Below are 54223 nucleotides of genomic sequence, written 5' to 3'. Positions count from 1 at the left end.
CCTGGATGAGCCTGTGCACCCATGCGGCCACGCCGCCCGACCGCGTGCGGCGCCTCTCGGCCGAGGTGGACCGCATCCTGAACCTGCCGGATGTGCGTGAACTGTTGGCCAGCCAGGGCGCCATCGTGCGTGGCGGCACGCCCGAGGATTTCGCCGCCTTCGCCCGCGCGGAGAGCGAGAAATGGGGCCGGCTCGTGCGCGAGACCGGCGCCTCCATGGACTGACGCCACCCAACCCGAGACAGGCAGAGGAAGCCGTTCATGATCCCGCTCAACGTCAACGCGCGTGCGGTAACAGTCGAAGCGGCGCCTGACACGCCACTGCTCTGGGTGCTGCGCGAGCATCTGGGCCTGACCGGCACCAAATATGGCTGCGGGGTCGCGGCCTGCGGCGCCTGCACGGTGCACCTGGACGGCGAGGCCGTGCGGGCCTGCTCGGTCCCGGTGGGTGAGGTCGCGGGTCGGCCGGTCACCACCATCGAAGGCCTGCCCGGCGGCGCCGAGAACCCGCTGGTGCGCGCCTGGGTCGCGGTGCAGACGCCGCAATGCGGCTACTGCCAGACCGGGCAGATCATGCAGGCCGCCACACTCCTGGCGCGCAGCCCGCGGCCCAGCCGCGAGGAAATCCTGGAGCACATGCAAGGCAATCTCTGCCGCTGCGCGACCTACAACCAGGTGGTGGACGCCATCCAGCACGCGGCGCGGGAGGCGTGAGATGAGCACCGGCACCACCCTCACCCGCCGCGGCGTGCTGGCCGGCGGCCTGGCCTTCACCTTCACCTTCACGGCCGGCGAGGGCGCGGCGGCGCAGCCCGGCACGGGGCCGCTCAACGCCTATGTGGCCATCGCGCCCGACGGGACCATCACCATCCAGGCCCCGGTGCCCGAGATGGGCCAGGGCACCAACACCGCCCTGCCGCTGATCGTCGCGGAGGAACTCGACGCCGACTGGGAGAAGGTCCGCATCGAGACGGCGCCGGTGCGCGCGGCCTATGACAGCCCCATCTTCCGCAGCCAGTTCGTGGTGGCGAGCCTGTCGGTCCGTGGATACTGGATGCCGCTGCGCATGGCGGGCGCGCAGGCGCGGCGCGTGCTGCTGGACGCGGTGGCGGCGCGCTGGGGCGTGCCGGTGGAGCAGCTCTCGACCGAGCCCAGCACCGTGGTCCATGCCGCCTCCGGCCGCCGCATGAGCTATGGCGAGGTGGCCGGTTTCGCGCGCGCCCCTGCCACCCTGCCCGAGATCACGCCCGCCGCGCTGAAGCCCGTCTCCGCCTTTCGCCTGATCGGGCGCGATGTGGCGCGCTTCGACGTGCCGGCCAAGGCGCGGGGGCAAACCCTCTTCGCCATGGATGTGCGCCTGCCTGGGATGCTGCACGCGACCGTGGCGCGCTCGCCAGGGCTCGGCGCGCGACCCGTCTCGCACAATGGGGCGGCGCTGCTGGGTCGGCCTGGCATCACCCATGTGCTGCCGCTTGACCAGGGTGTCGCCATCGTGGGCGAGCGGGTGGAGGCGGTGCTGGCCGCGCGGCGGGAGCTCTCCGTGCAATGGTCGCCCGGCGAGGGTGCGGCGCATGATTCCGAGGCGGCGCTGACCTCCTACCTCGAGGACGTGCGCGACGCCACGAAGCCCGGCGTTCAGGTCCTTCGCACCAGCGAGCCGGAGCAGGCCCTGGCTGGTGCGGCGCGCGTCCACAGCGCGGAATTCACCTCCGACTATGTCTATCACGGCCAGATGGAGCCGCTGACCTGCGTGGCCTCGGTGACGGAGGGCGGCGTCGAGATCTGGGCCGGCACCCAATGGCCAAGCCTGGTGCGTGACGAGGCGGCGCGCATCCTCGGCATCCCGGCGGAGCGGGTGACGGTCCATATGCTCACCATGGGCGGCGGCTTCGGCCGGCGCGCGGCCATCGACTATGCGGTCGAGGCGGTGCATGTCGCGCGCGCCGTGGGCCGCCCCGTGAAGGTGATGGCGATGCGCGAGGACGACATGGCCAATGCCCATGTCCGGCCCATGACGGCGCACCGCATCGAGGTGGGGCTGGATGCGGCGGGGCGGATCACCGCCTGGCGCCACCGCCTGGCCTCGGACCTCGTGGTGCCCCAGCTCTATGGCCGCGCGCGGCTGGAGGCGCAGCGCGGCGTGGACCACATCGTCACCTACCACGCCAATGTCGCGCATTACGACGTGCCGGCGACGGTGACGCAGCACCTCTACCGGGAACACGGGGTGCGGACGGCGCCCTGGCGCGGCATCGGCGCGGGGCCGAACGCCTTCGCGGTCGAGGCGGTGGTGGACGACTTGGCGCGGCAGGCGGGCACCGACCCGCTGGCCTATCGCCTCGCGCTGCTGCGCGACGCGCGGGCGCGCGCGGTGGTCGAGGCGGCGGGCGCCATGGCGGAATGGAGCCGCCCGCGTGCCGGCACGCATCTGGGCATTGGTTTTTCCAAGCTCGGCCTGCCGCAGCTGGGCGAGGCGCTGGCCGCCACGGTGGCCGAGGTGGCGGTGGATCGCGCGGCCGGCACGCTGCGGGTGCTGCGCCTGTGGTGCGCCGCGGATGTGGGCCTCGCGGTCCAGCCGCGCAACGCCATGCGGCAGATCGAATCCTCGCTGCTCTGGGGCGTGTCCAGCGCCCTGACGGAACGGCTCACCTTCCGCGACGGCGCCGTGCAGCAGAGCAATTTCACCGACTACGAAATGCTGCGCGCGCCCGACACGCCCGAGGTGCAGGTTCGCTTCGTGGGCGGGGGCGAGGTGCCGCTTCCGGTGGCGGAGCTTGGCCTGGGCACCGTGGCGCCGGCCATCTCCAACGCGGTGATGGCCGCGACGGGAAGGCGCCTCGCGGCCATTCCCTTCACACAGGAGCGGGTTCGCGCCGCCCTGGCCGGCTGAACCATCCCCTTCAGAGCATCGTGGAATCGAGCATGACCGCACTTCGCCCCTTCCGCGCCGACCATGTCGGCAGCCTCCTGCGCACCGGCACGCTCAAGGCCGCGCGCGAGGCGACCCTCGCCGGCCGGATGTCGCTGGCCGAGTTGCAGGAGGTCGAGGACCAGGAGATCGCGGCCCTCGTCACGAAGCAGGAGGCCATCGGCCTGCACAGCGTCACCGATGGCGAGTTTCGCCGCGCCTATTGGCATTTCGACTTCCTGGAGCGCCTGCCCGGCGTCTCCTCCGAGGCGGGCGACAGCGGCATGAACTTCAAGGGCGGCGTGGGCGTGCCGAAGACGCTGCGGATCAATGACCGCGTGGGCTATGCGGCGCATCCCATGGTGGGGCATTTCCGCTACCTCGCCAGGCGCGCGCGGCAGACGCCCAAGATGACCATCCCCGGCCCCTCCATGCTGCACTACCGGGGCGGGCGGAAGATGATGGCGCCGGGGCTCTACCCGGACATGGATGAGTTCTACGCCGATGTGGGCCGCGCCTATGCCGGCGCGGTGGCGGACATGTATGCGGCGGGTTGCCGCTACCTCCAGCTCGACGACATCTCCTTCGCCTATCTCTGCGATCCGGCGCAGCGCGAGATGCTGCGCGAGCGCGGCGACGACCCGGAACGCCAGCCAGAAATCTATGCCGGCATGGTGGCCACCGCGCTCGCCGAAAAGCCCGCGGACCTGCTCATCACCATGCATCTCTGCCGGGGCAATTTCCGCTCCACCTTCATCGCCTCGGGCGGCTACGAGCCGGTGGCGGAGGTGCTGTTCAACGCCATGCCGGTGGATGGCTACTTCATGGAATGGGACAGCGACCGCGCCGGCGGCTTCGAGCCGCTGCGATTCCTGCCCAAGGGCAAGACGGTGGTGCTGGGCCTCGTCACCTCCAAGACCGGCACGCTGGAAAGCAAGGACGACATCAAGCGCCGCATCGAGGAGGCCGCGAAATTCGCGCCGCTCGACCAGCTCTGCCTCAGCCCGCAATGCGGCTTCGCCTCGACGCAGGAGGGCAACACCCTGGCGGAGGAGGAGCAGTGGCGGAAGCTCGAGATGATCGTCGAGGTGGCCCGGGAGGTCTGGGGCACCGCGGCCTGAACACACCACAAGCAACAAGGAAGGGAGACGGGAGATGACAAGGATAGGACGGCGGGGCGCACTGGTGCTTGGAACCACGGCGCTGGCCATGATGGCGCCAGGCGCGCGGGCGCAGACCGTGCCGCGCAACGTGCGGATGCTGGTGGGCTTCGCCGCTGGCGGCCCCACCGACCTGGTGGCCCGCCTCTATGCCGAACGGCTGCGCCCCAACTACGCCCCGGCCGCGCTGGTGGAGAACCGGCCCGGCGCCACGGGCCGCCTCGCCCTGGAGGCCGTCCGCACCGCCGAGCCCGATGGGGCCACCATGCTCATGTCGCCGGCCAGCGTGATGACGTTGCAGCCGCACATCTTCCCGCGTGAGGCGCGGCACGATGCGCTGACCAATTTCGTGCCGGTCTGCACTCTCTGCGAATTCGCCTTCGCCATCGCGGTGCCGGCCAGCCATCCGGCGCAGAGCTTCGCCGAACTCACCACCTGGCTGCGCGCCCAGACGGGGCCCGATGTCGCCTTCGGCTCACCCGGCGCGGGTTCGGGCGGGCATTTCGTGGGGGACATGGTGGGCCGCGCGCTGGGCGTCACCATGAGCCACGTGCCCTATCGCGGCGCCGCGCCGGCGGTGACGGACGCCGTTGCGGGCAACATCCCCATCGTGGTCACAGTGCTGTCGGACGTCATGCCGCACCATGGCCGAGGGCTGCGCATCCTGGCCATCTCTGGCCCCGAGCGCGTGTCGCGCCTGCCCGATGTGCCGACCATCGCGGAAAGCGGCTTCCGGGACCTGATCGTCACCGACTGGATGGGCCTGTTCCTGCCCGCCCGCACGCCCAACGCCATCGCGCTGTCGCTCTACAACACCATCGCGGCGGCGGCGGCGACCCCGGAGGTCCGAAGCGCGCTGGACCGGCTGGAATTCCTGCCCATCATCACGCGTCCCGATGACTTCGCGGCGCGCATCGGGCGTGAGCGGGAGAACTGGGTCCGCATCGTGCGCGACAGCGGCTTCAGGCCGGAGACCTGACGCCGCACCGTGACGGCCCGCCTTCCCTCAGGCGAAGGCGGCCAGCACCTCCTCCGGAATGGGCGCGGAGCGGATGCGCCCCCCTTCGGCCTCGCGCACCGTCCAGACGCGTGTCTCGAAGCCTTCGACGCCCAGCGCCCCATCGGCCTTCAGCAGCCGGTGCGTCACGTCGAAGGAGGAACGGCGGAAGGCGGTGATGCGGCTTTCGATCACCACCTCGTCGCCATAGACCGCGGGCACGTGGAACTTCGCCCGCGTGTCCACCATGGGAATGCCCAGGATGCCGAAGCGCGCCGTCCAGGCGATCTTGGGCATGCCCAGCGCGGCCTGGAACAGCGCCGCCGTCGAGGCATCGAACATGGCGAAGTAGCGCGGGTAGAAGACGATGCCGGCGGGGTCGCAATCGCCCCACTCGATGGTCAGCGCGCGCCGATGGACCAGGCGCGGTTCAGCCATGTCCATCGGGGTTCTCCAGCAGCAGCGCGATGCCCTGACCGCCACCGATGCAGGCCGAGGCCACGCCATAGCGCGCGCCGCGCCGCCGCAATTCCCGCGCCACGGTCACGCAGAGGCGCACGCCCGTCGCGGCGAGCGGATGGCCGATGGCGATGGCGCCGCCATTCACGTTCAGCCGCGCCCCATCCAGGTCGAGTTCGCGCGCGCAGGCCATGACCTGGGCGCCGAAGGCCTCGTTGATCTCCACCAGCGCGATGGCGTCGAGCGTAAGGCCCGTGCGCTCCAGCAGCGCGCGGATGGCGGGCACGGGGCCGATGCCCATGATCTCGGGCGGGCAGCCGACCGCGGTCGCCGCCATCAGCCGCGCGAGCGGCGCGCGGTCCTTGACCTCGGCCCCAGAGGCGATGACGGCCGCCGCCGCCCCATCCACCACGGCCGAGGAATTGCCGCCCGTCTGCAACCCGCCGAAAGCCGGGCGGATCTTCGCCAATTGCTCCACCGGCGAGGGGCGCGGATGAGTGTCCGCTGCCACGCTCTCCACCTTGCGCGGCAGATGGATGCCGCGGTCCTTCACTCCCGCGCGGGTGAAGACCTCGTTCACGACGGGCACGATTTCGTCATCGAAGAAACCCGCCGCGCGCGCGGCCAGGGCACGGTCGAAGCTGCGGGCGGCATAGGCATCCACCTCCGCACGGGTGAAGCCATGGCGCCGGGCCAGTTCCTCCGCCGTGCCGCCCATGGTCAGGCCGCAGGCCGGGTCCAGCAGGGCCTCCCACAGGAAATCCTTGAATTCGATCGGCGCGCCCAGGCCGAAGCCGCCGCGATGGGTGAAGGCGGCGATGGGGTTGCGGCTCATGCTCTCGGCGCCGGCGGCGAGGGCGAAGCGCACGCCATGCCGTTCCACCGCCGTGGCCGCCTGGGTGATGGCCTCGATGCCCGTGCCGCAGACCCGCTGCACCAACAGCGCCGGCACCTCGACCGGCACGCCGGCATAGAGGCCGATGTGCCGCGGCAGCATGTAGGCGTCGAAGCTGGCCTGCGCGACCGAGCCCGCGACGACGAAGCCGATCTCCGACCCGTCCAGCCCCGCCCTGGCCAGCGCCGCGCGCGCCGCCTTGATGCCGAGGTCAATGGGCGAGACGAGGCCCAATGGCCCGCCGAGATCGGCGAAGGGGGTGCGGGCGCCGGCGAGCAGCCAGGCGTCCTCCCAGCTCGTGTGCAGGGCGGTCATGCGGGGTCTCCAACGATGAGGACATGGGCGGGTGGTGTCTCGGCATAGAGCTCCGCCACCAGCGCGGCGCGGCGCGCCAGCACGGCGCGCTGGTTGACCGAGGCCTTGTCGGTGATCTCGCCGGCCTCGATCGAAAGGGGCTCCATCAGTAGCGTGGCGCGGGCGATGCGCTGGCTGCTGGCATTCGCCTCCACCGCAAGCGCGCGCAGGCGTTCGGCCAGGATGGCGCGCAGGGCGGGGTGGGTCGCGGGGTGCTGGCCCTCGGGCACGAGGGACAGGATGGCCTCGGGCGCGGGCAGCAGGATGGCCGTCAGCATGTCGCGGTCGGGGGCCGCGATCACCGCATCCTTCACGAAAGGCGCCAGCGCGGCCACCAGGCGCTGGCGCAGCGGGCCGACACTGACCCAGGTGCCGGTGGAGAGCTTGAAATCCTCGCTGATGCGGCCGTCGAAGCGGAAGCCCTTGTGCAGGTCGTCAGCGTCGAGCGGCACCAGCGCATCGCCGAAGCGGTACCAGCCCTCCTCGTCGAAGGCCCCCGCCGTTGCCGTGGGGTTGCGCCAGTAGCCAGGCGTGATGGAGGGGCCGCGCACCCGTGCCTCCATCTTGTCGCCGACGGGAGCAAGCTTGAGTTCCACCCCCGGCACGGGCAGGCCGACCGCGCCGGATTCCGAGAATTCCTCCCGCACGCAGATGGCGAAAGGTGCCGTCTCCGTCGCCCCAAGCCCGGTGATCATGGGGATGCGTTCGCCGCGCGTGGCGAGCGCCAGCGTGTCCAGCTCATCCCAGATGTGCTGCGGCAGGCCGGCCGAGGAGTAGAACATCATCCGCAGGCGGGAGAAGAAGGTCTCGCGCAGCGTCGCATCCTCCTTCAGCGCCTGCACCAGCTCGCTGAAGCCAAGCGGCACGTTGAAGTGGATGTGCGTTGCGATCTCGCGCAGGTTGCGTAGCGATTCGGCGTAGCGCCCGGGCGTCGGCCGCCCGTCATCCATGTAGAGCGCGCCGCCATTGTAGAGGACGAGGCCCAGATTGTGGTTGCCGCCAAAGGTGTGGTGCCAGGGCAGCCAGTCCAGCAGCACGGGCGGTTCCTCGGCGAGGAAGGGGAAGGCCTCCCGCAGCATCTGCTGGTTGGAGCAGATCATGCGCTGGGTGTTGATCACACCCTTGGGCATGCCGGTGGAGCCGGAGGTGAACAGGATTTTCGCGGGCGCATCCGGGTCCATCGCCTCGGCGGCCGCCTCCACCGCGGGGCCGGGCGTGGTCGCGAGCAGCTCGGCGAAGAGCGTGGCGGGCCGACCCTCGGGCGGGTGGCGCGAGACGATGAGGCTCGCTTCGGCCGGGCAGGCGGCGGCGATGGCGTCCGCGAAGCGCCGCCCATCCTCGGCGAAGACGATGGCCGGGCCGATCAGCTCCAGGCAATGGCGCAGCTTGGCGAAATCCTTGGCCAGCAGCGCGTAGGAGGGCGAGATGGGGGCGACCAGCACACCCACATGCAGCGCCGCCAGCGTCAGCACCGCCTGGTCGAGGCAGTTCGCCGAAAGGATGGCGACGGGCCGCTCCACCGAGGCTCCGCGGTCGAGCAGCGCCTGCCCCACCGCCCGCACGGCATGGAGCATCTGCCCATAGCTGATGCGTCGCCAGGCCCCGCCCGCCGCCGGGTCGCGCCGGGCGATCAGCGTGCGATCGGGATCTCTTGCGGCCCAGTGCTCCAGGTTTCCGGTCAGGCGGCGCGGATAGGCGCCGAGGGCGCGACGGGGCGTCACCATGAGGGCGCCATCCGCGCGCCGTTCGATCGCAACCGGCCCTGGCCCCAGCCGTGGCCGCTGCGGCGCGGTGAATGGGTCCCCTGCCCCCTGAACGTCGGACATCGCTTCCCTCCGGCGGCCTGACGGCGCCCGTGTGTTATGTTCTATAATTATATCCCATAACACCATTGCCAAGGGGAGAGTGGCGCTGCATATCGGTGTCATGTCACGAACGCCGAGCCAGGACCCGAGCGCGCCCTCCGCCGCCGTCGAGGAAGATGACGCACCGATCGCGAGGGGTGCCACGAAGGGGCCCCTCGATGACCGGCTGGGCTTCTGGCTGCGCCTCGCGCAGATGACGGCCTTCGACATGTTCAACCAGGCCATGTCGCCGCTGAGCCTGACACCGGGCCGGCTCGGCGCCCTGCTGCTGATCGAGGCGGGTACGGCGCGGCGGCAGACCGACCTGGCGGAAGCGTTGAGGGTGAAGCCGCCCAACATGGCGGTGCTGCTGGGTGGGCTTGAGCAGGAGGGCCTCATCCGTCGCGTGGAGGATGCGCGCAACAGGCGCGCCAACATCCTGCGGCTGACGCCAGCGGGGCGGGCCCTGTTGCGGAAGGCGCGCGAGCGCGAGGCCGCCATGGAGACGGAGCTCGCCTCCGGCCTGGACGCCACGGAACGCGCCGCGCTGATCACGGCGCTGCGCCGGATTGCGGAGAGACGATGACGCAGGAGCTTGTCAGCCTCGAAATGGCGGGGAGCGTGGCGCTGCTCGGGCTGAACCGGCCCGCCAAGCGCAACGCCATCAGCGACGCGCTGCTGGAGGCGCTCGAGGTGCGTCTGGTCGAGGCGCAGCGCGCCGCGCGGGCCATCATCCTGCACGGGCATGGCCCCTGCTTCTGCGCCGGGCTCGACTTGTCGGAACATCGCGCCCGCACGGCGGAAGAAGTGTTCCACCACTCGCGCGGCTGGCACCGCGTCTTTCGCGCGCTGCGCGAAGGCCCCATCCCCGCCATCGCCGCCGTGCACGGGGCCTGCGTGGGGGGCGGGCTGGAACTCGCCGCCGCCTGCCATATCCGTGTGGCCGACGCCACCGCCGTCTTTGCCCTGCCCGAGGGCACGCGCGGCATCTTCGTGGGCGGCGGTGCCACGGTGCATGTCGCGCGCCTCATCGGCACGGCGCGGATGACGGACATGATGCTGACCGGCCGCACGCTGGACGCCGCGGCGGCCGAACGCGCGGGCCTCGTCACCTATCTGGAGCCAGCGGGCGAGGCGCTCACGCGCGCGTGCGAGGTGGCGGCGCGGGTGGCCCAGGCGGCGCCACTGACCGTGGCCGGCGTGCTGCACGCCCTGCCCCGCATCCAGGACATGTCGGAATCCGACGGCCTCTTCGTGGAGAGCCTCATGGCGGCGCTGGCGCAGACCGCGCCCGAGGCCGAACGACGGCTGGCCGCCTTCCTGGAGAAGCGGGCCCCCAAGGCCATCCAAACCCTGCCTTCCGGAGACTGAGCATGGAGATATCGGGCGCATCGGCCATCGTCAGCGGCGGTGGCTCCGGCCTGGGTGCGGCCACCGCCGAGGCCTTGGCGCAAGCCGGCGCCAAGGTGGTGGTGCTGGACATCGACGCATCCAAGGCCGAAGCGGTGGCCACGCGCATCGGCGGCGTCGCCATCGCGGGGGATGTGGCGGATGAGGTGGCCGTGGCCGCCGCCGTGGAGACCGCATCGCTGCTCGCGCCGCTGCGCGTCGTGGTGGCCTGCGCCGGCATCGCGCCGGCCGCGCGCATCGCGGGCCGTGGCGGCCCCCATGACCTGGCGCTGTTCGAGCGGGTGATCCGCGTGAACCTCGTCGGCACCTTCAACCTGATGCGTGTGGCGGCATCGCGCATGACCACCAATGAACCACTGGCCGATGGCGAGCGCGGGCTGATCATCTGCACGGCCTCGGTCGCCGCCTATGAGGGCCAGGTGGGCCAGGCGGCCTATGCGGCGTCAAAGGGCGGCATCGTGGCCCTGACGCTGCCCGCGGCGCGGGAGCTAGCGCGCTTCGGCGTCCGCGTCGTCACCATCGCGCCGGGCCTGATCCACACGCCCCTGATGGACACGCTGACGCCCGAGGCGCGCGAGGCCCTCTCACGCCAGCCGCTGTTTCCGCAGCGCCTGGGCAGGCCCGAGGAATTCGGCGCGCTGGTGCTGACCATCGCGGCGAACCCGCTGCTGAATGGCGAGACCATCCGCCTCGACGGGGCGCTGCGCCTGCCGCCCGCGTGACTTAGTCCGACCCCAGCGCCTTGCGCCGGGCCTTGCGGAAGGCGCTGGGCGACATGCCCGCATGCTTGGTGAAGAAGCGGCTGAAATAGGCCTCGTCGGAAAAGCCCAGCTCATAGGCGATCTGCGCGATGGGCTGGCTGGAGTAGGTGAGTTCGCGCTTGCACTCGATGATGCGGCGGTCATGCAGGATCCGCAGCGGCGACTTGCCCACCGCCCGCATCGTCACCGCATAGAGCTGACCGCGGCTCATGCCGAGCTGGCTCGCGATGTCGTCAATGCTCTCCTGCCGCCGAAAGTTGCGTTCCACATGCTCGCGGAAGCGGCGGAAGCCGGTGGCCCCCTGGTTGCCAAGCGTCTCGGCCAGTTCCGACAAGGTGCGCGTGCGGAGGATGGCGACGAGAAGCAGCACCAGATGCGCCTGCAACGCGGCGGTGACGCCGGTGCGCGGCAGGTCGTGTTCGCGCGCGATGGCGCGCATGGTGCCCGGCATGGAGATCGCGATCTCCTCCTCGCCCCGCGCCGCGGCGAAGACGGGCCGCAGCAGCAGTTGCGCGAGGCGCTCGCCTTCAGGCACGCCCGCGATGCTGCCCGCCACCACATCATCCGAGACGGTCAGCACATGGCCCTCCGTGCCCGTGTCGAAGCGGAAGCCGTGTACGGCGGCGGAGGGCATCCAGACGAACCAGGGTGCGGCGAAGTCCACCTTCTCCCCCTCGACCTCCAGCGTGCCGCCGCCTTCCTGGACCAGCACGCATTGCGCCAGGTTCTCATGGCGATGGACCAGAATTTCCCAGTCATGCGCGGGGGCGCGGGAGGAGATGGTCTCGATGTGCACATAGCCGCCCGAAGCCTGGCCCGCAGCCGCTCCGTAGAGACCGAAAACGGGAATGCGGTAGAGGCGCCCCGTGGGCGAAGGCCTCTCGGTCCTTGGCATGAATCGCTCGCAAATGTCCAAGTCTTGCGTCGTTTCAAGCCTACATCCGCGGCCGGGCTTCCACTAGTGAAAAGCAAGGTGCGGCAAGGGCAAGAGCAACCCTTGGCCGGAGCACGAAGCGAGAGGGAAGGACACGGATGCGGCACCAGGTGGTCATCATTGGCGCCGGCCCTTCCGGCCTTCTGCTTGGCGCGCTGCTGCACCAGGCGGGGATCGACACGCTGATCCTGGAGCGCCAGTCCCGCGAGCATGTGCTAAGCCGCATCCGCGCCGGTGTGCTGGAGGACGGGACGGTGGGCCTGTTGCGGAAGGCCGGCGTGGCCGAACGGCTGGCGCGCGAAGGCCTGGTGCACGAGGGCTTCGCGCTGAACTTCGCGGGCCGCCACCTGCGGATCGACCTCCGCGCACTCACCGGCGGCCGCAGCGTGACCGTCTATGGGCAAACGGAAGTGACGCGGGACCTGATGGACCACCGCGCCGCCAGCGGCGCGCCCGTTATCTTCGACGCGCGCGATGTCACGCCGCACGATTTCGAAGGACCCAACCCTCACGTCACCTGGACCGAGGATGGCCAGGCGCGACGCACCGCCTGCGACTTCATCGCGGGCTGCGATGGCTATCACGGCGCCAGCCGCGCCAGCGTGCCCGCGCGCGCGATCGAGACCTTCGAGCGTGTCTATCCCTTCGGCTGGCTGGGCGTGCTGGCCGATGTGCCGCCCTGCTCGCACGAGCTGATCTATGCCGGACATGAACGCGGCTTCGCGCTCTGCTCCATGCGCTCCGCCACGCGGAGCCGCTACTACGTGCAATGCCGCGCGGATGACCATCCCGCCCGCTGGACCGACGACATGTTCTGGGACGAGCTGCGCCGGCGGCTCGACCCCGTGGCGGCCGCGCATGTGGTGACCGGCCCGCCCATCGAGAAATCCATCGCCCCGCTTCGCAGCTTCGTGGCGGAGCCGATGCGCTTCGGCCGCCTCTTCCTGGCGGGCGATGCCGCGCACATCGTGCCGCCCACCGGCGCCAAGGGGCTGAACCTCGCAGCCGGTGATGTGCATTATCTCTCCGAGGCGCTGGTCGAATACTACCAGGATGGATCGGAGGCCGGCATCAACGCCTATTCCGCCCGGGCGCTGGAGCGCGTGTGGAAGGCCGAACGCTTTTCCTGGTCGCTGACCACGCTGCTGCACCGGTTCGACACCAGCACCCCCTTCGAGCGCCGCATGCAGGATGCCGAGTTCGCGCTGCTCGCCTCCTCCGAGGCGGCGCGGCGCGTGCTGGCGGAGAACTATGTCGGCCTGCCCTACTGAAGCCAGAGGAGGAAACAACGCCATGCCCCCTGACCCGACACCACCATCGCCGCCGCTGGGCGGCTTCATGGCCCGCAACCGCGCGGCCCAGCCCGCCGCTTTCCATCCGGCCTACAAGACCAGCGTGTGGCGTTCGCCGCGCGCGCCGCTGCTCTCCTTCCCCTCCTCCCTGAGCGAGGAGACGGGGCCGGTCTTCGGCCATTCCCTGCTGGGCCCCCTCGACGCCGACCTGCTGAGCAATTTCGCCGCCCCCGGCGAGACCGCCATCGGCCCGCGCATCATCGTGCATGGCCGCGTGGTGGATGAGAGCGGGCGCGGCGTGCCTGGCGCGCTGGTGGAGGTGTGGCAGGCCAATGCCGGCGGACGCTACCGCCATGCCAAGGAAGGATACCTCGCGCCCCTCGACCCGAATTTCGGCGGCTGCGGGCGCTGCCTGACCGATGCGGAGGGCCATTACAGCTTCCGCACCGTCATGCCCGGCCCCTATCCCTGGCCCAATGGCGGCAATGACTGGCGGCCCGCGCATATCCACCTGTCGCTGCTCGGGCCCTCCTTCGCGCAGCGCCTCATCACGCAGATGTATTTCGAGGGCGATCCGCTGATCTCGCTCTGCCCCATCCTGGGCGCCGTGACGGACGCGGCGGCGCTGCAACGCCTCGTCGCCACGCTCGACATGCAGGCCACCCTCCCGATGGACAGCCGCGCCTTCCGCTTCGACATCGTGCTGCGCGGCCGCCGCCAATCCGTCTTCGAGAACCGCAAGGAGGGGCTGTGATGCCGCCTTTCATCGAGACCGCCTCGCAGACGGCGGGGCCCTATGTGCATATCGGCTGCACGCCCAATGTCTGCGGCATCGCGATGTATGGCGGGGATCTCGGCGCCGTCATGCGGACCGGGCCGGTGCGCGGCGAGGAGATCACGCTGACCGGCGCCGTGCATGACGGCATGGGTGCGGTGCTGAAGGATGCGCTGGTAGAGATCTGGCAGGCCGATGCGGCTGGCCTGTTCAACACGCCCTTCGAACGCCGCGGCCAGGCGGACCCGAACTTCACGGGCTTCGGCCGCTCGGCCGGGGACATGGCCACGGGAGAGTTCACCTTCCACACCGTCAAGCCAGGCCGCGTGCCCTGGCCCGACGGCCGGCTCCAGGCGCCGCATGTCAGCGTCTGGGTGGTGGCGCGTGGCATCAATATCGGCCTGCAGACGCGCCTCTATTTCGCCGATGAGGAGGCCGCCAATGCCGAGGACCCCATCCTGTCGCGCATCGAGCACCGCGCGCGGGCGGAGACGCTGATCGCGCGGCGCACGGGGCCCGGGGCCTATCGCTTCGACATCCACCTCCAGGGCCCGAAGGAGACCGTCTTCCTGGACATCTGAAGGCGGTCAGGTCGCGCTCAGCACCGCCAGGAGCAGGGTGGCCACCCAGCGGGCCAGGGTGGCATGCAGTGGCGGACCGGCGTAGCGCGCGGCGCTGCGCCAGACGCCGACCAGCGCCAGCAGGTTGTAGGGCAGCGACATTCCGTACCCGACAAGGTAGGCCGCCAGTATCTGGCCTTCCTTGAACAGCAGGAAGAAGCCGATGGTGGTGGTGATGTTCACCACCAGCCCACTGATGACGGCCCAGTTCCAGAAGGCGACATCGAGCGGTGCTTCGCCGCGCCAGAGGCGAAGGGCGGCGCGCACCCTCAGCCCTTCCCGCGCTTCGCCAGTTCCTCGATGAGTATGGAGACGAGGCCGGTCCAGCCCGTCTGGTGCGAGGCGCCGATGCCAGCGCCATTGTCGCCGTGGAAATACTCATAGAACAGGATGTTGTCGCGCCAGTGCGGATCGGACTGGAAGCGTTCGGTGCCGCCATAGAGGGGACGGCGTCCATCGGTGCCGGGCTCGAAGATGGAGACCAGGCGGCGGCTGATCTCGTCCGCCACCTCGGCCAGCGTCATCATGGTGCCGGAGCCGGTGGGGCATTCCACCTGGAAGCGGTCGCCATAATGCTCGTGGAATCGGCGCAGGCTCTGCACGGCCAGCATGTTCACCGGCATCCAGATCGGGCCGCGCCAGTTGGAGTTGCCGCCGAACATGCCGCTGCTGGATTCCGCGGGTTCGTAGGCGTCCACCAGCGTCTCGCCATCCACCTGCAGGGCGTAGGGGTGGTCACGGTGGCGCTGCGAGATGGAGCGGATGCCGTGCGGGGATAGGAATTCCTCCTCGTCCAGCATGACGGCGAGGATGCGCCGCAGCCGGTCCTCGCTCAGGAAGGAGAGCAGGATGGTCTGGTCCAGCCCGTCATGCGTCTCGCTCGCCTGTTCCAGCAAATCGGGCTGGCGGCGGAGGAACCAGCGCAGCCGGTCGCGGAAGACATCCTCGAAATCATCCTCCAGCGCCGGGATGTCGATGGAGGAGACGGGGAGCAGCGGCGTGAGGCCGACGAGGGAGCGCACCTTCAGCTTCTGGTACTGTCCGTGCCGCAGGGCCACGTCGAAGTAGAACCCCTCCTCCTCGTCCCAGAGGTCCAGCGCGCCATCGGTCTGGCGCGTCAGGTGGTTCATGGCGTCGGCGATGTAGAGGTAGTGCTGGAGGAACTTCACGCCGATCTCGATATAGACCTTGTCGTGCTTGGCCAGCTCGATGGCCATCTCCATGAGGATGAGGGCGGAGAAGCCCATCCAGGAGGTTGCGTCCGCCTGGTAGAGGCGGAAGCCCTGGCGTTCGGCCGCCGTGCGGTCAATGACGCCGATATTGTCCATCCCCAGGAAGCCGCCCTGGAAGAGGTTGTTGTTGTCGGCGTCCTTGCGGTTCACCCACCAGGTGAAGTTCATCAGCGAGCGTTGGAAGATGCGCTCCAGGAAGGGCACGTCGCCCTTGCCGGTCTGGGCCAACTCGCGCTTGTAGATCTCCCAGGCCGCCCAGGGGCCGACGGGCGGGTTCACATCCTCGAAGGCCCATTCATAGGCGGGCACCTGGCCGGTGGGCGACATGTAGAATTCGCGCGTCAGCAGGCGAAGCTGGCCCTTGGCGAAGCCCGGGTCCACCTGCGCCAGGACCACGCAGTGGAAGGCCATGTCCCAGCTCGCGAACCACGGGTATTCCCATTTGTCGGGCATGGAGAGCACGTCTTCGGCGTAGAAGTGCCGCCATTGCGCGTTGCGGCCGGTGGCGCGTTCGGGGGGCGGCGGGTAGCGGTCGCCCTTCAGCCATTCCTCGACCACGTAGTGATAGAACTGCTTGCTCCAGAGCATGCCCGCCTGGGCCTGGCGCATGATGGCGCGGCGCTCGGGCGTGGTGTTGGTGGGCAGCACGGTGTCGTAGAAGGCATCGGCCTCGGCGGCACGGGCGGCGAAGACGGCGTCGAAATCCGCGCCGATCGTGGTCGCCGCGGCGTCATGGGTCAGGCGCAGGCGCAGCACCCAGCTCTCGCCGGGGGCGAGGGTGCGGCGGTGCAGGGAGGCGGCCTTGGTCCCCTCCCCCGCCGGGTTCACGGCGCCGGCATCGCCCTGCACCACGAAGTCGTGGAAGGCGTCCTTGGGGTGGGCCGGCCCGCCCTCGGCGCCAAAGAGGCGGTGGATGTTGGTCTCGTTCTCGCAGAACAGCAGGCGCTCGGCGCCTTCCGCGACGAGGCGCATGGGGCCGAGCGCGGGGTGGCTGGCCTCGACCACGCCCTCGCCCACGGCGCGCAGGCCGGGTTTGTCGCTGCCTTCCGCCCAGCTCCAGGTGTTGCGGAACCACAGCGTGGGCAGCAGCGTGATCTCGTGCGGATCAGGCCCGCGGTTGGTCACGGTGATGCGCGCGAGGATGTCGGCCGTGCCGCGCTTGGCATAGGCGATCTCGACGTCGAAGTAGCGGTCCTCGTCGAAGATGCCGGTGTCGAGCAGCTCGTATTCCGGCGCGCGCGGGTCGGTGGATTTGCGGCGGGCGTTCTCGGCCACCAGGTCGCCATAGGGGAAAGCGCGGTGCGGATATTTGTAGAGCATCCGCATGTGGCTGTGGGTCGGCGTGTTATCCTGGTAGAAGTAGTATTCCTTCACGTCCTCGCCGTGGTTGCCCTCGCTGTTGGTCAGGCCGAAGAGACGCTCTTTCAGGATAGGGTCGGCGCCATTCCACAGGGCGAGCGCGAAGCACAACCGCTGCTTGGAATCCGAGATGCCGCCCAACCCATCCTCGCCCCAACGATAGGTGCGGGAGCGGGCGTGGTCATGCGGGAAGTACTCCCAGGCATTGCCATAGGGGCTGAAATCCTCGCGGACCGTCCCCCATTGGCGCTCGCTGAGATAGGGGCCCCAGAGTGCCCAATCCTCCTGGCCCGAATCGCGGCTCTTGATGCGCTCGGCTTCGCTCATGGCCTGGCCTTCCCTGTCTCGTTTTGGGCTTCCACCAGCGTCCAGGCGCGCAGCGCCTCGGCCACGGACCAGGCCTGGGCGATGCAGCCGCGCGGGGCGTGGGGTGGGTCGCCTTCATAGATCTCGTTCAGCGTACCGAGGCCCTGGCGCAGCGTCTCACGCCCGATGGCCTCCAGCCGCAGCCGCGCCACCTGCGCGCTGCCGCCGGCGGCCAGGTGCGCCTCGATGAAGGGGCCGGCCAGCCAGCCCCAGACGGGCCCCTGGTGATAGCCGCCATCGCGCGAGGCCGAATCCCCGCCATAGGTGCCGCGATAATCCGGGTGCGCGGGGTCGAGGCTGCGCAGCCCACAGGGGCCCAGCAGCGCACCCTCGCAGGCGGCAAGCACCGCCAGCCGCCGGTCCAGCGGCAGCAGCTCGGGCCGCAGGCTGGCGGCGAGGATCTGGTTGGGCCGCAGCGTGGCGTCATGGCCGTCGGGCCCGTCCAGCACGTCGAAGCAATGGCCCGCCTCGGGGTTCCAGAAGCGCGCGAAGCCCTCGCGCGCCGTGTGCGCCAACCCGGCATAGACGCTGGCGTCGCGGCCCAGGCGCGCCAGGCTCTCGGCCATCACGCGCAGCGCGTTGTACCACAGCGCATTCACCTCCACGGGCTTGCCGATGCGCGGCGTGATCTCGCGCCCGTTCACACGGGCGTCCATCCAGGTGAGCTGCACCCCCGCCTCGCCCGCGCGCAGCAGGCCATCGGCCGGGTCCACGGCGATGCCATAGCGCGTGCCGCGGCGATGCCAGGCGATGATCTCCTCCATCACCGGAAGCAGGGCCAGCAGCGTGGCGTCATCGCGCGTGGCGGCGTGGTATTTTCGGATGGCGTCGAAGAACCAGAGCGTCGCGTCCACCGTGTTGTATTCGGGCGTCTCGCCGCCATCGGGGAAGCGGTTGGGCAGCATGCCCTGGTCCACGAAGCCCGCGAAGGTGAGCAGGACGGAGCGCGCGATCTCGGGCCGGCCGGTGGCGAGGGTCAGCCCAGGCAGGCTGATCATGGTGTCGCGGCCCCAATCCGCGAACCAATGGTAGCCCGCGATGACGGAGTGCCCCGCGCGCCCGGCCGCGTCCTGCCGCGCGATGACGAACTGGTCGGCGGCCAGCACCAATTGCCGCACCCAGTCGGGCGCTGCGGGGTGGAGGTTCGTGAAGCGTGCCAGCAGCCCGGCCTCGCGCGCGCGGGCGCGGTCGAGGGCGGTGGCGTCCGGTGCGGCCGCTTCCCCCGCGGAGAACACCACCTGCGCGCGGGCACCGGGCGTGAGCGTGAGCGTGAAGCTCACCGCGTGGTGGTGGTCCTGGCGGTCCTGCAGGCCGCGCTCGCGCTCGCGCGGGAGGTCGAAGCCACGGAACCAGCCGGTGCCGGCATGGGCCTCGGCGCCCTCGGCCGCGATATGGAGAGGCGTTGCGCCGGGAAAGGCCAGAACGCGCGCCGTGTCAGCGCCCAGCGCCACCTCCGGCTGCCAGGAATCAGCGGTGGTGCGGGCGTGGTGGTCGCGGTGGTCCACCAGGGCCTTCAGCGTCAGCCGCACCGGCCCGGCACCCCGCACCAGCCGGTATTCCACGCGGGTGATGTTGTGGCCCGCCTCCATCCAGATGCGCTTTTCCAGCACCTCGCCGCCGCAGGCGAAGCGCCAGCACGGGATGGTGCCTTCCAGCCGGAAACTGTCGAGGAAGCGGTGACCCTGCGGCGAGGTCACGCCACCCGCCCAGTTCAGCGTGGCGAGTTCGAAGCGGCCCGACGCGCCCTCCATCTCCTCCAGCAGCGCGGCGGCCAGCAGGGTGCGGGCTGGGTGCGGTTCCAGTGCCGCCACCAGCAGCCCGTGATAGCCGCGCGTGGGCGCGCCCACGACGCTGCCCGAGGCATAGCCACCGATCCCGTTGGTGACGAGCCATTCGCGCGACAGCGCCGCGCCAGGCTCGCCGCAGATGTCACGCCCGAGGATCATCGCCGTCACCTCCGCCTCCCGCGTCAGGGCACCAGCACGAGCATGAGGTAGATGCCGAAGAGGGCCAGGTGCACCGCCCCCTTCAGCATGTCCGTCTTGGCCGTCCCGAAGGTGAGGCCCGCCGTCACCAGGGTCAGCACCAGCATGATCATGTGCGCCTGGTCGAGGCCCAGCACGATATCATGCCCGATGAAGTGCCCCACCAGCAGCACCGCCGGCACCGTCATGCCGATGGTGGAGAGCGAGGAGCCGAGCAGGATGTTCACCGAGCGCTGCAAATGGTTGGCCCAGGCGGCGCGCAGCGCGGCCATGCCCTCGGGTGCCAGGATCAGCACCGCGATGATGACGCCCGTCATCTGCACCGGCACGCCCAGTGCGCGGTCCACGCGGTCCAGCGCCTCGGCCATGTCATGCGCGAGCAGGGCCACGGGGATGATGGTCAGCACCAGGAAGAAGGCGTGGCGCACCACCTTCGCGCGGCTGGCCCGCGGGGTGGGCGGCGCCTCCGGCGCGGGGCCGCGATGGCCGCCCGTCACCTCGGCAGCCGCCTCGGCGAAGAAGGAACGGTGGCGGCTGGTCTGCAAGGCGAGGAAGACGCCGTAGAGGAACAGTGTGATGACGCCCAGCGTCGCCGCCTGCGCGAAGGAGAGCGTGGCATCCGGCGTGGAGGTGGTGAAATTGGGCAGCACCATCGCGCAGATGGCCAGCGGCGTGAGCACCACGAGGAAGGAACGCGCGCCCTCCAGGTTGTAGATCTGTTGCCGGTGCCGGAACCCGCCCAGCAGCAGCGCGGCGCCGAGCAGCCCGTTCACGATGATCATGACCACGGCGAACATGGTGTCGCGGGCCAACGTGGGCTCGCTGTCGCCCACCAGCATGACGGAGAGGATCAGCGCCACCTCGACCGTGACGGCCGAGAGCGTCAGCACCAGCGTGCCCAGCGGCTCGCCCAGTTCGTGCGCCACCGCCTCGGCGTGGCGCATCACGCCGATGGCGCCCCAGAGGATGGTGGTGAAGAGCACCACCACAATAATGAAGGATTGCCCCAGCCCCGTATGGCTGTGCGCGTCATGGCCCAGCAGCGTCATGGCCAGGAACACCGCCCAGGCGACGCCCAGCGGGCCGAATTGCTGCATGGCGGTGAAATGGGGCGCGCCATGCGCCAGCCCATGGGCCTCAGTGGAAGTGTGGCTCAAAACCCGATGATCCCGCGAAGATATTCCCGCGCCTTGCGCGCATGGTCGAGCGGGTTGGCGCGGGCGGGGTCCTGTTCGGCCTCCACCACCAGCCAGCCGGCGAAATCGGCATCGGCCAGGGTCTGCAGGATGGGGCGGAAGTCGATCGCGCCATCGCCCGGCACGGTGAAGGCGCCTTCCATGATGGATTCCTCGAAGCTTAGGCTGCCCGCGGTGCCGCGCGCGATCACGTCGGGCCGGATGTCCTTCAGGTGCACATGGCGAATTCGCTTCGCATGGGCGCGGGCCATCTCCAGCGGGTCATCGCCCGACCAGGCGAGATGCCCGGTGTCCAGCAGCAGGTGCACCGAGCTGGGGTCGGTCGCCGCCATCAGCCGGTCCACCTCGCCGCGGGTCTGCACGCCCGTGCCCATGTGGTGATGGTAGCAGAGCTGCATGCCCCGCGCCTTCGCCATGGCGCCGAGCTTGTTCAGCCCGGCCACCAGCGCATCCCACTGGGCATCGGTGAAGATGGGTTTGTTGGCGAGCGGCGTGACCGGCTGCTGGTGGACGGCGCCACCCAGCTCGGCCACCACCACGTCGGTGCCGCCCATCTCCTGCATGAAATCCATCTGCGCGATGAAGTTGTCGATGGTGCGCTGTTCCATCGCGCGCGCGGTGAAGAGGGTGCTGACCCAGGGCTCGCTCACGCGCAGGCCGCGCCGGGCAAGTTCCGCCTTCAGCACCGCCCGGTCCTTCGGGAAGTTGTGACCGACGGAGCAGCCTTCATAGCCCGCCAGGGCCATCTCGCTCATGACCTGGCCCCAGCTCGTCTCATTGCCGAGCAGCGGGAAATCGTCATTGGTCCAGCAGGTGGGCGTGATGCCCAGCATCACCTTGTCACGTTGGAACATCGTTTCGTTTCCCCCATGGGCATCCGCCCCCGCATTGCCGTCAGCCTGTGGCGTGGCTTGGAACAGGAAGCAAGTCTCGCCCGCAAGATTTGACGAGAGATTGATGCCGGCCCGCGCCGTCATCATCCCGCTCGCGAAACCAAGGATTCCTGACGCCTCGCCGCCGGCAGGATGCACGCGGCCAAGTTGCGTCGCAAGAAGGTTGCACGCCTTCCACCCTCGCTTTCGCTTGACACCTGTGGGTGAGGGCCACGACCATCCGGCCTCCACGGAACGTGGCCGGCGCGCGCGCCAATCACTTTCCGTTAAAGACCTTTGCTTCAAGAGACATCTTTACTTCAAGACACAGGGGAATCGTCCGTTGAGCATCGTCAAACGCAGCATAGACGCGGCCCTCGCGCAGCGCCTGGTGGACGCCGCCATCGAGGTGGCCCGCGCGGGTGGCAAGCCCATGTGCATCGCCATCATGAACGAGGCGCGGCAGCTCAAGGCCTATCACGCCATGGACGGCGCGCCCTTCGTCTCGGAGGACATCGCCATCAACAAGGCCTGGACCGTCGCCTCCTTCGGCATCCCCACCCATGCCTGGTGGGACTTCATCAAGGAAGACGGCCCCCTGCTGCACGGCGTGGTGCAGACGCCGCGCGTGGTGGTCTATGGCGGCGGCTATCCCATCATGGAGGATGGCCAGATGATCGGCGCCATCGGCGTCTCGGGCGGGCACTACTCGGACGACATGGCGGTGGCGCGCGGCGCGCTCGAAGCCCTCGGCCTGCCGGTCGGCTGACCCCCCCTTCCCTCTCGCGCGGAAAGCACCCCCATGGGCTCCAACATCACCCTGCCCAAGTTCGAGCAGGTCGTCGTCGAGGACGGTCTGAAGGACGGCTACTGGATCGACGCCGTGGACATCAACGGCGACGGCAAGCCCGACCTGATCGTCTCCGGCCTCGCGATCGGCGAGGTGGCCTGGTACGAGAATCCGGGCTGGCAGAAGCGCATCATCGGCCAGTTCCAGAAGCCCGTGGCGCTGGACCACGCGGACCTGACGGGCAATGGCCGGCCGGACTTCATCATCTGCCACGACTACGGCGAGTGCATGTTCCATTGCCGCGACGGCGACGGAAAGATCTCCTGGCTGCAGAATCCGGGCGACCCGAGCGCCGAAGGCCATTGGGCCACCCACCCCATCGCGCCGCTGATGGCGACGCACCGGCTACGCCTGGGCCACTTCACGCGCACCGACCGGCTAGAACTGATGGCGCTGCCCGTGGTGGGGCCGCAGGGCGGGCTGACGGGCGTGCACGCGCCCGTACGCCTCATGCTCTACCCCGTGCCCGACCAACCCGCCCAGCCCGAGGGCTGGCAAGGCGCGCTGGTGGACGAAGTCTCCTTCCGCATCATCCATGACGTGCAGGTGGGCAAGTTCCGCCCCGGCTCGGATCTGGATTCCGTCATCCTCTCCAGCGAGGAGGGCGTCACCTGGTTCTATTACGATGGCGCCGCCTGGCAGAAGCGCCACATCGGCACCGGCGAGACGGAGGAGGTGGGGCTGACCGGCTTCCTCGGCACCGGCAATGCCGCCACGGGCCGCATCGGCGACGATCCGCAGGCCTATGTCGCGACCATGGAGCCGTTCCACGGCAACGTCGTGGCCGTCTATGTGAAGGAGCCGGGCTCCACCCTGGAATCCGGCCCCTGGAAGCGGCATGTGCTGGACGTCTTCGGCGACCCAAACGAGGTGGGCGAAGGTGCGGGCCACCATGTCGTCTGCGCCGATTTCGACGGCGACGGCGATGACGAATTCCTGGTGGCGCTGCGCGGGCCGCGGCCCTGGCAGGGCGTGTTCTACTACAAATGCGTGGACCTGGAGAAAGCGCTGTTCGTGAAGCAGCGCGTGTCGTGGTCGTCCGCCGCGCGTATCACCGTGGCGGATTTCGACGGTGACGGGCGGCCGGATTTTGCCACCACGGGCTACTACACGCCCGGCTACTTCCTGGCGGAGAACCCGCAGGTGCTGGTGTTCCTGAACCGGACGGGAGACGCCTGACGGCGCCTCCTCCGCACCTCGCTCAGCCCGGCGCGATGCGCGGCGGCATGGCCCACATGCCATAGCCTGCCGGCTTCGCACCCGCCGGGTTGGCGCCGATGGCGGGCCAGAGCAGCCCCTCCGTGTAGGAGATGGGCGACACCACATGGTCATGGTCGCGCGGCGACTGTCCATGCGCCTCGCGCCAGGGCTTCGGCAGCTGGTACCAGCTGCCAACATACCACATGCGGATGATGTTGCGGGCGACAGGCCCAAGACGGTCGTCGCTCATCACCAGGCGGCGCAGTTCCGCCTCGTGCTTTTCGGTGTCGCCACCGGAGGAGGCACGCGCCTCCGCCGCCGCCAGCAGCAGGTCGCGCATCACGCCCTCGCCCACGATGCCGGTGGCGGTGGCGAGATAGGCCTCGGCCTGGCCCGTGCCGCGCAGTCGTTGTCCGGTGAAGCCGGTCAGCGCCTCGGAGAGCGCCAGGAAGCCGTCGAGCATGTCAGCCATGGGAGATCTCATAGGTGGGGGCCGCGTGGGTGCCATCGCCGAGCGGCTGGCGCATGATCTGGTAGTAGAGTTCCTTGAGCTGGAACATTCCGCCCACCGCCTCGACGAACATGGCGGGTTCGCCCTGGAAGGCGCGGGTCAGCAGGGCCAGGAAGTCGCCATAGGCACGGTTGAAGTCTTCCGCGCCCTGGCGCAGCGCCGAGCCTTCCGGAAAGTCGGACAGGCGGGCATTGGCCTTGATGGGGAACACCGCGTCCCAATCCACCGCCACCTCGCGCCCGGTGGGCCGGCCGCGCGCATCGCCCTTCTGGTAGTAGCGGCCGAGGAGGAGTTGTTCGAAGCGGTAGTAGTGCGCGATCTCACCCTCGTAGTCGAAGATGTTGTCGGTCACACCCTCGCCCTGCTCCGAGATCAGCCGGATGGCGGCCTTGGCGGAAGCCAGGTCCGTCACCGCCATCAGCCCGCCGCCGGCGGAATAGTAGTATTCGGGCCCGATCTGCCGCGCCGGATCGCCGCTGAACAGCGCATCGCCCATCTCGGCGTGCAGGCGTTCGAGGCCTTCCTCGATGGCCTGGTAGAATTCGCCGATGCTGTAGAAATGCTCTTCCTCATGGCCCGGGACGTGGCGGGCGCGCACCGCCGTGCCATGGCGCTTGTGGCCATTGTGGTGCGCGCGCTTGCGGCCCTTGTGGATGGTGTCCACGCCGGGCGTCGCCCCTTCGGCCGGGCGCTCGATCTTGAGGAAGGTCTCGATGGCCGCGCGGCTGAAGGCCTGGCAATCCACCTGGAAGTCCGTCTCGCCATCGGGCAGGTAGGCCGGGTAGAGCGGCACGAAGCCCGGCACCGTCAGGTCGGGCGTGCCGCCCACCGCATTCAGGATATTGGCCGCCAGCGTGAGGTGCAGCATCTCCTCCACCGCCACCGCGCGGAGGATGTGGAAGGCCTCCGTGTTGGCGCCGGGCCGGATGGAATAGAGCGCGTTCAGGTAGGGCGGGATCGTCGCGTGCTCGAGCTGGATCGCGGCTTCGAGGTGCCGGTGCAGCCCGGCCTTGTCAGTGATCTTGGTGAGGCTCACGCGCGGGCTCCCGTGGTGGTGGAGGCGGGCGCGTGGGTGCCGAGCCCGGCCAGGATGGCATCGGCCGTGCGGAAGCACAGCGCCGCCAGCGTCAGGGTGGTGTTGGCGGTGCCGATGCTGGCCATGGAGCCGGCGCCGGCCAGATAGAGGTTGGGGTGGTCCCAGCTGCGCTGCGTCGAATCCACCACGCTGTCCCGCGCGCTGGTCCCCATGATGTGCGTGCCGGCCCAATGGTTGCCACCGCGCAGCACATAGCCCTCGCCGTCATGGCTGACATAGCCGGGCGCCAGCGGGTCGTAATGCGTGTGGTCCTCGGCGCCCAGGCGCTGGAAGATGCGGCGCGACAAGCGGCGCGAAAAGGCGGCCGTCTCCAGCGTGTAGGGCGTGGCGCCAAAGGAGATGACGGGGCGCGGATTGCCCATCTGGTCCACCCAGCGCGGGTCCACCGAGACGCGGTTGCTCTCGTCCGGCAGCACCTCGATCATGCAGTCCATCAGGAATTGCCGTGAGACGCGGTCAATCAGCCCCTGGCGCAGCGGCGCGCCGAAGCGGTTCTCGTGCTCGACCAGATGCTCCAAATCCGAATAGGGCGAGCCGGTGGCCCAGCCCCAGCCGTCATTGTGGATGGAATAGCGCACCGCGGCGTGGTGGCGGCGATAGGCGCCGGTGCGGATGTCCTCGATGCCCGCGGTGCAGATAGGCCCACGCAGCGCGCCCGCGGGCCGGGGCATCAGCGCCCAGGTCAGCAGGTACATGTGGTCCATGAGGTTGCGGCCCACGAGGTTGCTGCTGCCCGGCAGGTCCGAGGCCAGCATCAGCCGGGCGTTCTCGACCGCGTTCGCCGCCAGGACGAAGACCTTGGCGCGCACATGGCCCACACGGTGGCCAGGCGCGTCAGGGTCGTCATAGGTCTTGAATTCCAGCTGCGACACCTGGCCGGTCACGCCGTCCACCTCCAGCCGCGAGGCGACGCTCCAGGCCAGGAGCTGGACATTGCCCGTCTCCAGCGCGGCGTAGAGGGTGCGGCGGGCGTCATACTTGGCCTGGACGGGGCAGATGGGCACACAGTTGGTGTTGCCCTGGCAACGCTCGCCCTTGTCCTCCTGGTGGGTGCTGACGGCGCCCACGGGCTTGTAGCCGCGGCCTTCGTCATAGGCGGGGTTGGGCACGCCGTTGCGCGCCTGGGGCGTGGAGCGGACCTTCAGCGGGAAGGTCTCGCCCGAGAGCGTCACCTCCATGCCGTCCAGGTCGCGCGCGATCATGCGGTCGAGGTAGGAGAGCGGCATCTTTCGCATGGGCAGCACATAGCCCGGCCCGAAATCGAGCCCGCCATACTGCTGGTCCTCGACATCGCCGGCGACACCCAGCTCGCGCTCGGCCGCGCGGTAATGGGCGTCGAGGTCGCCATAGGCCAGCGGCCAGTCGCGCCCCTGGCCGAACAGGCTGCGCATGCGGAAGTCATCGGGCAGCATCCGCAGGGCCTTGCCCTCCCAATGGCGGGTCGTGCCGCCCAGGACGCGCGTGTAGGTGCTGTCGATCTCAAGCGGCCCCATCTGCACCAGGTAGCCATCGGCATTGGGCTGGCCGGGCTGGAGCTTGCGCGTCTCATAGTCGCGCGGCATGGGCGCGTTACGGGACTTGGCGTACGCCGAATTGTTGTCCTTGCCCTGCGCGCCGTAGAAGCGCTGCACGCTCTCCTCGTAGTCGGCGACGGTAATGTCGTTGCCCGAGCCCGCCTCCAGCACCAGCACGCGGCAGCCCCGCGCGCCCAATTGCTTCGCGATCACCGCGCCGCTGACGCCGGAGCCCACGATGACCACGTCGAATTCCTGCCCCGCCACCGCTTCGAAGCTGGTCAGCACGGGGTCCTTGCCTGATGTCGTCATCGTGATCCTTCAGGGGCTGGGCCCGCCGCGAGGGCAGGCCTGGCGGTGGGCGATAGACAGGCGTTCAGCGTGGCTTTCACAGGCGCCAAGCTGGGGCCAGAGAGATTAATGTCCAGTGTCAGCCGGCACGCCACGATTTTTGCGGGAAGATTGTTTCGCGTTTCCTCAAGCGTGCCAGGGACACGGCAAAATGCTCGCCACAGGCCCCGCGCACTGTCAACCGGAACTTGAGCCTCAGGTCGGGACTTCGCCGGGCGGCTTGAGCGTGGCCAGCACGAAGGCGGAGCGCGTCTCCTTCACCCCCGGCATCCGCAGCAGGGCGCGCGTGGCGAAGTCGCCGAAGGTCTCCATGTCGGGGGCCAGCACATGCAGCAGGTAGTCCATCTCGCCGGACATGGTGTAGGCGGCCAGCACCTCGGGCCGGGCGGCCAGCGCGGTGTGGAAGCGCTCCACCACCTCCTCGGCATGGCTTTGCAGCGCGACTTGCACGAAGGCCTGCAAGGGCAGACCCACCCGCGCCGCATCCACGCGGGCGGCATAGCCCTGGATGACGCCCGCCTCCTCCAGCCGCCGCACCCGACGTTGGCAGGGTGTGGGCGAGAGCCCGACCCGTTCGGCAAGCTCCACGATGGTGGCCCGCCCGTCGCGCTGGAGGGCCGCCAGGATGCGCCGATCGGTGGCATCCAGCGCGATGGTGGGGTTTTTCGCCATGTGGAGGCCCTTTCCTGGCGGATTCTCACCGCCGAGAGGGCAATATGGCATGGAGAAAGGCGGAAAACCCTCCCCCCGCTTCGCTAGACAGGGAGGGAAACCCCAAGGAAACGTCCATGGACATCCCCCCCGACCGCACCGCCCTCGCCGGCGTCGTCAGCGCCGAGAACCCGATGGGCACGGATGGCTTCGAATTCGTGGAATTCACCGGGCCGGACACCGAGCATCTGCGCCAGGTCTTCACCCGCATGGGTTTCACCGCCGTGGCCCGGCACCGCAGCAAGGACGTGACGCTGTGGCGGCAGGGCGACGTGAACTTCCTGCTCAACGCCGAGCCCGCCAGCTTCGCGCAATCCTTCGGCCGGGTGCACGGGCCCTCGGCCTGCGCCATGGCCTTCCGAGTGGCCGATGCGGCGGCCGCCTGGGACCGCGCGTTGACGCTGGGCGCCCGCCCCTTCCACGGCCGCGTGGGGCCGATGGAACTGAACATCCCCGCCATCGAGGGCATCGGCGGGTCCCTGATCTACTTCGTGGACCGCTACGGGCCGAAGGGCTCCATCTATGACGTGGATTTCCGGCCCATCGAGGGCATGGACCCCAACCCCGCGGGCCAGGGGCTGACGGTGATCGACCACCTCACCCACAACGTCCACCGCGGCCGCATGGACGCCTGGGCCGGCTTCTACGAGCGCCTCTTCAACTTCCGCGAGATCCGATACTTCGACATCGAGGGCAAGCTGACCGGCCTCAAGTCCAAGGCCATGACCAGCCCCTGCGGCCAGATCCGCATCCCCATCAACGAGAGCAGCGACGACAAGTCGCAGATCAAGGAATACCTGCGCGCCTATGGGGGCGAGGGCATCCAGCACATCGCCATGGGCACCACCGACATCCACGCCAGCGTGGAGGGGCTGCGCGCGCAGGGCGTGGGCTTCCTCGACACGCCCGAAACCTACTACGAGTTGCTGCCCCAGCGCCTGCCCGGCACGGGCGAGGACATCGCGCGCCTGGCCGCCAACCGCATCCTGATGGATGGCTCCCCCTCCGGCGGGCGGCTCTTGCAGATCTTCACCCACACCGTCATCGGGCCGATCTTCTTCGAGCTCATCCAGCGCAAGGGCGATCAGGGCTTCGGCGAGGGCAATTTCCGCGCCCTTTTCGAATCCATCGAGCTGGACCAGGTGCGGCGCGGCGTTCTGGCGGGGTAGGTCGAACCGCCTGCCATCGGCGCGGTCCCGCGTGACCGCGCCGAGATTAATTGTCTTTTCATACGGAACGGCAAGGGTGCCCGCGCCGGCCCGGCCGCGCGGCCGAACCACCAAAGGTTCCACTGCGCGGCTCGGCCCTCCACCTGGGGACCTGCCCGATGAACATGCTCCGTCGTCTCAACGACCTCTCCATCAGCCGCAAACTCACCGCGGCCTTCCTGGTGGTCATCCTCGCCGCCGCCAGCGCGGGGATCGTCACCTGGTTCCGCCTGGCCGACATCGAGACGGCGACGAACTGGAACCGCCACACCTATCGTGTGCTCGCCCAGGCCGATCGCCTGGTGGCCGCCATGGTGGACCAGGAGACGGGGGTGCGTGGGCACCTGCTGAACGGCGACCGTGCCTTCCTCGAACCCTTCGACGCGGGGCGGCGCGGCTATGCCGAGGCGCTGGCCAACATCCGTCGCCTCACCGCCGACAACCCCGCGCAGCAGGTGCGCCTGGACGAACTCGACCGCGCCGCGCGCAGCTGGACCGAGGGCCATGCCGGCCGGCAGATCGACCTGATGGCGCGGGGCGACGAGGCCTCGCGCCGCGAGGCGCGCCGCATGGAGGAAGACGGCGCAGGCAAGGCCGCGATGGACGCGGTGCGCGCCAAGGCGAATGAGATCGCCTCGCTGGAACGCGGACTGCTCGACGTCCGAAGCGCCGCCGCCAATGCCGCCTATGCCGAGGCGCGCCTCGCCCTGATGCTGGGCACGGGCCTCGCGGCGCTCTTCGCGCTGCTGGCCGGGCTTTCGCTGGCGCGCGGCATCGCCCGGCCGGTGTCGCAGCTGTCGGGCCAGGTCGCGCGCATTGCCGAAGGGGACCTCGCGGTGGAGGTGACCGGCACGGCGACGCGCGACGAGATCGGCACGCTGGCCCGCGCCGTGGCGGTGCTGAAGGAGAATTCGTCCCGCGCACGTGCGCTGGAGGCCGAGGCCGAAACCACGCGCCTCCGCACCGAGGAGGAACGCCGCGCCGCGCAGCGCGCCATGGCCGTGGAGCTGGAGCGCACCGTGGGCGGGGTGAGCACGACGCTGTCCGGCGCCGCGACCGAGTTGCAGGCCACGGTGGACAGCCTGGCGGGCCTCGCGGACCGCACCGCCGAACAGGCGGGCGCGTCGGCCGAGGGCGCCGCCCAGGCCAGCACCAATGTCCAGGCCGTGGCGGCGGCGGCCGAGCAGATGGCCTCCTCCGTCGCGGAGATCACGCGGCAGGTGGCCGAGGCGGCCTCGGTGGCGCGGCAGGCCTCGGACGAGGCGCAGGCCACGGATGGCACCATGCGCACCCTGGCGGAGGCGGCGAGCCGCATCGGCGAGGTGGTGCGGCTGATCGGCGACATCGCGGGCCAGACCAACCTGCTGGCGCTGAATGCCACCATCGAGGCCGCCCGCGCCGGCGAGGCGGGCAAGGGCTTCGCCGTGGTGGCGAGCGAGGTGAAGAGCCTGGCCGGCCAGACCGCCAAGGCCACCGAGGAGATCGCGCGCCAGATCGCGGAGATGCAGGGCGCGACGGGTCAGGCCGTGGACGCCATCAAGACCATCGGCGTCACCATCGAACGCTCCAGCGAGATCGCGGCCGCCATCGCCGCGGCGGTGGAGGAACAGGGCGCGGCCACGCGCGAGATCGCGCGCAATGTGGGCGAGGCCGCGGCCGGCACGGGCGCGGTGTCCCAGCAGGTCGAGCGCGTGAACGAGGGCATCAGCGAGACCACGGGCGCCCTGCAGGAACTTCGCACGGGTGCCGAGGGCGTGGCCCGCCAGGGCGAGATGCTCCAGGCCGAGGTCGGTCGGTTGGTGGCGCGCCTGCAGGCGGCGTAGCGGGGTCAGCCGGGCAGGCGTACCGCCTCGCCCAGCGCGGGCACCAGGGCCAGCCAGCCGCGCACCGGCTGGCCCGCCAACCGACCGCGCAAGGCGGCCACCGGCCCGCCATGGGTGATGGCGAGCGTGCCCTCATGCGGCGGCAGCCCGGCGAACCAGGCTTCGATCCGTGCGGCGAGTTCCAGGGTGGTCTCGCCGCCACCCGGGCGGAAGCTGCCGGGCGCCTCGATCATCCCCATCATGGCGTCGCCATGGGCGGCATGGATGGCGTCCCAGGACTGGCCTTCCCAGTCGCCGAAGTCGCGTTCGGCCAAGGCGGGCACGATCTCCAGCGGCAGGCCGAAGCGCCTGGCCAGCAGCCCGCCCAGGAACCGCGCGCGCCGCAGCGGCGAAGCCTGCACCCGCGTGATGCCCGGCCCCTCCAGCGTCGCGGCCAGATGACGCGCGGCGGCCCGGCCTTGCGCGGACAGCCCCACATCACGCGCGCCATAGCAGCGCCCGCGCCAATGCGCGGCCACCTCGGTGTGGCGCAGCATGATCACCACGCGGCGAAACCCAGCGGCACCATCACCAGACCGGCGCAGGCGGCGGCGCCCATGGCATCGCCATTGGCCCCGCCCAGGCGGCGCAGCAGCAGTGCGCGATACCAGATGAAGAAGGCGGCGGCGCCCAGCAGCGCGAGCGCCATGCCGCCGGGCGAGAGCCAGCCCCCCACCCCCAGCACCGGCAGCGCCAGCAGAACCGCCAGGGCGAAGCGCCGCCCGTCCATCGCCCCCGCCACGCTGCCGCCCAGCCCCGGCAGGGCCGGCACGCGCCAGATCACGGCCAGCATCAGCAGCCGTGCCACGGCGCCGGCCACCACCAGCGCCAGCGCCGCGCGCCAGGGGTCGTCCTGCGCCACCAGCGCGGCCGCCCGCAACACCAGGGCGAAGCCCAGCGCCAGCGCGCCAAAGGCGCCGATGGCGCTGTCCTTCATGATGCGGAGAACGTCCTCCGGCGTGCGGCCGCCGCCCAGCCCGTCACAGAGATCGGCCAGCGCGTCCTCGTGCAGCCCGCGCCCCAGCCAAGCGTCGAAGCCCAGCGCCAGCAGGACCGCGAGATACAGCGGAAACACCTGCGCCGCGCCCAGCAGCACCAGCGCCGTCGGCCCCGCCAGCAGCGCGCCCGCCAGCGGGAAGAACATCAGCCCGCGCGGCAGGTCGCGTTGGAAGCGCGCCATGTCCTCGCCAGGAAATGAGAGGCGGCTGAGGAAGCGCAGCGCCAGCGCCAGGGGCTGCACCCAGTCGCGCATCAGCCGCCCGTGACTTCCGCCAGCGTGGCGACTTCGGTCAGCAGAGCGGCGGCGCCATCCAGCAGGGGCAGCAGCAGCGCGGCCCCGCTGCCCTCGCCCAGGCGCAATTCCCAGTCGAGGAAGGGTTCGAGGCCCAGCGTCGCCAGCATCCGCGCATGGCCGGGCTCGGCGCCGACATGCGCGGCGATGGCGCCATCCAACGCGCCGGGGTGGAGGCGCTGGGCCACCAGGGCCGCGGCGCCCACGATCAGCCCGTCCAGCACCACGGTCAGGCGGTGCCGGCTGCCCTCCGCGATGCAGCCGGCCAGCGCCGCGATCTCGTAGCCGCACAGGCCCGCGATGGCGGCACGGTGGTCGGGTTCGGCCCGCGCACGCGCCACGGCGGCGGCCACCACGGCGCGCTTGCGGGCAAGGCTTTCCGGGCTGGCGCCCGCGCCGGGGCCGACCATGGCCTCGGGCGCCTCGCCCGTCAGCAGCGCGCCCAGGGCGGCGGCGGCGGTGGTGTTGCCGATGCCCATCTCGCCCAGCGCCAGCACGGCGATGCCCTGGCCGGCGGCCTCGGCGGCCACGCGCGCGCCCAATGCCCAGGCGGCGTCGAACTCGGCGACCGACATGGCGGGGCCATGGGCGAGGCTCGCCGTGCCGCGACCCACCCGCGCATCGAGGAAGCCCGGCCCCGGCGCCAGGCCCTCGGTGAGCGAGCCCGCATCCACCAGCAGGAACTCCGCCCCCGCCGCGCGGCCCAGCGCGCTGGCCGAGGAACGCCCCTCGCGCATCAGCCGCATCATGGCACCCGTGACGGCGGAGGGCCAAAGCCCCACCCCATCCGCCACCACGCCATGATCGCCGGCGAAGATGACCAGGCGGCGGGGGCGCGTGCGCGGGTCGAGCCGCCCCTGGGTGGCGGCGAGGCGCAGCGCCAGGCGTTCCAGCTTGCCCAGGCTGCCGGGGGGCTTGGCGAGCGCGTCGAGGCGGGTCTTGGCATCGGTGGTCATGGGGCGGGGCCCTCCTCGGCGATCATGTGGAAGAAGCTGCCCGAGACATGGCCACGCCGTCCGCCGGCCGGGCCGAGGTCGCGCCCCTCGCCATCCTGCAGCGCGGCGAAGGGCGCATCGGTGCCGGGGTTCGCCTCGGTGGCATAGTGGAACTCATGGCCGCGCAGATGCCGGCCGGCCGCGCCCAGCACCCCATCCGCCAGCAGCCGCGCGCGGCGGTAGCCCAGGTGCAGCCGCCGCGTGGCGAAGCTGGTGGAATGGCCGAGCAGCCCCGCCATGGCATGGGTCTGCCCGGCCGCATCGGTCAGCGCCTGGCCCAGCACCATGTAGCCGCCGCACTCGCCATGCACCGGGCGGGTGGCGGCGAAGGCGGTGAGCCCCGCGCGGAAGCGCGTGGCCGCGGAAAGGCGCGCGGCGTGCAGTTCCGGGTAGCCGCCGGGCAGCCAGCAGGCATCGCAACCGGGCGGCGGCGCCTCGTCAGCCAGCGGCGAGAACGGAACAACCTCCGCCCCGGCCGCCCGCCAGCCCGCCAGAACATGCCCATAGACGAAGGAGAAGGCGGCATCCCGCGCCAGCGCGATGCGCTGCCCCGGTGGGCGCAAAGCCACCGCGCGGCCAGGGTGCAGGCGCAGCGGTGCCGCGGCGGCCAGGATGCCCTCCAGGTCCAGATGCGCCTCGGCCATGGCGGCGAGCCGCGACAGCGCCTCGGCCAGGGCCGGGTGTTCCTCGGCCTGGACGAGGCCCAGATGGCGTTCGGGCAAGGCGGGCGGCGCGTCCTTGGGAATGCCCCCCAGCACGGGAATGCCGAGCGGCGCCATCGCCTCCTCCACCAGGCGCCGGTGGCGGGGGCTGCCCAGGCGGTTCAGCACCACGCCCGCGATCCGCACGGCCGGGTCATGGGTGGCGAAGCCGCGCAGCATGGCGGCGGCCGTCTGCGCCTGCCCACCCACATCCAGCAGCAGCAGCACCGGCAGCCCGTGCCGCGCGCAGAGATCGGCCGCGGAACCGCGCTGCCCCTCCGGCCCCGGGATGCCGTCGAAGAGGCCCATGGCGCCCTCGGCCAACAGCAGGTCGGCGCCGTGCGCGGCCTCGGCCAGCAGGGCATCGCGCAGCGCCTCCGGCATGGCCCAGCTGTCGAGGTTCATGCCCGGCCGGCCCGTGGCGGCGGCGTGGAAACCCGTGTCGATGTAGTCCGGCCCGATCTTGGCCGCCCGCACGGCCACGCCCCGCGCGGCGAGGGCCGCCAGCAGTCCCAGCGTCACCGTGGTCTTGCCCGCGCCGGAGCGCGGGGCGGCGATAACCAGGCCGCGCATTCAGGCCAGCAGCCTTCCGGCATGGGCCAGCAGGCGTTCGCGCACCGCCACGATGGCGCCGATGCCGATGATGGCGGGCGAGGGAATGTCCATCTCCGCCAGCGCGTCCAGCCGCGTCACGATCACCGCTTGGTCGGGCGTCGTCGCCCCCACCACCACGGCGGCGGGCGTGGCCGGCGGCAGCCCACCCTCCAGAAGCGCGGCCACGATGGCCGGCAGCGTTCGGGTCGCCATGTAGAGCAGGATGGGCTGGCCGGTGCGCGCCAGCGCCGCCCAGTCCGGCGCCTGGGAGGTGTCGGCGGCATGGCCGGTGGCGAGGATGATGGCCTGGTTGGTCTCGCGCATCGTGGCCGGGATGCTGGCCGCCGTCATGGCGGCGAGGCCCGAGGTCAGCCCCGGCAGCACGCGGAAGGGGATGTTGGCCTCGGCCAGCGCCACCGCCTCCTCCCCGCCCCGGCCGAACACGAAGGGGTCGCCACCCTTGAGGCGCAGCACGCGGCGGCCGGCGCGCGCCTCGGCCACCAGCAGGGCCGTGATTTCCGCCTGGCGGGCCGAGGGTCGGCCGCCGCGCTTCCCCACGAAGACGAGCTCGGCGCCGGGGCGGGCCAGCGCCAGCACCTCGGCCTCGATCAGCGCGTCATGGATGATGATGTCGGCCTGGCCCAGCGCGCCCAGCACCTCCAGTGTCAGCAGGCCGGGGTCGCCGGGGCCCGCACCGGCGAGCCAGACCTCGCCCGGCGCCATGCGGCGGGTGCGGGCGAGCAGCGCGGCAAGGGCGTCCGCGTTCACGCCGGGCCTATCGCGGGGCAGGGCGCCGCGCTACCGAAGCCGCCATGGATGAGGGCAAGACGCTGCGCCGCGGCTGGACCACCGGCGCCTGTGCCACGGCCGCGGCCAAGGCCGCCTATGCCGCCCTGGTGCATGGGGACTTCCCCGACCCCGTGACCATCCGCCTGCCTGGCGGGGAGACCCCCGCCTTCGCCCTGGCCCGCGCTGAGCTTATGGAGGGCGGCGCGCTGGCCGCCATCGTGAAGGATGCGGGGGATGACCCCGACGTGACCCATGGCGCGCTGATCCTGGTCACGGTGCGGCCGCTGGCGCGCGGCGCGGGGCTGCGTTTCCGCGCGGGGCCGGGTGTCGGCACCATCACCCGTCCCGGCCTGCCTTTGCCGCCCGGCGAGCCCGCCATCAACCCAGGGCCCCGCGCCATGATCCGGGCGGCGCTGGAGGAGGTCTCGCCCGCGCCGGATGCCGAGGTGGAAATCTCCATCGCCGATGGCGAGAGGCTGGCCGAGCGCACGCTGAACGGCAGGCTCGGCATCCTGGGCGGGCTGTCGGTGCTGGGCACCACGGGCATCGTCATCCCCTATTCCTGCGCGGCCTGGATCGATTCCATCCATCGCGGCGTGGATGTGGCGCGCGCCATGGGCATCGCGCATGTGGCGGGCAGCACCGGCAGCGCCTCGGAGGCCGCGGTGCGAAAGCTGCACGGCCTGCCGGATGTGGCGCTGATCGAGATGGGTGATTTCGTGGGCGGCATGCTGAAATACCTCCGCCGCCATCCCGTCGCGCGTGTGACCGTGGCGGGCGGCGTCGCCAAGATGACCAAGCTGGCGCAGAGGCGGCTCGACCTGCATTCCAAGCGGGGCGAGGCGGACCTTGGCGCGCTCGGCGCCCTGCTGCCCGACGTAGCGCTGGCCGCACGCATCGCCGCCGCGAACACGGTGGCCGAGGCCTTCCAGATCGCGGAGGCGGCCGGCCAACCGCTGGGCGATGCCATCGCCGCCCGCGCCTGGGCCGTGGCGGCAGAGGCGCTGGTTCCCGCGCCCACCGAGCTGGAGATCGTGGTCTTCGACCGCACGGGCCGGCTGGTAGGCCGGGCGGATTTCGCGGCGGTGGGTCACAGCCCCTCCCTGCCCTTGAAGCGGCGCTGATAATCGGGCGCGTAGAGGGCGCTCTCGCGAAAATCCTCCGGTGCCAGCGCCGGCCCCACCAGGATCAGCGCCGTGCGCTCCACCCCCGCCGCCGCGACCTGTGGCGCGATGTCGGCTAGCCTGCCGCGAAACACCTGTTCATCGGGCCAGGAGGCGCGGACCACCACGGCCACGGGGCAATCGGCGCCGTAGAAGGGGAGTAATTCCTCCACGATGCGCGCGAGCTGCGGCACGGCGAGATGGATCGCCAGCGTGGCCCCGGTCGCCGCGAAGCTGGCAAGCTTCTCGCCCTCCGGCATCGGCGAGGCCCGGCCCGGCATCCGCGTCAGCACCACCGATTGGGCCAGCGCCGGTACGGTCAGTTCCCGCCCCAGCAGGGCCGCCGCGGCGGCGAAGGCCGGCACGCCGGGCGTGAGGCTGACAGGAATGCCGCGCGCCTCCAGCCGCCGCTTCTGCTCGGCGATGGCGGAATAGATCGAGAGGTCCCCGGAATGCAGCCGCGCCACATCCTGCCCCGCTGCGTGTGCGGTCACGCATTCGGCCTCGATCTCGTCGAGGGTCATCGGCGCCGTGTCCACCAGCCGCGCATCGGGCGGGCAATGCGTCAGCATCTCGCGCGGGATGATGGAGCCGGCGTAGAGGCAGACGGGGCAGCGTGCCAGGATGTCCCGCCCGCGCAGCGTCAGCAGGTCGGCCGCACCCGGCCCGGCGCCGATGAAATGGACGGTCATGGCAGGCACTCCGCCAGGGCGCAGGTGGCGGCCCGCCCGGCGGCGACGCGGGGGCCGAGCAGCCGGGCCCCCTCCCCCGCCCCGGCCAGGGCCGCGGCCTCGGCCAGGGAGGGCAGGCCGGTGGCCTCCAGCGCGCGGGCCGATCGGGTCAGACAATGCGGGGCGGCGGCGTGCAGCGCGGCCTCCGGCAGAGAAAGCAACTCCAACCCCAGCACCGCAGCGGCGTGGCGCAGGCCGGGCTCGCCCGCCTTGGCCGCGCTGGTGGCCAGCCGGGCGAGGCCCGTCGCCTCGCGCCCCGCCACCGAGAGGGCGTAGGTGATGGCCGCCAGCACATCCTCGGCCGGCGCGCCGCGCCGGCAGCCCAAACCCGCCACCATCATGGCTTGCGCCAGATCCATTGGGTCACGGGCATGGCCGCGCGCCAGCCGGTCATGGACCCCACCGCCTCGGCGCGGGCGAGGTTGATCCGCAGCATCTCGCCGCCCAGCGCGGCGTGGCGGGCCAGCAGCAGGGCCTCGGTCTCCAGCGTCACGGCATGGGCCACGAAGACGCCGCCCGGCTTGAGCGCTTCCAGCGCCGCGTCGAACACGCCGGGGTCATTGGCGCCACCGCCCAGGAAGATGGCATCGGGCGCGGGCAGGCCGGCCAGCGCGGCTGGCGCCTCGCCCACCACCAGGCGCAGGCCGGGCACGCCCAGCGCCGCGGCATTGGCGGCGGCGCGCGTGGCACGGTCCGCCCGTGCCTCGATGCCGATGGCGCGGCAGGCGGGATGCGCCAGCATCCATTCGATGCCGATGGAGCCAGCACCTGCCCCCACATCCCACAACAGCCCGCCCGGGAAGGGGCGCAGGGCGGACAAGGCCAGTGCCCGCGCCTCTCGCTTCGTGAGCTGCCCGTCATGCTCGAACAGGGCATCCGGCAGGCCGGGGGCGCGCGGCAGCCAGGTGGCATCCGGCGCCGCCACCACCTCCACCGCCAAGGTGTTCAGCGGGTGCGGCGCGGCCAGGGCGAAGCCCGCGGCACGCGCGGTGCGGAGGCGCTCCTCCGGCCCGCCCAGCGCCTCCAGCAGCGCCAGCCGGCTGTCGCCGAAGCCCAGGCCCGCCAGCAGGGCGGCGATGGCGGCCGGCGCCTCGGCGCCGCTGGTGAGCAGGATCAGCCGCGCGCCGGGGTGCAGATGCGGGCGCAGCAGGGCCATGTCCCGGCCGTGCAGGGAGAGCGTGGTCACCTCCGCCAGCGGCCAGCCCAGCCGCGCGGCGGCAAGGCTTGCGGCGGAGGCATGGGGGAAGACCCGCGCCTCCTCGGCCGGGATCTCGCGCAGCAGGCTGGCGCCGGCGCCGTGCCACATGGGGTCGCCCGAGGTCAGCACCGCCACGCGCCGCCCGCGCAGGGCCAGCACAGGCGCCACGCTGAAGGGCGAGGGCCAGGTTTGCGCCTCCCCCGTGATCCCCCCGGCCGCGAGGCGCAGATGCCGCGCGCCCCCGAACACGGTCTCGGCGCCGGCCAGGTAAGCGAGGGCGGCCGTGCCCAACCCCGCCAACCCATCCTCGCCGATGCCGATGATGGACAACCAGGGCGCGGCGCGCGAAGCCTCATCCATGCGACCCCACCTCCTGCTGCTGGGCGGCACCACCGAGGCGCGGCTCCTGGCCGAAGCCTTGGCCGCGCGCGGTGATCTCGACGTGACCCTCTCGCTGGCCGGCCGCACGCAACGCCCGGTGGCCATGCCCGTGCCGGTGCGGGTGGGCGGCTTCGGCGGCGCGGAGGGGCTGGAAGCCTGGCTGCGCGAACACCGCGTGGCGGCGCTGCTGGACGCGACGCACCCCTATGCCGCGCGCATCTCGGCCCATGCGGCCCTGGCCGCGCGGCGCGCGGGCGTGCCCCTGCTGTGCCTGGCGCGCCCCGCCTGGGTGCCGGAAGCCGGCGATGACTGGCGCCCCGTGGCCGACGTGGCCGCCGCCTGCGCCGCGCTGGGGGCCGCACCCCGCCGCGTCTTCCTGGCGCTGGGCCGGCAGGAGGTGGCAGGCTTCGCCATGGCACCCCAACACCGCTACCTGATCCGCAGCGTGGACCCCATCACACCGCCCCCGCCCATGCCGGAGGTGACCTGCCTGACCGCGCGCGGCCCCTTCACGCTGGAGGATGAGGCGCGGCTGCTGGACGCGCACGGCATCGAGGTCATCGTCTGCAAGAACAGCGGCGGCACGGCCAGCCACGCCAAGCTGGTCGCCGCCCGCGCGCGCGGCCTGCCTGTGCTGGTGCTGCAACGCCCCGCGCCGCCCGATGCGCCGCGGGTGACAAATGTGCAGGCCGCGCTGGACTGGCTCTCTCATGCGCTGAACCTGCGCGGCGTATAGGCCAGCGGCGCGAGGCCCGCGCGCGGCACCACCCGCGTCTGCCGCGTGCCGATGATGATGCAGCTCGCCATGCTGGCGGGCTGGGTGGCGGCCTCGGCCAGAGGGGCGATCACCACCTGCTCCGCCGCGCGGGCCACGGCATGGCCGAAGATGACCGGCACCTCGGGCGGCAGATGGCGCGAGAGGCAGGCGAAGGCCGCGCCCAGCTGCCAGGGCCGCGCCCGGCTGATGGGATTGTAGAGCGCGATGGCGAAGCCCGCCCCGGCGGCGGCGGCCAGGCGTTGTTCCACCACCTCCCAGGGCTTGAGGTTGTCGGACAACGAGATGGCGCAGAAATCATGCCCGAGCGGCGCGCCGGCCCGTGCCGCCAGCGCCAGCATGGCGGTGATGCCGGGATGGACCTGCACTTCCAGCGCGCGCCAGTCCGGCTTGCCGTGCTCGATGGCCTCGCACACCGCGGCGGCCATGGCGAAGACGCCGGGGTCGCCGCCCGTCACCATGGCCACGCGCGCGCCGGCGGCGGCGGCGTCCAGCGCGGCGGCGGCGCGGTCCATCTCCTCGCGGTTGTCGCTGGCGTGGCGGGACTGTCCGGGGTGCGCGGGCACGCGGTCGAGATAGGGGCCATAGCCGTAGAGAAGCTGCGCCTGGGCCAGCGCCGCGCTGGCGGCGGGCGTCACCAGCGCCGCCTCGCCAGGCCCGATGCCCACCACGTCCAGCCGCCCGCTCATCGCGCCCAGCCGGGCACGAGGATCAGGGAGAAGTAAGGCGCGGGCGCTTCGTCACGGTCCACCAGGCGCAGCACGCGCTGGGCGGGCGTGCCCACGCGCTCGGCATAGAAGGCCGCATCCAGGCGCCCCGCACGCGCCAGCGCGGCGCGCACGCGCGGCAGGTTGCGGCCGAGCTTCATGATGATGGCGGCCTCGGTGCCGCGCAGGCGCGCGGTCAGCGCGTCCTCGTCCAGCGTGCCCTGCAGCACCGTCAGCACGTCATCGCCCTGGGCGATGGGCAACCCGGCCAGCGCCCAGGCGCCGGACATGGCGGTGATGCCGGGCACCACCTCGGTCGGGAAGCGGTGCGCCAGCCGCACATGGAGGTGCATGTAGGAGCCGTAGAACAGCGCATCCCCCTCGCTCGCCACCGCAACGTCGCGCCCGGCTTCGAGATGCGCCGCGATGTCGGCGGCGGCCGCGTCGTGGAAGGCGTCCAGGGCATCACGATAGCGAGGGTCCGCGCGCGGAATCTCGGTGGTGACGGGGTAGTGCAACGGCAGTTCGATCACGCCCGGCCGCAGCCGATCCGCGATGATGGCGCGTGCGTTGCTCGGGCTGCCCTGCTTCGCGAAATAGGCCACGACCGGCACGGCATCGAGCAGCCGCGCGGCCTTCAGCGTGAGCAGTTCCGGATCGCCAGGGCCGAGGCCCAGCCCATAGAGCCGCCCTGTCACAGCCCGGGCCTCGCCAGCGCGTTCAGCGCGGCCGCCGCCATGGCGCTGCCCCCCATGCGCCCGCGCACCACCGCCCAGGGGATGCCGTAGGGCGCGGCCATCAGCGCCTCCTTGGATTCGGCGGCGCCCACGAAGCCCACCGGCATGCCGATGATGGCGGCGGGGCGCGGTGCACCGGCCTCGATCATGTCCAGCAGATGGAACAGCGCGGTGGGCGCATTGCCGATGACGACGACGCTGCCCGCCAGATGCGCCTCCCACAGCGCCATGGCGGCGACCGAGCGCGTGTTGCCGATGCGCGCCGCCATCTCCGGCACGCGCGGGTCGCGCAGGGTGCAGATCACGGCGTTGTCAGCGGGCAGGCGGGCGCGGGTGACGCCGCGCGCCACCATCTCGGCGTCGCAGAGGATGGCGGCACCTTCCTGCAAGGCACCGCGCCCGGCGGCGACGAAGCCGGGCGCGAAGGCGAAATGGGCCGCGGCCTCGACCAGCCCGCAGGCATGGATCATGCGGACCGCGACATCCTCCTCGTCGGCCGCGAAGCGCGAGAGGTCGGCCTCGGCGCGGATGATGGCGAAGGAGCGTTGGTAGATCGCCGCACCGTCGCGGATGTAGTCATGCATGGGCGGCAAACTCCCGCGCCAGCGCGGCGCGTGCATCCTGGGGGTCGAGCATGTCCGCCACTGTGTCGCCCGCCCTTCCGCGCCGGATCAAGCCCAGCCCCCGCGCCATGCCGACGAGGGTGCGGGTGGCCGCGCGGGGATGCGCGCAGCCCTTGGCGCAGCCCGAGACGTGCAGCAGCGCGCCGACCGGCACCAGGGGTGCCAGGGTCGTGGCGAACGCCCGGGTCTCCGTCAGCGCCGACGCGCAGCCGGGCGCGCCCGGGCAGGCGACGACGCGGCGGCGCGGGTCGGCCGGGTCGGTGATGAAGCCGAGCGTGGCGGCGTGGCGGCGCAGCGCGTCGGCGTCGGGCACGCCGATGGCCAGCAGGGCGCGGCCGGGCGCGCCACGCAGGGCGCGGGCGCCGCTGGCTTCGGCCAGGGCGATGAGAGTGTCCGCGTCCACCCGCCCAAAGGGCAGGCCCAGGCCCAGCGCCACGCCGTCGCGCAGCCGGTGCAGGCCGATGGGCTCGGGGGCGGCCACCGCCGCCATGCCCCCGGCCGGCACGCGGGTGCCATCGCGCGCCATGGCGCGCAGCAGGTCCAGCGCGATGACGAAAGCGTCGTCCTCCCCGGCCACGCCCAGCCATTCCGCGCCATGGCCGATCCGCCAGCCCTCGGACCATGCCACAAGGCGCAGGTCGGCGGCCTCGGCCGCCAAATGCAGGGCGCCGCCGCCATCCACCAGCACCGTGGCCTTGGGCGGCAGGCCTGGCGGTGCGGCGGCGGCCAGGCGCGCGGCGAGCGGGCGGGGGTCGCGCACCTCGTCCAGCGCCTCGCCGGCCAGGGGCGAAGTCATCACCAGCGCGCCGCGCGGCCAGTCCGCCGGCACGAGTTCCGTCGCGAGGTCCAGCGTCTCGGCGCGCAGCCCACGCAACTGCACGCTGCCCCGCGCGGTGATGTCGAGCAGCCCGTTGCCCGCGCGCCGGGCGGCCTCGGCCAGCGCCACCCAGGAAGCGGGCGACATGGTGGCGGGGGGCAGGCGGGCGAGCAGCCCATCGCCCGTCTCCATGGGGGTGTCCAGGCTCGGGCAGGCCCCGCGGCGCATCAGGTGGGCTCCGTCAGCAGGGCCAGTTCGGCCGAAGTCGAGTTGCGGCGCGGATGCCAGAGGCCGCGCCGCAGCGCATCGGAGAGGCGCAGCGCGATGGCGCGCGCGGCGGCCGGATTCTCGCGGCGCAGGAAGTCGCGCACCGTAGCGTCCCGCACATAGGCGGCGTGGATGCGGTCCAGCAGGACGCTGTCCACCGCTTGCGTCGTCTCCGCGAAGGCCACCAGCCGGTCCACCGTCTCGGCCAGTTCGGAAGCCCCGCGCGGGCCGTGGCGCATCTGGCCGGCGATGAAGCGCGGGTCCACGGCGCGGCCCAGCACGAGGCGGCGCAACGCATCTTCCAATCCGCGGGCGCGCGGGCGGGCGGGGTTGGTGGTGTCCAGCGTGATCAGCGCGGGCGTGGCGCCCAGCGACGCCGCCGCCGCCACGAAGCCACCCAGATGCGCGACATCCGCGCCGCCCTGCAACAGGTCGCGCGCCGGGTCGTCGCCCGTGTGCAGCAGCGCGTCGGCCAGGGCCACGCGGGTGGCGAAGCCCGCATCCGGCACCGCGTCGCCGCCCGGCCCGCCATAGCGGTGCGAGGCGGCGGCGAGATAGGCGCGGCCCAATTCCTCCCGCGCCGTCCAGTCGCCGGAGGAGAGCGCGTCCTCCACCCCCGCGCCATAGGCGCCGGGGGCCGTGCCGAAGATGCGCGCGAGCGGTTCGCCCGCCACGCGCGCGGCGGCGAGCGGGTTTTCCTCGGCACTCTCGTCGCGTGCGGCAACCGCCCGCACGGCCGCGTCCAGCAGCGCGATCTGCGCCGGGAACAGGTCACGGAACAGGCCGGAGATCCGCCAGGTCACGTCCACGCGCGCGCGGCCCAGCACGGCAGGCGGCTGCACCTCGATGCCGGTGACACGGCCGGTCGCGGCCTCCCAGACCGGGGTGCAGCCCAGCAGAGCAAGGCCCTGCGCGACCTCCTCGCCACCGGTGCGCAGCGTGGCGCTTCCCCAGAGGTCCAGCACCAGGCGGCGCGGCATCTCGCCATGCTCCTGCGCATAGAGGCGCAGCGCCTCGGCCGCCGCCAGCCGGCCGAGCTCCATGGCGGTCGGCGTGGGCAGGCCGCGCGGGTCGGTGGTGGCGAGGTTGCGGCCAGTGGGCATCACGTCCCGCCGGCCGCGCGCGGGGGCGCCGGCTGGGCCGGGCGGGATGTGGCTTGCGTCGAGCGCCGCGAGAAGCCCGGCGCGCTCGGCCTCCGCGCAGGCTTCCTGCTCGGCCCCGGCGCCGGGGGCGGCGCGGCCATAGATGTGCAGCCCGTCCTGGAGCGCGAGTTCCTTCACGTCGCACATCCAGGCGTCCAGGGCGCGCAGGCGTTCGTCGGCATCGTCCGGCAAGGCCGGCAGCGTCGGCACCGCCGCGGCCTTCTCCTGGATGAGCTGCGCGAGGCGTTCGCGGCGGCGGCGGTCCATACCATCGGCGGCCGCGAATTCGTCGAGCAGCCGGTCGAGGTCGTGCAGCTCAGGCGCGAGGGCGGGCGTGGTGAGGGGCGGTGGCAGATGGCCGAGTGTCACGGCGGCGATGCGGCGCTTGGCCTGGGCGGCCTCGCCAGGATTGCTGACGAGGAAGGGATAGACCACGGGCAGCGCGCCCAGCACGCGCTCGGGGTAGCACTCGGACGTCAGCGCCACGGCCTTGCCCGGTAGCCATTCCAGCGTGCCGTGCGCGCCCATGTGGATGACGGCGTGGACGTCGCGCGCGCGGCGCAGCCAGAGGCCGAAGGCGCGCAGCGCGTGGCGCGGCGGCAAGGCGGGGTCGTGATAGGTGGCGCGGCGGTCGGCAGCGCGGCCACGGTCAGGCGCCACGGCCAGCAGGATGTTGCCGCATTCCAGGGCGCGGAAGCGGAAGGCGCCATCGGTTGCGTCCGGGTCGTGTTCGGGTGCGCCCCAGGCCTCGTCGGGCGGCGCGGCGTAGTCCGCCAGGGGCCAGGTGGCGGAAGGCTCGGCCAGGGCGTCGAGCAGGGCGCGCGGCGAGGCGGGCGGCGTGCCCGTGTCGTAGCCCGCGGCCCGCAAATCCGCCAGCAGCGCCAGCACGCTGGCCGGCACATCGAGCCCCACCGCATAGCCCGTGCGCCCGCCCGCCCCCGGATAGTCGGGCAGCAGCACCGCGAGGCGCCGCTGGGCCGGCGGCGTGGCGCGCAACCGCAGCAGGGCCATGACGCGCGCGGCCAACTGCGCCACGCGGTCGGGCTCGGCGCGGTTGATCTGGCGGGTGAAGCCCAGTTCCGGCGCGCTGGGCGCGGCGTCCTTGAAGCCGATGGCCCCGCCCAGCACGCGCCCGTCCAGCTCCGGCAGCACGACATGCATGGCGAGGTCGGCGGCGCCCAGCCCGCGCGCGCCGCCCGTCCAGGCCGCGCGCGCGGTGGTGGCGATGACGGCCTGGATCACGGGCGCGCCGCAGGCGGCGAGGACCGGCTGCGCCTGCCCCTCCGCGAAGGCGGTGCAGGAGACGATCAGGGCGGGGCCGAGGCGCGGCAATGCGTCCCGCAGGAAGGTGACCGAATGCGGCTCCTTCAGGCTGGCCACGAAGATGGGCACGGGGGCCGCGCCTTGTGCCACCAGCGCCTCGGCCAGGGCGGTGACGGGCGCCATGTCCTCCGCCAGCCGCATGGAGCGGTAGAAGATGATGGGCACCACGGGCCGCGTGCCGTCCGGCACGGGCCATTCCGCGCAGAGACCGGCGGGCGGCAGGGCTTGGGCGGGCGGGGCGTCCAGCGCCACCCCGCAATGCCCGGCCATGCGCCGAAGCACGCCGCGCAGCGCCGCCACCCCGCCGGCGCGGAACCCTTCCAGCAGCGCGGCGCATTCCTTCGCCGGCAGGGTGGAGAGGGCGGGCAGGCGATCATCGGCGCGGTCCTCGCCGGGCAGCACGGCCAGCGCGATGCCGCGCGCGCGGCAGAAGGCGGCCAATTGCTCAGCGCCATAGCGCCACCAGTCGAGGCCGCCCAGCAGCCGCAGCACGATGATGCGGGCCCCCGCCGCCGTGCGGTCCAGCCACAGGTCCACCGACATCGGGTGGCGCAATTCCCGCAGCGGCACCAGGCGCAGCGCGGGCAGGATGTCGCGCTCCGCCTCCCAGGCGGCGGCGAGGCCCGCAAGGTCGCTGTCGGTGAAGCTGAGCACCGCCATGGGCGCGGGCGGCTGGCGGAGATCCACGGGCTCCGTCTGCTCGTCCAGCGTCGCGGTGGAGGTGTTCAGCAGGTGCATGGCATCAGGGCGCGGCCAGCGCCTCCGCCACCGCCGCCGCGTCGAAGCCATGCAGCCCGAGCACGACCAGCTGCCCCGAACGCGCCTCGCCCGGCGCCCAGGGGCGGTCGAAATGATGGCCGACGCGCTGGCCCACCGCCTGCACCAGCAGACGCATGGGCTTGCCCTGCACGGCCGCGAAGCCCTTGGCGCGCAGCACGCCCGGCACCGCGCAGGCGGCGGCGACGCGCTGTGCCAGGGTGTTGGCCTCCGTCACCTCCGGCAGCGGCAGGACCACGGAGGCGAAATCCTCGTGGTCGTGGTCCTCCTCATTGTCGTGATGGGTGCGGCGGGCCTCGATCTCGGCCTCGGTGGCGAGGCCCAGGCCCAGCAGCAGCGCGGGCGAGATGCGGCCAGACTGTGCCTCCAGCACGCCGATGGGGCGCGGCAGGGCGGCGCCCAGGGCGGCACGGGCGCGGACCAGCCCGGCCTCGTCCAGCAGGTCGGCCTTGGTCAGCACGATCAGGTCGGCGCAGGCCACCTGGTCCTCGAACACCTCCTCCACCGGGTCGTCATGGTCGAGCGAGGGGTCGGCCGCGCGCTGGGCGGCGAGTGCGGCCTCGTCATGCGCGACGCGGCCTTCGGCAAGTGCGGCGCCATCCACCACGGCCACCACGCCGTCCACCGTCACGCGCCCCTTGATGGCGGGCCAGTGGAAGGCCTGCACCAGCGGCTTGGGGAGTGCCAAGCCCGAGGTCTCGATCAGGATGTGGTCCGGGCGGGGGGTTCGCGCCAGCAGCTTGTCCAGTGTGGGCACGAAGTCATCGGCCACGGTGCAGCAGATGCAGCCATTGGCAAGCTCCACGATGTCGGCCTCGGCGCAGGCCTCCACGCCGCAGCCGCGCAGGATTTCGGCATCCATGCCGATATCGCCAAACTCGTTCACGATGACGGCGATGCGCCGCCCGCCCGGGTTCTCCAGCAGATGCCGGATCAGCGTGGTCTTCCCCGCACCCAGGAAGCCCGTGACGATGGTGCAGGGGATCTTGTCGAGGCTCTGGCCGCTCATGGCGCGCTCTCCGCGGGGGTGAAGTCGAAGGGGGGGATGCGCGCGATCATCTGGCGCTTCAGGATGTCGGGACGGGAGTTCCAGGGCATGGTGCCGTCCTCGGAGGCGCCGAGCAGGGCCGCGCCCTCGTGCAGCGCCTCGGGCGAGCCTTCCACTTCCAGCTTGCCGAAGACGTAGCTCCAGCCACCAGGCCGGACGAGCGCCGCCGAAGGTCCGCGCGAACAATTGGACAGGCACTTCACGAACTGCACGCGGTGCGGGCCGGCCACTGCCACGGCCTCGCCCAGGGCGGCGCCGGCGCGGGGAGCGTCGGGCGCATCGCCCTCGCGCTTGCAGCTCGTGCAGACGAAGATCACGACGTCGGAGGACACGCGCGGATGCTCCGGCCCCACAACAGGGCGAAAGGGTGCATCCAAGGCGCGCGCGTCACCGCACGCCCCTGCCAACATGGCCCTGCCCCGAGGCACCCCGCCCGGCGCATTCTGTGTTCGCGGGCAGGTCTCCTGGCTCACGGATCACCGCGGGGCATCGTCTTCCCGGGCCCCATCTCGCGATGGCTTCGCCCAGTGACATGTGATGCCCGCTCACCGTTCACAGTTGCGGGGGCAGCTCCGGCCTCGGGCCCATGGCCCGCTCCGGATTCCCTTTTCATCCCCATCCCTGGGGAACCTTCGAACCGGCCTATCAAGGGGGGTGACGCGGGGCGTGTCAATCACGCTGTCCTGGGGCATGATCGCGGCGTGAACAGCCTGACATTGATCCTGGGGGGCGCGCGGTCGGGCAAGAGCCGCCGCGCGGAGGCCATCCTCACCGTCCTGCCCCCGCCCTGGACCTATATCGCCACCGCCGAGGCTTTCGACGCGGAGATGGAAGCGCGAATCGCGGCCCATCGCGCCCGGCGCCAGGCGGGGTGGGAGACGCTGGACGCCCCGCGCGACTTGCCGGAAGTCCTGTCCCGCGCCCGCCCGCCCGTGCTGGTGGATTGCCTGACGCTGTGGCTGTCCAACCTGATGCTGGCCGAGGCGGATATTGGCGCCGCGACGGACGCCCTTGAGGCCGCGCTGCGCGCCCGCACGGGGACGGTGGTGCTGGTCTCGAACGAGGTGGGCCAGGGCATCGTGCCCGCCACCCCGCTCGGCCGCCGCTTCCGCGATGCGCAAGGCGTGCTGAACCAACGCATGGCCGCGCTGGCGGACCATGTGGAGCTGGTGGTGGCCGGCGTTCCGCTGCGGGTGAAGCCATGAATGACGAGGAAGCGCGCCACCGCGCCAAGATGGCCGCGCGCAAGGCCGTGCAGGACGCCGAGGTGGCGTCGAAGACCATCACGGAGAAGGGCCTGCTGATCGTCCACACCGGGCCGGGCAAGGGCAAGTCCACCGCCGGTTTCGGGCTCGCGCTGCGGATGCTGGGCGCGGGCGGGCGCGTGGGCGTGGTGCAGTTCATCAAGGGCGCCTGGGAGACGGGCGAGCGCGCGGCGCTGACCCAGTTCGGCGAGCGCGTGCGCTGGCATTCCATGGGCGAGGGCTTCACCTGGGAAACCCAGGACCGCGCGCGCGACGTGGCGGCCGCCGCCCGCGCCTGGGAGATGGCGCGCGCCATGTTGGTAGACCCGGCGCTGGACCTGGTGCTGCTGGACGAGTTGAACATCGCCCTGCGCTATGACTACCTGCCGCTGGAGGGCGTGCTGGCCGACCTCGCCGCACGGCGCCCGCTGCTGCACGTGGTCGTCACCGGCCGCAACGCGAAGCCCGCGCTGATCGAGGCGGCCGACCTCGTCACCGAGATGGGTGCCGTGAAGCACCACTTCGCCGCGGGCGTGAAGGCGCAGAAGGGCATCGAGTTCTGATGTCGCTCGCCTTGATGTTCCAGGGCACCGGCTCCGACGTCGGCAAGTCGCTGATCGTGGCCGGGCTGGCGCGGGCCTTCACAAGGCGGGGCCTCCGGGTGCGCCCCTTCAAGCCGCAGAACATGAGCAACAACGCCGCCGTCACCGCCGATGGCGGCGAGATCGGCCGCGCGCAGGCGCTTCAGGCGCGGGCGGCCAGGGTGGCGCCCTCGGTCCACATGAACCCCGTGCTGCTGAAGCCGCAAAGCCAGGTGGGCGCGCAGATCATCGTGCAGGGGCGCGTCATGGGCCAGGCGCGGGCGGCGGAATATCAGCGCCTCAAACCCGGCTTCATGGCCGCCGTGCTGGACAGTTTTTCCCGCCTGCGCGCCGAGGCCGACATCGTCCTGGTCGAGGGTGCCGGCAGTGCCGCCGAGGTCAATCTCCGCGCCAATGACATCGCCAATATGGGCTTCGCGCGCGCGGCGGACGTGCCCGTGGTGCTGATCGGCGACATTGACCGTGGCGGCGTCATCGCGGCGCTCGTCGGCACCCATGCGGTGCTGGAACCCACCGACGCGGCGATGATCGGCGGCTTCCTCGTCAACCGCTTCCGGGGTGATCCTTCGCTGTTCGCGGACGGCATGGCGCTGATCGCGGCGCGCACGGGCTGGGCGGCGCTGGGCCTCGTGCCCCACCTGCCCGATGCCGCGAAGCTGCCGGCCGAGGATGCGCTGGCGCTGGACCACCCCCTCGCGCGCAAGCCAGGGGCCAAGCTGCGCGTGGCCGTGACCATCCTGCCCGCGATCGCCAATTTCGACGACCTGGACCCGCTGGTCGCCGAGCCCGAAGTGGAAGTCATCCGCGTGCGCCCCGGCCAAGCCCTGCCGGGCGACGCGCAGCTCGTCATCATCCCCGGCTCCAAGTCCACCCTGTCCGACCTGCACGCGCTGCGCGTGGCGGGTTTCGACGTGGACATCGCGGCACACCTGCGGCGCGGCGGGCATGTGCTGGGGCTGTGCGGCGGCTACCAGATGCTGGGCCGCACGGTGGCCGACCCGGACGGCGTGGAAGGCCCGCCCGGCACCGCGCCGGGCCTCGGATTGCTCGCGGTGGACACGGTGCTGTCGGGCGAGAAGCGCCTGGTGCCCGTGCGCGGCCACAGCCATGACGGCGCATCCCTCACCGGCTACGAGATGCACATGGGCCGCACCGATGGCCCCGCGCGCACGCGTCCCTTCGCCACGCTGGAGGAAGGCGGCGCGGAGGGCGCCGTAACGGCCGACGGGCGCGTCACCGGCACCTACATTCACGGCCTGTTCGGCAGCACGGCGCAGCGCGCGGCCTGGCTCGCCCGCTTCGACGCCGGCGCCCCGCGCCTCGACCACGAGGCGGAGGTGGAGGCGGCGCTGGATGCGCTGGCCGCGCACCTGGAAGCGCATCTCGACCTCGACGCGCTGCTTAGGCTTGCAGCGCGAGGAAGGCCAGCGCCAGCAGGGCGATGAGCAGGGCATCCGCCAGGCGATAGAGGCGAAGTGCGGCGCGAATGTCGGCGGCACTGGCCTCGCGCCGCCCATCGCCCATGAAGGCATCCTCCACCAGCACCCCGCCATAGCGGCGCGGGCCGGCGAGCGCGAGGCCGAGCGCGCCCGCCATGGCGGCCTCGGGCCAGCCGGCATTGGGCGAGCGGTGGCGCTTCGCATCGCGCCACATGGCGCGCCAGGCGCCGCGCGCATCCATCCCCGGCAGCAGCGCGGCCGCGGCGATGATGGCGAGGCCCGTCAGGCGCGAGGCCGGCAGGTTCAGCACATCGTCGCAGCGGGCCGAGGCCCAGCCGAAGGCCTCGTGCCGGGCGGTGCGATGGCCGATCATGCTGTCGGCGGTGTTGACCGCCTTGTAGATGGCCGCGCCCGGCAGCCCGCCGAACGCCAGCCAGAAGCCCGGCGCCGTGACGCCGTCGGAGAAGTTTTCCGCGAGGCTCTCGATCGCCGCACGCGCCACGCCGGCCTCGTCCAGCGAGAGCGGGTCGCGGCCCACAATGTGCGAGACGGCCTCGCGACCCGCCTCCAGCCCGCCCTGTTCCAGCGCGGCAGCCACGCGCGCCACATGTTCGTGCAGGCTGCGCTGCGCCAGCAGGCTGCTGGCGATCAGCGCCAACACCAGCAGGCCCAGGGGCAGCGCCAGCAGTGCCCATTGCAGCGCGAGGCCCACGCCGCCAGCCACCAGCACCAGCACGAGCAGCGCCACGACCCCCGCCGCGCGCCGCGCGGCGAAGCTGCGCGCCGCCTGGTTCCAGCCGCGATCCATGGCCGCGATCAGCCGGCCGATCCAGATGACGGGGTGGCCGATGCGGTCCACCACGCGCTGCGGATAGCCGATGGCGGCCTCGATCAGCAGCGCGAGAAGGGCAAGCCCGCTCACGCCAGCGCAGCGGCCAGCCGCGCGAAGCCGGCCTCGTCGGGCGGCAGGCCCAGGCGCAGCCGATCTGGCCAATGGGGGAATTCGCGCACCAGGATGCCGGCGCGGCCCAGGCGGGCGCCCGTGCCGGGGGGTGCCGCCACGAAGCGGAACAGCGGCGTGCCGCCCAGCACCGCGAGGCCCGCGGCCGTCAGCACCGCATCGAGCCGTGCCGACGCAGCGTGGAGCCGTTGGCGCTGCGCCGCCGCCCAGCCCTCATCGGCCAGCGCCGCGAGCCCCGCATGCAGGGCCGGCCCCGCCACGGCCCAAGGACCGAGCAGCGCCTCCAGCCGGGCCGCGATGGCCTCGGGCGCCACGGCGAAGCCCAGCCGCAGCCCGGCCAGTCCATGGAACTTGCCGAAGGAGCGCAGCACCACCACCCCGCCCCCAGGCACCAGCGGCAGGGCGGTCGGCAGGTCCGGCGCGGCATCCAGGAAGGCTTCGTCCACCACCAGCAGCCCGTCCGTGGCGCGCTGGGTGGCGGCCAGGGCGTCCAGCGTGGCAAAGGGCAGCACGCGGCCGGTCGGGTTGTCGGGGTTCACCACCACCACGACCCTGGCCGGCGTCAGCACCTCCAGCACCGGCACCTCGCGCACCGCATGTCCGGCCAGGGCGGCGGCGCGGGCGTGCTCGGCATAGGTGGGGCCCAGGATGCGCGCCTCGCCCGGCGGGCGCAGCGCCGCGATCATGGGCAGCAGGATCTGCGTGCCGGGGGCGGCCACCACCCGTGCCCCCGCCGGCACGCCCCAGCGCCGCGCCGCCAACGCGCAGAGGGCCGCATGGTCGGAGGGTTCGGGCAGGCGTGTCAGGGCTTCCGGCGGCAAAGGCGGCAGCGGATAGGCGCGCGGAGCGATGCCGGTGGAAAGGTCGAGAAACGGCTCCGGCGCCCCCGGAAAGCATCGCCGCGCGGCGGCGAGGTTGCCGCCATGCGGCGGGGCCGGATCACCAACGTTATTGAATACCATCACATTCACGCCGCGCGATCAGGCCTCCATCGCCGCCCGGGCGCAGTCCGGGCAGGTGCCCACCAGTTCCACCACGCTGCGCTCCACCGCATAGCCGCTGCCATCGGCCGCGACACCCAGCACGGCCGCCAGCGCCGCGTCCTCCAGGTCATTCACCGCGCCGCATCCACGGCAGACGGCGAAGGCGCTGGGATGGGCGTGGTCGTCATAGGGGGCGGGGGTGCAGCCGCAGCTCGGCCGCGCGCTGACGGCGGAAGTGTAGGCGTTCAGGCTCTCGATGCGATGGATCAGCCCGGCCTCGCGCAGCGCGTCCAGCGCGCGATACACCGTCTGCGGCCCGCGGATTCCCTCGGGGCGCAGGCGTTCCAGCACCTCATAGGCGGTGAGCGCCCGGCCCGTCTCGGCGCGCAGCACGCCCATCACCAGCGCCTGGTTGCGCGACAGCGGCGGCGCGGCGGCGCTGGCGAAAAATTCGCCCCGCGCCGAGGCGGAGAGCGAACGCGGAAAGGGGATGCTCTTGCACATGATGTGATCTTATCACAGGATCGGCCGGATGACACCGCAGTCTAACCCCGATCAGCACCCGGAGGGCAGCCTCTACCCGAATGCGGGCCGAGGTTCCGTCTGGCCCGACCACGCCGCGCGCTTCTACGCGCGGGCGCTGGACCGCTCCGACTATGGCGCGGCCATCGCCGGCGCCCTGCGCGGCGAAGCGCCGGAGAGCCTGCTGGACATCGGCGCCGGTGCCGGCCACCCGGTCTTGCCCTGGCTGCCAGCCACCGCGGCCTGGACCGCGCTGGAGCCCAACCGCTACCTGCGCGCCAGGCTGGGTCGGCTGCGACGGACGGGCCGTCCCGCCCTGCGCCCACTGAACGCCTGCTGGGAAGCCCTGCCCGAGCTGGGCCTCGCCCCGCACCATTGGGCCTTCGCCGCCAATATCGGCGGCACGCTCCAGGCGCCGCGCGCGCTGCTCGGCCACATGCGGGCGCTCGCGCGGGGGCGGGTGGCCTGGGTGGTGCCGGCCCAGCACGGCCCGCGCCGCTGGTGCCTGGCCGGCGCCCTGCCCGCCACCCTGCATGGCGAGGACGAGACGCCCGCGCTGCGCGGCGTCATGGCCGCCCTGGGGCCGGACCAGCCGCACGACATCCGCCTCGCCCCCTGGACCTTCCGCGCGCGCTTCGAGGGGCTCGACGCCGCCACGCGCTATTGCGCCGCCCAGCTCTCCCGCCCGTACGCCGCCTGCCGCGCGGCGGTGGAGGCGGCCGCGCGCCCCCTGCCCTGCGGCGGCGTCGAACTCGCCGCCCCCAAGGTCTCCGCCCTTCTCCTCTGGAATCTCTGAACCGATGCGACAGCTTCTCCTCGCCGGCTCGGCGCTGGCCGTGCTGGGCCTGCCCGCCACCTCCCTCCGCGCGCAGGGCACGGGGCCCGAGGTGCGACTGCCCGCCACGGCCAGCCTGGACGAGGTGGTGGTGACCGCCACGCGCCGGCCGGAGCCGCGCTCCGCGCTGGCCGGCACCGTGCAGGTGATTGACGAAGCCACCATCCGCGCCAGCACCGCCCAAAACCTGACGGACCTGCTGGCCGAGAACGCGGTCGGCTTCTTCAGCGAATGGACGCCGGCGCAGACCAGCATCAACATCCGCGGCGGCGCCACCGACGGCCAGGGGCGTGACTTCCGCAGCCAGGTGCTGGTGCTGGTGAATGGGCGGCGCGCGGGCACGGCGAACCTGTCGAAGCTCAGCCCTTCCGAAGTGGCTCGCATCGAGGTGATCCGCGGCCCGGCCAGCGTGGTCTATGGCAGCCAGGCGCTCGGCGGCGTCATCAACCTGATCTTGCGGGACGGGGTGAACTCGCCGGGCGGGCGGGCGGAAATCCGCGGCGGCTCCTGGGGTCTGGTCGAAGGCCGGGCGGGCTATGGCGGCGCGCTGGAGGGCGCCGGCGTGGACTACTACCTGGGCTTCGCCGGCGGCCGGCGCGATTCCTACCGCGCGGGCGGCGGGGGCGAGCAGGCGGGCACGCAATGGAACCGGCTGGGGGCGCTGGGCGCCTTGGGCGTGCAGACCGGCCTCGGGCGCGTGGGCGTCACGCTGCGGACCGACGGCACCTATGATGCGGGCTTCCGCGGCTCCTCCTGGAACACCACCAACCGCGACGACCGCACCAACGCCTCGGCCGATGTCACGCTGGATGGCGGCACGGAGGATGGGCGGTATCGCTGGTTCGGCCAGTTCTACG

Annotated in this window: 53 protein-coding genes and 1 riboswitch (2 of these 54 cut by a window edge); of the genes, 22 read left to right on the top strand and 31 right to left on the bottom strand. The window is 71.9% G+C overall.

Features of this window, described 5'->3' with window-relative positions; translation table 11 throughout:
• From GGQ83_RS16150 to GGQ83_RS16130, 5 genes are all read left to right on the top strand, one after another.
• Nucleotides 1-224: the final stretch of a Bug family tripartite tricarboxylate transporter substrate binding protein gene (locus GGQ83_RS16150; RefSeq protein ID WP_184385868.1), read on the top strand. The gene continues 763 nt to the left of window position 1, outside the view; only the last 224 of its 987 coding nucleotides appear in the window; the start codon falls outside the window, past its left edge; the stop codon is at nt 222-224.
• A gap of 36 nt (nt 225-260) precedes the next feature.
• A complete protein-coding gene (locus GGQ83_RS16145) occupies nt 261-713 on the top strand; it encodes a (2Fe-2S)-binding protein (protein ID WP_184385866.1) in 453 nt (150 codons plus the stop codon).
• A 1-nt stretch (nt 714) separates the two neighbouring features.
• Entirely contained in the window at nt 715-2889 is a 2175-nt protein-coding gene (locus GGQ83_RS16140) for a xanthine dehydrogenase family protein molybdopterin-binding subunit (protein WP_184385864.1), read from the top strand.
• 32 nt (nt 2890-2921) lie between these two features.
• Nucleotides 2922-4028 (top strand): 5-methyltetrahydropteroyltriglutamate--homocysteine S-methyltransferase, encoded by a 1107-nt coding sequence (locus GGQ83_RS16135; RefSeq protein WP_184385862.1) that lies wholly within the window; start codon nt 2922-2924, stop codon nt 4026-4028.
• A 64-nt stretch (nt 4029-4092) separates the two neighbouring features.
• The gene (locus tag GGQ83_RS16130) at nt 4093-5046 is read left to right on the top strand and encodes a Bug family tripartite tricarboxylate transporter substrate binding protein (RefSeq protein WP_184385860.1); all 954 of its coding nucleotides are present in this window, start codon (nt 4093-4095) and stop codon (nt 5044-5046) included.
• Nucleotides 5047-5073: 27 nt separating this feature from the next.
• Here GGQ83_RS16130 and GGQ83_RS16125 read toward each other — a convergent pair whose 3' ends face one another.
• The 3 genes from GGQ83_RS16125 to GGQ83_RS16115 are packed head-to-tail and all read right to left on the bottom strand — an operon-like array spanning nt 5074 to nt 8496.
• Complete coding sequence (locus GGQ83_RS16125) at nt 5074-5502, bottom strand: acyl-CoA thioesterase (protein WP_184385858.1); 429 nt, start codon at nt 5500-5502, stop codon at nt 5074-5076.
• Nucleotides 5495-6733 (bottom strand): thiolase family protein, encoded by a 1239-nt coding sequence (locus tag GGQ83_RS16120; RefSeq protein WP_184385856.1) that lies wholly within the window; start codon nt 6731-6733, stop codon nt 5495-5497. The genes GGQ83_RS16125 and GGQ83_RS16120 overlap by 8 nt, the downstream gene beginning before the upstream one ends.
• On the bottom strand, nt 6730-8496 hold the full coding sequence (locus tag GGQ83_RS16115; protein WP_184385854.1) for a feruloyl-CoA synthase: 1767 nt from the start codon (nt 8494-8496) through the stop codon (nt 6730-6732). Before GGQ83_RS16115 ends, GGQ83_RS16120 begins: the two co-directional genes overlap by 4 nt.
• A 202-nt stretch (nt 8497-8698) precedes the next feature.
• Between GGQ83_RS16115 and GGQ83_RS16110 the strand changes: the two genes are divergently transcribed.
• From GGQ83_RS16110 to GGQ83_RS16100, 3 genes are read left to right on the top strand one after another with little or no spacing between them, the layout of a single operon-like run.
• Nucleotides 8699-9202: a MarR family winged helix-turn-helix transcriptional regulator gene (locus tag GGQ83_RS16110; protein WP_184385852.1), complete on the top strand. Its 504-nt coding sequence runs from the start codon at nt 8699-8701 to the stop codon at nt 9200-9202.
• Nucleotides 9199-9987: a crotonase/enoyl-CoA hydratase family protein gene (locus GGQ83_RS16105; RefSeq protein WP_184385850.1), complete on the top strand. Its 789-nt coding sequence runs from the start codon at nt 9199-9201 to the stop codon at nt 9985-9987. The genes GGQ83_RS16110 and GGQ83_RS16105 overlap by 4 nt, the downstream gene beginning before the upstream one ends.
• Nucleotides 9988-9989: 2 nt before the next feature.
• Nucleotides 9990-10748 carry an SDR family NAD(P)-dependent oxidoreductase gene (locus tag GGQ83_RS16100; protein WP_184385848.1) on the top strand — a complete coding sequence of 253 codons (759 nt, stop codon included), beginning with the start codon at nt 9990-9992 and terminating at the stop codon, nt 10746-10748.
• A gap of 1 nt (nt 10749) precedes the next feature.
• On the opposite strand, the gene GGQ83_RS16095 is transcribed toward GGQ83_RS16100, so the two are convergent.
• On the bottom strand, nt 10750-11682 hold the full coding sequence (locus tag GGQ83_RS16095; RefSeq protein WP_184385846.1) for a helix-turn-helix domain-containing protein: 933 nt from the start codon (nt 11680-11682) through the stop codon (nt 10750-10752).
• A 137-nt stretch (nt 11683-11819) separates the two neighbouring features.
• Between GGQ83_RS16095 and pobA the strand changes: the two genes are divergently transcribed.
• Genes pobA through pcaG form a run of 3 tightly spaced genes read left to right on the top strand, consistent with a single transcriptional unit; the run spans nt 11820 to nt 14369 of the window.
• Nucleotides 11820-12992 (top strand): 4-hydroxybenzoate 3-monooxygenase, encoded by a 1173-nt coding sequence (gene pobA / locus GGQ83_RS16090; protein WP_184385844.1) that lies wholly within the window; start codon nt 11820-11822, stop codon nt 12990-12992.
• A 22-nt stretch (nt 12993-13014) separates the two neighbouring features.
• Nucleotides 13015-13767, top strand: coding sequence for a protocatechuate 3,4-dioxygenase subunit beta (gene pcaH, locus GGQ83_RS16085; protein WP_184385842.1), 753 nt, complete (start codon nt 13015-13017; stop codon nt 13765-13767).
• Nucleotides 13767-14369 carry a protocatechuate 3,4-dioxygenase subunit alpha gene (gene pcaG, locus GGQ83_RS16080; protein WP_184385840.1) on the top strand — a complete coding sequence of 201 codons (603 nt, stop codon included), beginning with the start codon at nt 13767-13769 and terminating at the stop codon, nt 14367-14369. Before pcaH ends, pcaG begins: the two co-directional genes overlap by 1 nt.
• A gap of 6 nt (nt 14370-14375) precedes the next feature.
• On the opposite strand, the gene GGQ83_RS16075 is transcribed toward pcaG, so the two are convergent.
• From GGQ83_RS16075 to iolE, 5 genes are read right to left on the bottom strand one after another with little or no spacing between them, the layout of a single operon-like run.
• The gene (locus tag GGQ83_RS16075; protein ID WP_184385838.1) at nt 14376-14675 is read right to left on the bottom strand and encodes a hypothetical protein; all 300 of its coding nucleotides are present in this window, start codon (nt 14673-14675) and stop codon (nt 14376-14378) included.
• A gap of 2 nt (nt 14676-14677) precedes the next feature.
• Nucleotides 14678-17326, bottom strand: coding sequence for an MGH1-like glycoside hydrolase domain-containing protein (locus tag GGQ83_RS16070; protein WP_184385836.1), 2649 nt, complete (start codon nt 17324-17326; stop codon nt 14678-14680).
• A complete protein-coding gene (locus GGQ83_RS16065) occupies nt 17323-19311 on the bottom strand; it encodes an amylo-alpha-1,6-glucosidase (protein ID WP_184386060.1) in 1989 nt (662 codons plus the stop codon). Before GGQ83_RS16065 ends, GGQ83_RS16070 begins: the two co-directional genes overlap by 4 nt.
• Nucleotides 19312-19334: 23 nt before the next feature.
• Nucleotides 19335-20507 carry a calcium:proton antiporter gene (locus tag GGQ83_RS16060; protein WP_184385834.1) on the bottom strand — a complete coding sequence of 391 codons (1173 nt, stop codon included), beginning with the start codon at nt 20505-20507 and terminating at the stop codon, nt 19335-19337.
• Nucleotides 20504-21400 carry a myo-inosose-2 dehydratase gene (iolE, locus tag GGQ83_RS16055; protein WP_184385832.1) on the bottom strand — a complete coding sequence of 299 codons (897 nt, stop codon included), beginning with the start codon at nt 21398-21400 and terminating at the stop codon, nt 20504-20506. Before iolE ends, GGQ83_RS16060 begins: the two co-directional genes overlap by 4 nt.
• A 361-nt stretch (nt 21401-21761) precedes the next feature.
• Here iolE and GGQ83_RS19955 point away from each other — a divergent pair, with 361 nt between their 5' ends.
• Entirely contained in the window at nt 21762-22187 is a 426-nt protein-coding gene (locus GGQ83_RS19955) for a GlcG/HbpS family heme-binding protein (protein ID WP_207018271.1), read from the top strand.
• 33 nt (nt 22188-22220) lie between these two features.
• On the top strand, nt 22221-23447 hold the full coding sequence (locus GGQ83_RS16045; RefSeq protein WP_184385828.1) for an FG-GAP repeat domain-containing protein: 1227 nt from the start codon (nt 22221-22223) through the stop codon (nt 23445-23447).
• A 22-nt stretch (nt 23448-23469) separates the two neighbouring features.
• On the opposite strand, the gene GGQ83_RS16040 is transcribed toward GGQ83_RS16045, so the two are convergent.
• The 4 genes from GGQ83_RS16040 to GGQ83_RS16025 form a co-directional block, all read right to left on the bottom strand.
• Nucleotides 23470-23940, bottom strand: a complete 471-nt coding sequence (locus tag GGQ83_RS16040; protein WP_184385826.1) for a hypothetical protein — start codon at nt 23938-23940, stop codon at nt 23470-23472.
• Entirely contained in the window at nt 23933-25015 is a 1083-nt protein-coding gene (locus tag GGQ83_RS16035; protein ID WP_184385824.1) for a ferritin-like domain-containing protein, read from the bottom strand. Before GGQ83_RS16035 ends, GGQ83_RS16040 begins: the two co-directional genes overlap by 8 nt.
• Nucleotides 25012-26901, bottom strand: a complete 1890-nt coding sequence (locus GGQ83_RS16030) for a GMC family oxidoreductase (protein WP_184385822.1) — start codon at nt 26899-26901, stop codon at nt 25012-25014. The genes GGQ83_RS16035 and GGQ83_RS16030 overlap by 4 nt, the downstream gene beginning before the upstream one ends.
• A gap of 234 nt (nt 26902-27135) precedes the next feature.
• Nucleotides 27136-27612 carry an Lrp/AsnC family transcriptional regulator gene (locus GGQ83_RS16025; RefSeq protein ID WP_207018273.1) on the bottom strand — a complete coding sequence of 159 codons (477 nt, stop codon included), beginning with the start codon at nt 27610-27612 and terminating at the stop codon, nt 27136-27138.
• A gap of 116 nt (nt 27613-27728) precedes the next feature.
• Between GGQ83_RS16025 and hppD the strand changes: the two genes are divergently transcribed.
• Nucleotides 27729-28820, top strand: coding sequence for a 4-hydroxyphenylpyruvate dioxygenase (gene hppD, locus GGQ83_RS16020; protein ID WP_184385820.1), 1092 nt, complete (start codon nt 27729-27731; stop codon nt 28818-28820).
• Between the two features lie 164 nt (nt 28821-28984).
• A complete protein-coding gene (locus GGQ83_RS16015) occupies nt 28985-30682 on the top strand; it encodes a methyl-accepting chemotaxis protein (protein WP_184385818.1) in 1698 nt (565 codons plus the stop codon).
• Nucleotides 30683-30687: 5 nt separating this feature from the next.
• Here GGQ83_RS16015 and GGQ83_RS16010 read toward each other — a convergent pair whose 3' ends face one another.
• Genes GGQ83_RS16010 through cobA form a run of 5 tightly spaced genes read right to left on the bottom strand, consistent with a single transcriptional unit; the run spans nt 30688 to nt 35070 of the window.
• Nucleotides 30688-31218 (bottom strand): histidine phosphatase family protein, encoded by a 531-nt coding sequence (locus tag GGQ83_RS16010; RefSeq protein ID WP_184385817.1) that lies wholly within the window; start codon nt 31216-31218, stop codon nt 30688-30690.
• A 2-nt stretch (nt 31219-31220) separates the two neighbouring features.
• Complete coding sequence (locus GGQ83_RS16005; RefSeq protein ID WP_184385815.1) at nt 31221-31973, bottom strand: adenosylcobinamide-GDP ribazoletransferase; 753 nt, start codon at nt 31971-31973, stop codon at nt 31221-31223.
• On the bottom strand, nt 31973-32968 hold the full coding sequence (gene cobT, locus GGQ83_RS16000; protein ID WP_184385813.1) for a nicotinate-nucleotide--dimethylbenzimidazole phosphoribosyltransferase: 996 nt from the start codon (nt 32966-32968) through the stop codon (nt 31973-31975). The genes GGQ83_RS16005 and cobT overlap by 1 nt, the downstream gene beginning before the upstream one ends.
• Entirely contained in the window at nt 32965-34281 is a 1317-nt protein-coding gene (locus tag GGQ83_RS15995; protein WP_184385811.1) for a cobyrinate a,c-diamide synthase, read from the bottom strand. Before GGQ83_RS15995 ends, cobT begins: the two co-directional genes overlap by 4 nt.
• Nucleotides 34282-35070, bottom strand: a complete 789-nt coding sequence (gene cobA / locus GGQ83_RS15990; protein WP_311728427.1) for a uroporphyrinogen-III C-methyltransferase — start codon at nt 35068-35070, stop codon at nt 34282-34284.
• A 44-nt stretch (nt 35071-35114) separates the two neighbouring features.
• Here cobA and GGQ83_RS15985 point away from each other — a divergent pair, with 44 nt between their 5' ends.
• Nucleotides 35115-36215 (top strand): cobalt-precorrin-5B (C(1))-methyltransferase, encoded by a 1101-nt coding sequence (locus GGQ83_RS15985; protein WP_184385809.1) that lies wholly within the window; start codon nt 35115-35117, stop codon nt 36213-36215.
• Here GGQ83_RS15985 and cobM read toward each other — a convergent pair.
• From cobM to cbiE, 3 genes are read right to left on the bottom strand one after another with little or no spacing between them, the layout of a single operon-like run.
• Nucleotides 36182-36946: a precorrin-4 C(11)-methyltransferase gene (cobM, locus tag GGQ83_RS15980; RefSeq protein WP_184385807.1), complete on the bottom strand. Its 765-nt coding sequence runs from the start codon at nt 36944-36946 to the stop codon at nt 36182-36184. The two genes, GGQ83_RS15985 and cobM, sit on opposite strands and share 34 nt — an antisense overlap.
• Nucleotides 36943-37344 carry a cobalamin biosynthesis protein gene (locus tag GGQ83_RS15975; protein ID WP_242535167.1) on the bottom strand — a complete coding sequence of 134 codons (402 nt, stop codon included), beginning with the start codon at nt 37342-37344 and terminating at the stop codon, nt 36943-36945. Before GGQ83_RS15975 ends, cobM begins: the two co-directional genes overlap by 4 nt.
• Complete coding sequence (gene cbiE / locus GGQ83_RS15970; protein ID WP_184385805.1) at nt 37323-38543, bottom strand: precorrin-6y C5,15-methyltransferase (decarboxylating) subunit CbiE; 1221 nt, start codon at nt 38541-38543, stop codon at nt 37323-37325. The genes GGQ83_RS15975 and cbiE overlap by 22 nt, the downstream gene beginning before the upstream one ends.
• On the opposite strand from cbiE, the gene GGQ83_RS15965 reads away from it, so the two are divergent.
• A complete protein-coding gene (locus GGQ83_RS15965) occupies nt 38542-39300 on the top strand; it encodes a cobalt-precorrin-6A reductase (RefSeq protein ID WP_184385803.1) in 759 nt (252 codons plus the stop codon). The genes cbiE and GGQ83_RS15965 overlap by 2 nt on opposite strands.
• Here the strand turns inward: GGQ83_RS15965 and GGQ83_RS15960 are convergent.
• The 7 genes from GGQ83_RS15960 to GGQ83_RS15930 are packed head-to-tail and all read right to left on the bottom strand — an operon-like array spanning nt 39273 to nt 47112.
• Entirely contained in the window at nt 39273-40028 is a 756-nt protein-coding gene (locus GGQ83_RS15960; RefSeq protein ID WP_184385801.1) for a precorrin-3B C(17)-methyltransferase, read from the bottom strand. The genes GGQ83_RS15965 and GGQ83_RS15960 overlap by 28 nt on opposite strands.
• Nucleotides 40025-40744, bottom strand: coding sequence for a precorrin-2 C(20)-methyltransferase (locus tag GGQ83_RS15955; protein WP_184385799.1), 720 nt, complete (start codon nt 40742-40744; stop codon nt 40025-40027). The genes GGQ83_RS15960 and GGQ83_RS15955 overlap by 4 nt, the downstream gene beginning before the upstream one ends.
• Entirely contained in the window at nt 40741-41367 is a 627-nt protein-coding gene (locus GGQ83_RS15950) for a precorrin-8X methylmutase (protein WP_207018275.1), read from the bottom strand. Before GGQ83_RS15950 ends, GGQ83_RS15955 begins: the two co-directional genes overlap by 4 nt.
• A complete protein-coding gene (locus GGQ83_RS15945) occupies nt 41360-42451 on the bottom strand; it encodes a precorrin-3B synthase (RefSeq protein ID WP_184385795.1) in 1092 nt (363 codons plus the stop codon). The genes GGQ83_RS15950 and GGQ83_RS15945 overlap by 8 nt, the downstream gene beginning before the upstream one ends.
• Entirely contained in the window at nt 42451-45693 is a 3243-nt protein-coding gene (gene cobN / locus GGQ83_RS15940; protein WP_184385793.1) for a cobaltochelatase subunit CobN, read from the bottom strand. Before cobN ends, GGQ83_RS15945 begins: the two co-directional genes overlap by 1 nt.
• Before the next feature lie 4 nt (nt 45694-45697).
• The gene (gene cobW, locus GGQ83_RS15935) at nt 45698-46741 is read right to left on the bottom strand and encodes a cobalamin biosynthesis protein CobW (protein WP_184385791.1); all 1044 of its coding nucleotides are present in this window, start codon (nt 46739-46741) and stop codon (nt 45698-45700) included.
• Nucleotides 46738-47112 carry a DUF1636 family protein gene (locus GGQ83_RS15930; RefSeq protein WP_207018276.1) on the bottom strand — a complete coding sequence of 125 codons (375 nt, stop codon included), beginning with the start codon at nt 47110-47112 and terminating at the stop codon, nt 46738-46740. Before GGQ83_RS15930 ends, cobW begins: the two co-directional genes overlap by 4 nt.
• Nucleotides 47113-47217: 105 nt before the next feature.
• Nucleotides 47218-47429: riboswitch (cobalamin riboswitch) on the bottom strand.
• 52 nt (nt 47430-47481) lie between these two features.
• On the opposite strand from GGQ83_RS15930, the gene cobU reads away from it, so the two are divergent.
• The 3 genes from cobU to GGQ83_RS15915 are packed head-to-tail and all read left to right on the top strand — an operon-like array spanning nt 47482 to nt 50071.
• Nucleotides 47482-47985: a bifunctional adenosylcobinamide kinase/adenosylcobinamide-phosphate guanylyltransferase gene (gene cobU / locus GGQ83_RS15925; RefSeq protein WP_311728418.1), complete on the top strand. Its 504-nt coding sequence runs from the start codon at nt 47482-47484 to the stop codon at nt 47983-47985.
• Nucleotides 47982-48587 (top strand): cob(I)yrinic acid a,c-diamide adenosyltransferase, encoded by a 606-nt coding sequence (gene cobO / locus GGQ83_RS15920; RefSeq protein WP_184385787.1) that lies wholly within the window; start codon nt 47982-47984, stop codon nt 48585-48587. Before cobU ends, cobO begins: the two co-directional genes overlap by 4 nt.
• The gene (locus GGQ83_RS15915) at nt 48587-50071 is read left to right on the top strand and encodes a cobyric acid synthase (RefSeq protein WP_184385785.1); all 1485 of its coding nucleotides are present in this window, start codon (nt 48587-48589) and stop codon (nt 50069-50071) included. Before cobO ends, GGQ83_RS15915 begins: the two co-directional genes overlap by 1 nt.
• Here the strand turns inward: GGQ83_RS15915 and cbiB are convergent.
• The 3 genes from cbiB to GGQ83_RS15900 are packed head-to-tail and all read right to left on the bottom strand — an operon-like array spanning nt 50028 to nt 52513.
• Nucleotides 50028-50987 (bottom strand): adenosylcobinamide-phosphate synthase CbiB, encoded by a 960-nt coding sequence (cbiB, locus tag GGQ83_RS15910; protein ID WP_184385783.1) that lies wholly within the window; start codon nt 50985-50987, stop codon nt 50028-50030. The two genes, GGQ83_RS15915 and cbiB, sit on opposite strands and share 44 nt — an antisense overlap.
• Nucleotides 50984-51988, bottom strand: a complete 1005-nt coding sequence (gene cobD, locus GGQ83_RS15905; RefSeq protein WP_184385781.1) for a threonine-phosphate decarboxylase CobD — start codon at nt 51986-51988, stop codon at nt 50984-50986. The genes cbiB and cobD overlap by 4 nt, the downstream gene beginning before the upstream one ends.
• A gap of 18 nt (nt 51989-52006) precedes the next feature.
• Entirely contained in the window at nt 52007-52513 is a 507-nt protein-coding gene (locus tag GGQ83_RS15900; RefSeq protein WP_184385779.1) for a Fur family transcriptional regulator, read from the bottom strand.
• Nucleotides 52514-52541: 28 nt separating this feature from the next.
• Between GGQ83_RS15900 and GGQ83_RS15895 the strand changes: the two genes are divergently transcribed.
• On the top strand, nt 52542-53327 hold the full coding sequence (locus tag GGQ83_RS15895) for a hypothetical protein (RefSeq protein ID WP_184385777.1): 786 nt from the start codon (nt 52542-52544) through the stop codon (nt 53325-53327).
• Between the two features lie 4 nt (nt 53328-53331).
• On the top strand, nt 53332-54223 hold the beginning of the coding sequence (locus GGQ83_RS15890; protein ID WP_184385775.1) for a TonB-dependent receptor. It continues 1295 nt past the right edge of the window; only the first 892 of its 2187 coding nucleotides appear in the window; it begins with the start codon at nt 53332-53334; its stop codon lies beyond the right edge, outside the window.

Origin of the sequence: Roseococcus suduntuyensis (assembly GCF_014196305.1) — a bacterium.
GTDB lineage: Bacteria > Pseudomonadota > Alphaproteobacteria > Acetobacterales > Acetobacteraceae > Roseococcus > Roseococcus suduntuyensis.
Note: the sequence above shows the minus strand (reverse complement) of the source record. Positions and strands in the feature narration are given on the sequence as shown.

Excerpts from the sequence above, each read along its gene's own strand:
- GGQ83_RS16145 (WP_184385866.1), top strand. The coding sequence starts at position 261 with ATGATCCCGCTCAACGTCAACGCGCGTGCGGTAACAGTCGAAGCGGCG.
- GGQ83_RS16140 (WP_184385864.1), top strand. The coding sequence starts at position 715 with ATGAGCACCGGCACCACCCTCACCCGCCGCGGCGTGCTGGCCGGCGGC.
- GGQ83_RS16135 (WP_184385862.1), top strand. The coding sequence starts at position 2,922 with ATGACCGCACTTCGCCCCTTCCGCGCCGACCATGTCGGCAGCCTCCTG.
- GGQ83_RS16125 (WP_184385858.1), bottom strand. The coding sequence starts at position 5,502 with ATGGCTGAACCGCGCCTGGTCCATCGGCGCGCGCTGACCATCGAGTGG.
- GGQ83_RS16120 (WP_184385856.1), bottom strand. The coding sequence starts at position 6,733 with ATGACCGCCCTGCACACGAGCTGGGAGGACGCCTGGCTGCTCGCCGGC.
- GGQ83_RS16115 (WP_184385854.1), bottom strand. The coding sequence starts at position 8,496 with ATGGTGACGCCCCGTCGCGCCCTCGGCGCCTATCCGCGCCGCCTGACC.
- GGQ83_RS16110 (WP_184385852.1), top strand. The coding sequence starts at position 8,699 with ATGTCACGAACGCCGAGCCAGGACCCGAGCGCGCCCTCCGCCGCCGTC.
- GGQ83_RS16105 (WP_184385850.1), top strand. The coding sequence starts at position 9,199 with ATGACGCAGGAGCTTGTCAGCCTCGAAATGGCGGGGAGCGTGGCGCTG.
- GGQ83_RS16100 (WP_184385848.1), top strand. The coding sequence starts at position 9,990 with ATGGAGATATCGGGCGCATCGGCCATCGTCAGCGGCGGTGGCTCCGGC.
- GGQ83_RS16095 (WP_184385846.1), bottom strand. The coding sequence starts at position 11,682 with ATGCCAAGGACCGAGAGGCCTTCGCCCACGGGGCGCCTCTACCGCATT.
- pobA (WP_184385844.1), top strand. The coding sequence starts at position 11,820 with ATGCGGCACCAGGTGGTCATCATTGGCGCCGGCCCTTCCGGCCTTCTG.
- pcaH (WP_184385842.1), top strand. The coding sequence starts at position 13,015 with ATGCCCCCTGACCCGACACCACCATCGCCGCCGCTGGGCGGCTTCATG.
- pcaG (WP_184385840.1), top strand. The coding sequence starts at position 13,767 with ATGCCGCCTTTCATCGAGACCGCCTCGCAGACGGCGGGGCCCTATGTG.
- GGQ83_RS16070 (WP_184385836.1), bottom strand. The coding sequence starts at position 17,326 with ATGAGCGAAGCCGAGCGCATCAAGAGCCGCGATTCGGGCCAGGAGGAT.
- GGQ83_RS16065 (WP_184386060.1), bottom strand. The coding sequence starts at position 19,311 with ATGATCCTCGGGCGTGACATCTGCGGCGAGCCTGGCGCGGCGCTGTCG.
- iolE (WP_184385832.1), bottom strand. The coding sequence starts at position 21,400 with ATGTTCCAACGTGACAAGGTGATGCTGGGCATCACGCCCACCTGCTGG.
- GGQ83_RS16045 (WP_184385828.1), top strand. The coding sequence starts at position 22,221 with ATGGGCTCCAACATCACCCTGCCCAAGTTCGAGCAGGTCGTCGTCGAG.
- GGQ83_RS16040 (WP_184385826.1), bottom strand. The coding sequence starts at position 23,940 with ATGGCTGACATGCTCGACGGCTTCCTGGCGCTCTCCGAGGCGCTGACC.
- GGQ83_RS16030 (WP_184385822.1), bottom strand. The coding sequence starts at position 26,901 with ATGACGACATCAGGCAAGGACCCCGTGCTGACCAGCTTCGAAGCGGTG.
- GGQ83_RS16025 (WP_207018273.1), bottom strand. The coding sequence starts at position 27,612 with ATGGCGAAAAACCCCACCATCGCGCTGGATGCCACCGATCGGCGCATC.
- hppD (WP_184385820.1), top strand. The coding sequence starts at position 27,729 with ATGGACATCCCCCCCGACCGCACCGCCCTCGCCGGCGTCGTCAGCGCC.
- GGQ83_RS16015 (WP_184385818.1), top strand. The coding sequence starts at position 28,985 with ATGCTCCGTCGTCTCAACGACCTCTCCATCAGCCGCAAACTCACCGCG.
- GGQ83_RS16010 (WP_184385817.1), bottom strand. The coding sequence starts at position 31,218 with ATGCTGCGCCACACCGAGGTGGCCGCGCATTGGCGCGGGCGCTGCTAT.
- GGQ83_RS16005 (WP_184385815.1), bottom strand. The coding sequence starts at position 31,973 with ATGCGCGACTGGGTGCAGCCCCTGGCGCTGGCGCTGCGCTTCCTCAGC.
- cobT (WP_184385813.1), bottom strand. The coding sequence starts at position 32,968 with ATGACCACCGATGCCAAGACCCGCCTCGACGCGCTCGCCAAGCCCCCC.
- GGQ83_RS15995 (WP_184385811.1), bottom strand. The coding sequence starts at position 34,281 with ATGCGCGGCCTGGTTATCGCCGCCCCGCGCTCCGGCGCGGGCAAGACC.
- GGQ83_RS15985 (WP_184385809.1), top strand. The coding sequence starts at position 35,115 with ATGGATGAGGGCAAGACGCTGCGCCGCGGCTGGACCACCGGCGCCTGT.
- cobM (WP_184385807.1), bottom strand. The coding sequence starts at position 36,946 with ATGACCGTCCATTTCATCGGCGCCGGGCCGGGTGCGGCCGACCTGCTG.
- GGQ83_RS15975 (WP_242535167.1), bottom strand. The coding sequence starts at position 37,344 with ATGGATCTGGCGCAAGCCATGATGGTGGCGGGTTTGGGCTGCCGGCGC.
- GGQ83_RS15965 (WP_184385803.1), top strand. The coding sequence starts at position 38,542 with ATGCGACCCCACCTCCTGCTGCTGGGCGGCACCACCGAGGCGCGGCTC.
- cbiE (WP_184385805.1), bottom strand. The coding sequence starts at position 38,543 with ATGGATGAGGCTTCGCGCGCCGCGCCCTGGTTGTCCATCATCGGCATC.
- GGQ83_RS15960 (WP_184385801.1), bottom strand. The coding sequence starts at position 40,028 with ATGAGCGGGCGGCTGGACGTGGTGGGCATCGGGCCTGGCGAGGCGGCG.
- GGQ83_RS15950 (WP_207018275.1), bottom strand. The coding sequence starts at position 41,367 with ATGCATGACTACATCCGCGACGGTGCGGCGATCTACCAACGCTCCTTC.
- GGQ83_RS15945 (WP_184385795.1), bottom strand. The coding sequence starts at position 42,451 with ATGCGCCGCGGGGCCTGCCCGAGCCTGGACACCCCCATGGAGACGGGC.
- cobN (WP_184385793.1), bottom strand. The coding sequence starts at position 45,693 with ATGCACCTGCTGAACACCTCCACCGCGACGCTGGACGAGCAGACGGAG.
- cobW (WP_184385791.1), bottom strand. The coding sequence starts at position 46,741 with ATGAGCGGCCAGAGCCTCGACAAGATCCCCTGCACCATCGTCACGGGC.
- cobO (WP_184385787.1), top strand. The coding sequence starts at position 47,982 with ATGAATGACGAGGAAGCGCGCCACCGCGCCAAGATGGCCGCGCGCAAG.
- GGQ83_RS15915 (WP_184385785.1), top strand. The coding sequence starts at position 48,587 with ATGTCGCTCGCCTTGATGTTCCAGGGCACCGGCTCCGACGTCGGCAAG.
- cobD (WP_184385781.1), bottom strand. The coding sequence starts at position 51,988 with ATGGTATTCAATAACGTTGGTGATCCGGCCCCGCCGCATGGCGGCAAC.
- GGQ83_RS15900 (WP_184385779.1), bottom strand. The coding sequence starts at position 52,513 with ATGTGCAAGAGCATCCCCTTTCCGCGTTCGCTCTCCGCCTCGGCGCGG.
- GGQ83_RS15895 (WP_184385777.1), top strand. The coding sequence starts at position 52,542 with ATGACACCGCAGTCTAACCCCGATCAGCACCCGGAGGGCAGCCTCTAC.